The sequence below is a fragment of the Pontibacter oryzae genome (genome assembly GCF_003576375.1).
GTDB classification, from domain to species: Bacteria; Bacteroidota; Bacteroidia; order Cytophagales; family Hymenobacteraceae; genus Pontibacter; species Pontibacter oryzae.
Map to the genome: position 1 here is coordinate 1 of NZ_QWGE01000006.1, position 57,671 is coordinate 57,671.

Below are 57,671 nucleotides of genomic sequence, written 5' to 3' on the forward strand. Positions count from 1 at the left end.
CTAGGTGCCATTGGAGGAACCTTGCAGAGCACAGCGACCCTCCAACGAGACGCCACCTAGACTTAACGTTGGCAGGTATTTTTTATAATGTTAAAATTCGAATGATAATGAAAAGAATCTGTCACGTCTTCTTTTATGTCTTTGCTTTTCTGTCTCTTGCTGTACAATGTGACGGTAATGAGCCTGAGCCAGCTTATCAACCTCATTTTCTTGAAGAGGTAAGTATCAAACCTTTTAAAAAAGACTATAAAGTAGGTGATACTATTTGGCTTGAAACTGTAATTCCAGATAAACACCTCTTTAATACAATAACTGAGCAAGACACTTTAGTAGATAATATAGATATCCCACTAAGTGTTTATTTCTTTTCCAAGTACCCCAAACATGATATGCGTGACCCTGCTGATGAAAATGATTTTAGAGTAATCAATGACCAAAACCTAAATGTAAGTAAAGGAAAAGGTGCTATATTAACCTACTATGGTTGTAATAAGTCAGATTTCAAAATTAAGATTGGTATTATCCTAGGCAACAAGGGTGTATTTACAATTGGTTTGAATGAAGGTGCTTTAAGACTTTGCAATGGGAACTTTCCAGAGGAGAGGATGTGGATATCATATAGATTTGATGTTATTGAAGGGAATAAGGAAATATATTTAGCTATACCTGATGCGTCTAAACATATAAATGATGATTTAGAAATTCAAAGAGCCATAGACGCAAAAACCATGGTTGCAATATCAGTAAAATAGACTTGGTTAACCGAAAACAACAATATCTGCCAACCAAGTGCAGCCTTAGCCCTTGCTATGCTGCGGGCTTCGGCTGCACGAGTAACGTTAGCATAAATTAAACCCAGAAAAGCGGAAAAGCATTTTACACAAATAACAGATGAAAAAATTAATAAGTGCTGTTATAGTCTTATCATTAATTTTTACAGCAAAAGCACAAAACACGCTTCCTAAAGTTGTACATGGTAAGATTGAGCGTATTGAGAATTTTGAGTCAAAGTATATAACATCCAGAAATGTTGACATATGGATGCCAGAAGGTTATTCTCAATCGAAAAAATATTCAGTGCTATACATGCATGATGGACAAATGCTGTTCGACCCTGAAAGCTCGTGGAACAAACAAGCATGGAATGTAGATGATGCGGCTTCCAAATTATTTCAATCAAATAAGATTAAAGAGTTTATTGTTGTTGGCATTTGGAATGGAGGAGAAACACGACACGCTGATTACTTTCCGCAAAAACCATTTGAGTCTTTATCAAATAGCCAACGAGACACGGTAAACGCCCAACTCAAACGCTCTCACGTTCCGGTAAAAAAACTATTTAGCCCACAATCCGACAATTACCTTAAATTTATTGTTGAAGAGCTAAAGCCTTATATTGATAAAACCTATTCGGTTTATGCTGACAAAGAAAACACATTTGTGATGGGCAGCAGCATGGGAGGTTTGATTTCTATGTATGCTATTTGCGAATACCCAAAAGTATTTGGAGGGGCAGCTTGCTTATCAACGCATTGGCCAGGCACTTTTACACTTGATAACAACCCAATACCAGATGCATTTATTAAGTATTTGAATAAAAACCTTCCAAACCCCAAAAGTCATAAAATTTACTTCGATTCTGGAGATGAAACATTAGATAAGTTGTATCCGGAAATCCAAAAAAAGGTAGACCGGTTGATGGTCAAAAAAGGATATAACGAACATAATTGGATCACTAAATTTTTACCGGGAGAAAATCATAGTGAAAATGCCTGGAGTAAAAGGCTCTATATTCCTTTGGAGTTTTTGTTTAAAAAATAACGTCTGCTAACAAGTTGTATAAATTCTATTGACCTTTTCAAAACAATTTATACATAAACCGTTAACCTCACCAATTCCCCCTTTAAATGAAAACAACTTTACTTTTAGAAAAAGGAGAAATCGTGCTTGGCAGCAAGGCGATCATTATCCGGGACAGAGCGAAAAAGGAAAAAGTCTGGAGAGTTGCTTCAGCGGCAATCTGGATTATCTACGGCACCCTGTCTTATTTAAGATACAAGAAAACGGGAGATGAGTTTCTGTTATGGTCTGGGCTGATTATAGGGGTGTTACACGCTGTGGGATTGATTTTTGCGCTGCTCAAATGTACGAAGCGCGAGATTAGCCTTCAGGAAATCGGAATGGCTGTTTTTAAAGAACGAAACGGAAAAAAATTTCTTGACTTGAAATTAAATGGCGGCCGGAAAAGGCGCATCAGTAAAATAGAGTCTGTCGTGGATGAGCTTAAAGCATTTTTCATGGCGCAAAACATTGAAGTGCGATAGATTTATACTTGCAGCCATACTACAGGCTCATGGCAGCTACAAATCATCGCCCCCCACTTTCACCAGCCCCGGCCCACTAGCCGGTTTTTTTATGGCTAGCCAGCGCCGCGTTATCGGGGGAGCAAATTTTCTCAACAAATCAACAAAAAGATTTATCCACATAAAACACACACAAGCTGAACCACTTAGGTAATTATCCACCAATTCTGCCCATTCTTTTGATTTTTAATTCCTAAATCTTCAAATTACCTTCGTAACCCAAAATATGAGTACCATGACGCAGAACGGACAAAACACAGCTCTCCGCAACGACTGGAGTCTGGAGGAAATACAAGCCATCTACAACAAGCCAGTACTGGAACTGATTGTAGAGGCAGCCAATGTGCACAAGCAGTACCAGGCCACAGGCGAGGTGCAGGTTTGTACGCTGCTTTCGGTTAAGACTGGCGGCTGCTCCGAGGATTGTGCCTACTGCCCGCAGGCAGCCCGCTACCATACAGGTGTGGATGTGCACAAGCTGATGAGCCAGGAGCAAGTACTTACAGCGGCGCAGCGCGCCAAAGAAGGCGGCTCTACCCGTTTCTGCATGGGCGCGGCATGGCGCGAAGTGCGCGATAACCGCGACTTTGACAAGGTGCTGGACATGGTGAAAGGCGTGAACGACATGGGCCTGGAAGTATGCTGCACGCTGGGCATGGTGAATGAGTACCAGGCCGAGAAGCTGAAAGAGGCTGGCCTGTATGCCTACAACCACAACCTGGATACATCGGAGGATAACTACGCCAGCATTATTACCACCCGCACCTACGACGACCGCCTGAACACGATAGACAACGTGCGCAAGGCTGGTATTTCGGTTTGCTCTGGCGGCATTATTGGCCTTGGCGAGACAGACGAAGACCGCATGAAGATGCTTTATACTTTGTCAACGATGGAGCAGCACCCGGAATCTGTACCTGTAAACGCGTTGGTGCCGGTAAAAGGCACGCCGCTGGAGCATCAGCCACTGGTATCGGTTTGGGAAATGGTGCGCATGATCGCCACTGCCCGTATCCTGATGCCAAAATCAATGGTAAGACTATCGGCTGGCCGTGAGCGCATGAGCGTAACCGACCAGGCGCTTTGCTTCCTGGCAGGCGCCAACTCGATCTTCACCGGCGAAAAGCTGCTCACAACCCCTAACCCGGATTTCGACGCAGACAAAGCCATGTTCGAGCTGCTGGGCCTAAACCCTAGAAAATCATTTAAAGAAGAAGTAGTAGACGTTAGCTGCTAGACAATAGGTTTTAGACTTTTATGAAGTTGATTGTACGCTGATAAAAGAAGTCTAAAATCTAACGCCTTATGTCTAACGTCTTGCTCAATAGATTGCAGCAGAAACTGGCGGAGCGCGCGGCGCAGGGTAACCTGCGGACGCTAAAAACCAGCTCCGGCCTGGTAGATTTCTGCTCAAACGATTACCTCGGCCTTGCTCGCTCCCCTGAGTTGCGGGCACTTATCCACAAGGAAGAGCTCAAGTATAAACACCTGCCTTTGGGCGCCACGGGTTCGCGGCTGCTATCGGGCAACCATGGCCTGTTTGAGGAGCTGGAACAGCAAATAGCAGGTTTCCACGGCGCTGAGGCAGCGCTGCTTTTTAACTCCGGCTACACGGCTAACGTGGGTTTGCTATCGGCTTTGCCACAGCGCGGCGACACTGTTTTTTATGACGAGGCCAGCCATGCCTCCATGAAAGACGGCCTGCGCCTGAGCTTTGCCAAAGCCTATAGCTTCCGGCACAACAGCGTAGACGATCTGCGCCAAAAAATGAAGCTGGCCACTGGGCAGGTTTATGTACTGGTAGAGTCTGTGTACTCGATGGATGGCGACCAGGCCCCTTTGCAGCAGCTTGCCGCGCTATGCGCCGGGCAACAGGCCGCTTTAATTGTGGATGAGGCACATGCCGTGGGCCTCTACGGAGAGAATGGCGAAGGCCTGGTTTCGGCTCTGGGGCTGGAGCAGGAAGTGTTTGCCCAGGTAATAACCTATGGCAAAGCCCTTGGCAGCCACGGTGCGGCCATACTTGGCCCCGAGGTGCTCCGCCAGTTTCTCATCAATTACAGCCGCGCCTTTATTTATACTACTGGGTTGCCAACGCACGCGCTGGTTGCCCTTAAATGCGCTTACACCCTGCTTCCCGCGCTGCATGAGGCCCGGGAGCAAGTAAAACGACGAGCACAGCTCCTGTACCAGAAGCTGAACAAACTTAGCGGCATCCGCTGCACCCCGGAAGGCAGTGTTATCCTTTCGGTTTTTCTGCATCAGCCTGAAAAGCTTAAAGAGCTGGCGGCTGCGCTGCAACAAAAAGGTTTTGACGTGCGCCCCGTGCTGCCTCCCACCGTGCCTGCAGGTACGGAACGGCTACGCGTGATCGTGCATGCTTTTAATACAGAAGAAGAAATTGAGGGCCTCGTGCAGGCCATAGCCCAAGGTACATGAAACAATATTTCGTAACAGGCATCGGAACGGACGTTGGCAAAACAGTTGCCGCAGCCATACTTACCGAAGCCCTGCAAGCCGACTACTGGAAGCCGGTGCAGGCAGGCGGCCTCGATTTTACTGACACCGACACGGTAAAGAGCTTGGTTTCTAACGAGAAATCGGTTTTTCACCCGGAAGCCTATAGCCTTAAAATGGCTGCCTCGCCGCACAAAGCCGCCGCTGCCGAAGGCGTGGAGATTGACGTGAAAGGCATGAAGCTGCCGCAAACCCAGAACAACCTGATCGTGGAAGGGGCCGGCGGCCTGATGGTTCCGTTGAACAAGCGCTACCTGGTGCTGGACCTGGTGCAGCAACTTGGGCTGGAGGTTATACTTGTGTCGCGCAACTACCTAGGCAGCATTAACCATACCTTGCTTACAGCCGAAGTACTGCGTTACCGTAAGATTCCGGTGGCGGGCATTATCTTTAACGGCGAGGAGAACGCAACTTCAGAAGACTTCATCGTGAAGTATACAGGCCTGCGCCGCCTTCCGTCCATCCGCCAGGAAGCTGATTTCTGCAAGGATACTGTGGCCGAGTACGCCAAAACATTCGATGGATATTTATAGACTTTTGCCTATATAACATAATACATTAACTATAATTCAAGAAACTTATAGTTCGACAGGTAAGCCATTCCAATTTTAGGCCTTACAACTCTGAGTCATGACAAAAGAAGAATTACATCAGATTTTGTCTTCAGCACTGACGAAGGAACGCGCACAGAAACTAGCCACGCTGGCAGGCGAAGGCAAGGTTCCTGTTTTTGCTTTATTAGGATTTAGTTTCCTGAAAGAATCTCCAGCCCTTGCATTCAGGGCGGCCTGGGTGCTGGAGCATGTGGAAGCATACTTTACTGAGTGCTTTCTGCCCTACTTGCCGGAGTTCATCAGCCGGTTGCCCGAGCAGCAAAACCCAAGCTGCCAGCGGCATTTCACCAAAATCCTGATGCACCTGACTAGCCCCAAAGCATCTGAAAGGTATAAAAAGGCGTTTGGTGATATTAAAAAACAGGAGCCAATCGCGGCGCTAGTGTTTGATTGGCTCATCAACCCCAGCACACCGGTGGCGGTAAAAGTAAACTGCCTCGATATCCTTTTCAATTTCTCTCATACCTTTGCCTGGATAAAGGAAGAGCTGCAGGCCCAAACGGAGTTTTACTTGCAACAAGTCTCTCCGGCCATGTTGGCCCGGGGCAGAAAGATACTGCGGCAGATCGCTAAAGTATAAATTTCATACTTGTACGCCAGCACCTTATACTATCAACTTAAATCACATTGCCATGAACCTAGCCGAACGCGACCAACATACCATCTGGCACCCTTACACGCAAATGAAAACCGCCGCCCTTCCCATACCCATTGTGCGGGGCGAGGGAGCGCTTTTATTTGCCGAGGATGGAACAACGTATATCGATGCCGTGGCCTCGTGGTGGGTAAACCTGCACGGCCATGCGCACCCATACATTGCGCAGAAAGTATCGGAGCAGCTCAGCACGCTGGAGCATGTTATTTTTGCCGGCTTCACGCACCCGGCGGCTGTTACCTTTGCCGAGCGCCTTTTGCAAATTCTGCCCCAGGGTCAAAGCCGCATCTTCTATTCCGATAATGGCTCCACGGCTGTGGAGGTAGCCATGAAAATGGCCATCCAGTACTGGAACAACTTGGGCATACCCAAAAAGAAGATCATCGCCTTCCGCGATAGCTACCACGGCGATACATTTGGGGCGATGTCGGTGAGTGCGCGCAGTGCCTTTACCGCGCCGTTCTGGTCATACTTGTTTGAGGTGGCATTTATTGATGTGCCCACGGCCGGCAACGAGGAGGAAAGTATAAAACAGCTGGAAGCCTTTGCCGCCACTGGCGATGTGGCTGCGTTTATCTATGAGCCGCTGGTGCTGGGCACGGCTGGCATGGTAATGTACACACCAGAGGTGCTTAACCAGATGCTGAAAATTTGCCGCTCGCATGATATCTTAACCATTGCCGACGAGGTAATGACCGGCTTTGGCCGAACCGGCCGCCTTTTTGCCAGCGAGTATCTGCCCGAGCAACCCGACATGGTTTGCCTTTCTAAGGGCCTGACCGGCGGCACGATGGCCTTAGGCGCTACCTCCTGCAACGAGAAGATCTACGAGGCTTTCCTGCACGACGATAAAAGCAAAACACTCTTCCACGGGCACAGTTATACCGCCAACCCGGTAGCTTGCGCAGCCGGATTGGCAAGTATGGATCTACTGCTGACGGAGGAAACCCAGCAAAGTATAAAACATATCGAAGCGCGGCACGCAGCATTCATCCAAAGTATAAAAGACCTCCCGCAGGTAAAAGAAGCCCGGCAGTGCGGCACCATCCTGGCTGTGGAGTTTGAGGATGGCGGCACCTCCTACTTCAGCGATTTGCGCGACACGCTTTATAGCTTTGGCCTGGATCATGGCGTTATACTTCGCCCGCTTGGCAACATCATCTATGTAATCCCGCCTTACTGCATCACTGATGCGCAACTGGACCAGGTGTACAAAACCATACACGGCATGCAAGAAGTTGTAACCGGCCAGCGCCACCACCCGCGCCCCGACCTGGACATGCTGCACGATTAAGCTACATCAAATTAACCCTGCAGCTAAGCCAAAACGGCCTGCCGGGTTAATTTTTGGCAATTATCGCGTACCTTTGCATCAGTTTTGAAAGCACCGCAGCAACATATCATCATTAAGGGCCATGGCGCCATCTCTCCGCTTGGGCATGATGCCAGCACTGTGGCAGCGGCTTATGCTTCCGGCGTTCCCGCTTTTAAAACCATACTTCACCAGGGCATAGCCACGCCTGTTGCGGCACTTACACAAGAGGCAGAGCAGCAGCTTAACTCGTTACTGGACTCTAACCCAAGCTATAAGCAATTAGACCGCTCGGTACTGATGGCGGTGTACGCGGCAAGGCAGGCAAGTATGGCAGCCGGCTGGCTCACCGAAGATGCTTCCGTTGCGGATGACCTTGGCGTGAACATTGGCTCCTCGCGTGGGGCAACAGGCCTGTTTGAGCAGCATTTTGAGGATTTTCAGCACAAGCAGCTTTCTTCATCTGCCTCCCCTACCACGACTCTCGGCAACTTATCCAGTTGGGTGGCGCATGCCGTAAACGCTGGTGGCGCTCAAATAAGCCATTCCATTACCTGCAGCACAGCCCTGATGGCGCTTGCCAACGGGGTTGCCTGGCTCAGGGCAGGCATGGCCAAACGTTTCCTGGTGGGTGGCACCGAAGCACCGCTCACCGATTTCACCATCGCCCAAATGAAAGCCGTTGGCATTTATTCCAAGCTTTCTGGCCATCCATTTCCTTGCCAACCTTACGCTCTGGAAAAACAGAACACCTTTACGCTGGGGGAGGGAGCCGCGGTTTTCGCCATCGAACAAAGCGATTCGCTTCAGCCAGGTGATGTTCTGGTAGAAGCCGTGGGCATGGGCTTTGAGAAGCTCGTGAGCAAAACCGGCATCTCGGCAGAAGGTATAAACTTCCAGAAATCCATGCGGCATGCGCTGTCGCAACTCTCTCCCGAAGACCAGACAGTACACCTGATCATCACCCACACACCCGGCACCCGCGCCGGCGACAAGGCTGAGTTGGCTGCCATTGAGGCTGTTTTTGGGGCTGCTACACCGGTGGCCATTACTACAAACAAATGGCTTATTGGTCATACTCTGGGGGCTTCAGGTGCGCTCAGTATGGATTATGCCATACATATACTTAAGCAGCAACAGTACACCTCACCTACCTACGCTCATGTGCTTACGCCACAAAATCACAAAGCTATAAAGCGCATCATGGTAAATGCCGCTGGTTTTGGTGGGAACGCATCTAGTGTGATTATCGCATTGGCTTGATTCTAACAAATCCAATTAGCCTCTTTGCATCAAATAAGGCTGTCTTTTTTAGTTTTTATACTTTCTCTGTTTTAACTTGTCGATCATTATTGACCCCATTTTTTGCTATTTTTGTAAGTAAAACATTATTCATTTTTTAGTTTCTAAATGAAAATACTAAAATTCGGCGGCACCTCTGTGGGGTCTGCTGAGAGAATGAAGGCAGTTGCCTCCCTCATCCATAACGGTGAGCCTAAAATTGTAGTGCTGTCGGCTATGTCGGGCACTACCAACGCGTTGGTGCAGATCGCAGAAACGCTGTACCAGAACAATCACTCCGAAGCGAAGGCGCTTATCCAGGCGCTGCACGATAAGTATAAACAGGTAGTAGAAGAACTCTACATCACCAATGATAAGAAGAAACAGGCCAACGAGTTGCTCACCCAGCATTTCGAGTACCTCACCGCCTTTACCTTGGATCTGTTCACGATCCATGAGGAGCGTGCCGTGCTGGCGCAGGGCGAGTTGCTTAGCACAGCCTTGTTCCAGCTTTTCCTGGAGGAGCAAAGTATAAACTCTGTGCTGCTGCCGGCCCTTAGCTTCATGAAGATCGATGAGAACGAGGAGCCTGACAACGCATACATCGAAAAGCAGCTGAGAAAAGAGCTGGAAAAATACACAGGTACAGAGCTTTTCATCACGCAGGGCTTTATTTGCCGCAACGCGTTCGGCGAGATCGACAATCTGAAGCGTGGAGGCTCCGATTACTCTGCCTCGCTGATCGGCGCTGCCGCTGACGCATCTGAGATACAGATCTGGACGGACATTGACGGGATGCACAACAACGACCCGCGCATTGTTAAGAACACTTACCCAATTGCGGAACTGTCGTTTGACGAGGCGGCCGAGCTGGCATACTTTGGGGCAAAGATTCTGCACCCGAGCAGCGTGTTGCCAGCCAAGCAGAAGAACATCCCGGTAAAGCTGCTAAACACCATGCAGCCGGAGGCAAAAGGTACAACCATCAGTGCCGAAGCCGAGGGCGGAAGAATTAAAGCGGTTGCCGCAAAAGATGGCATTACGGCCATCAAGATAAAATCTGGCCGCATGTTGCTGGCTTATGGTTTCCTGCGCAGCGTGTTCGAGGTATTTGAGCGCTACAAAACGCCAATCGACATGATCACCACGTCTGAGGTTGCCGTGTCCCTGACTATTGACAGCGATAAATACCTCAATGAGATTATCTCAGAGCTGAAGGAATTTGGGCAAGTGGAAGTAGACCGCGACCAAACAATTATCTGCGTGGTAGGTGATTTTATTTCGGAACGCAGCGGTTCGGGCTTAGCTATTTTTGAGTCGCTGCAGCACATTGCCCTCCGCATGATATCTTACGGCGGAAGCAAGAATAATATCAGCCTCCTGATCAACACCACCGACAAGGTGGAGGCACTTACAAAACTGAATGATGGAATTTTTGACAGAAACAGCGCCGATGCTTAACCTTAACCTGGAGCAGCTGCAGCAACACGCTACGCCGCTTTATGTATATGATATGAACATGTTGCGCCAAACTTTACAAAACGCGCAGCAGGAAGCCGGCAAGTATAACTTTCATGTGCACTATGCCCTGAAAGCCAATGCCAACACACCTATACTTAACGAAATGCGCCAGCACGGCTTTGGGGCAGACTGTGTAAGTGGCAACGAAGTAAAAGCCGCTATCGAGAATGGATTCACGCCGCAAGAAGTTGTTTTTGCAGGTGTAGGTAAATCCGATGACGAGATAAACTACGCCTTGGACCAGCAGATTTTCTGCTTCAACTGCGAGTCGAAGCATGAGTTGGAGGTACTGAATGAGCTCGCTGAGAAGAAGGATACCATAGCCCGCGTGGCGCTCCGCATCAACCCGAATGTAAACGCCAACACGCACAAGTATATTACCACTGGCCTCGAGGAAAACAAATTCGGAATTAATGCTTGGGAGCTGGATAGCGTTATCGAACTGTTGCAGCAACTCAAGCATATAAAGCTGATCGGCATCCACTTCCACATTGGCTCCCAAATCACGGACCTGACGGTTTTCAAGAACCTTTGCACGCGTGTAAACGAGTTTCAGGAGTGGTTCATGGCCCATAACATCCGTCTGGAGCACCTGAATGTGGGCGGCGGCCTTGGCGTGGATTACTACCATCCGGAGCAAAACCCGATACCGGACTTCGCGGCATACTTTGGGCTGTTTAACCAATTCTTAGAATTGAGACCCGGCCAGCAGGTGCACTTTGAGTTAGGCCGCTCCCTGGTGGCGCAATGCGGAACATTGATTTCAAAAGTGCTTTACATCAAAAATGGTATCTCCACCAACTTTGCCATACTTGATGCCGGCATGACGGAATTGATCCGCCCGGCTTTATACCAATCCTACCACAAAATAGTGAACCTGACGAGCCAAAAGCCAGAGGTGCGCTACGATGTGGTTGGCCCGATCTGCGAGTCGAGCGACTGCTTTGGAAAGGCAGTGATGCTGCCCGAAACCAATCGCGGCGATCTTATTGCAATTAGAACTGCCGGTGCTTATGGCGAGGTAATGGCTTCGGCGTATAACCTGCGCACAAAGGCAGAGGCTATTTACGTATAGCCAGAACGAAGCATAAAAACAGAAAAGCCAGCCTCGGTTAAGGGGCTGGCTTTTCTAATTTTTATGCTTTTATACTTTACCTGTGGCTGCCGGAGCGGCTTCTTCTATCTGCCAATCGCTGATTTGCTTCGGGCACCTCCAGGGATACCACAAAGTCAGGCTCGGCGTGCGCAATGCCATCCTGGCCGTTTAAGTAGTTTGCAAGCTCTAATGCGTTTCCTTCAGAGTTTTTATCCACGCGCAGCAGATAGGTTTCTCCGCTTAACGGCATAAGCACCTCTGCGTTGTAGGTTGCCGCCAAACTGGCCAGTGCCTCAGTGTTTCCTTCTTTCACGGTTACAATGGCTTCGTTACTAACGCCAAGCAAACCGTCGCTGTTCAAGAAATATGGAGATACATATGCGATTGCCGGGTCTTCGGCCAATATCTCCATGGCTACCTCTACCTGCTTGCAGTTTAGGCCGTTCACCAACTCAATGTTATGCAGCATAGCAGAGTTAGTGCTCAATTGGCCTTTCTTCTCTTCCACAAAATTATATTTGGCCACAACGCTTGCCTCCTCCTCCGGACTTAAGCCTGATTCGAAAGCCACCAAAATCTGCTTGGTAAATACATTGCCAAGGCTCTTCTGCTCGTCGCCGTAAAAGTATGTATGAGTTGTGCAGGCTCTGTTGCCGGCTTGGGCACCTAAAAGTTTAGGGCCTGCTTTAACGTTTTTTATAGGTGAAGCCTCATCTTGCCTGCAGGAAGAGAACAAGAAAGCTATCATAAGAAATAGGGATAAGGGTATAGCTATTTTCTTCATCTCGGTACAAATTAAATCACTAACTATTTGATTATTTGTACGGAGAGTTTTATCAATTAGCCATGTTTTTGTTAATTAAAAATAAACATAGTGCAAATACTATACTTTAAAAATATAATATATTTATTAATTAAAAAATTGTCTTTATAAAGTATAAATGTTGTTTTGCTAAATCATACCAATTCTTCTAGCACCTGGCATGAGGCATTTACTGCCTGATTTGCAGAGATATAGGACGGCAACTGTGCAATAAATGCCGCGGTTTGCTTTAGGGCAGGTAAATGGGCGAGCAGGTCTTTTCTGAGGATAGTGCCAACGAGTTGCGCGTTTCTGGAATCCACGCCGAAGGAAGTTAGCTGCAGCCAGGGCAGCTGTGGCAAAAGCTCTGGCCGCGGCGTGCGCAAGTATACCTGAAGCTCGTCTTCTCCCTCAATTTTAAGCTGCACGGGCTCTTCCTCTTTAGGCAGTTTGGCATACGAATACTTATACCCGGCAAGTGCCGCTGAAACATCGGCCCATACCGCTGAGCCAGTCGGGTGGCTGCCAGCACCACGCCCTTTCAGAAACTGCGACCCAGCATACTTTGCATGCAACGCCACACCGTTAAACTCCGCCTCCACATAGTATAGTTCAGAATCAGGGAAAACCAACGTGGGCAATACCTGCAGCTCCAGTCTGTTATGCGCATTAATTTTAGCGGATGCCACCAACCGGAAACGCCCGCCAAGCACCTGCGCCAGGTTAATGTCTTTTTTGCTGATATGCTGAATGCCTGCACGCAGGACCTGCTCCGGTTTAACAAGCGCCCCGAAGGCATGCGCGGCAATAAGGCTAATCTTGTGCAGGGCATCGTAGCCGCCTACATCCAGGGTTGGGTCGGCCTCGGCAAAACCCAGTGCCTGTGCTTCTGCCAGCGCCTGCTCATAAGAAAGGCCCTCCGCATCGAGCTTGGTAAGAATATAGTTTGATGAGCCGTTAAGTATGCCGCTCACTTCCTGCAGAGGCTCGGTGCCATAGTATGCCTCCAGCGTTCTAAGTATAGGTATGCTGCCACAAACGGCTGCCTCATAGAGCAATGTGCCGCAAAACTCTTCCTGCAGCGCCACCAGTTCCGGCAGGTTTTCCGAAATCATCTTCTTGTTGGCCGATACGATGGTTTTGCCTGCCTCCAGCGCCTGCCGCACAATCAGGAGCGCTTCTTTTGGGTCGCTGATGAGCTCGGCAAAGAGATCTATACTTGTGTCCTGCAACAGCTCCTGCGGGTCGTAGGTAAAGGCATCGGTGGGCAAGGTGCGTAGCTTTTCGCGGTCTTTTACACAGATCTTTGCCACTTCCAGGTGCGGGTTTTCCTGTAGCACATCGTGCAGGCCCTGCCCCACGCAGCCAAACCCAAATATACCAATGCGTTTACCGCTCTTGCTCTTCATAGTTCAGTTCTTCAGTTAGTTGTTTCTGTTGATAAAAATTCTGTATTGCCTCGGTTAACTGGCCTGCTTCCACCAAAAAACCATCGTGGCCATACTTGGAATTGATGAGGTGAAACGAGGAGCCCGCCACATGCTGATGCAGGAAATACTGCTCCTCCACCGGAAACAGCAGATCCGAATCTACGCCAATAAACAAGCAGCGCGCCTTTACGTGCGCCAGCGCCCGCTCCGGGCCTCCCCTGTCGCGGCCAATGTTATGCGAGTCCATGGCTTTGGACAGCAGCCAGTACGTATAGGCGTTAAACCTGCCGGCAAGCTTTTCGCCCTGGTACACTTGGTAGCTGGCAGCCCGGAAGTTATCGGTGATGCTGTGCCCCGGCTCCTGCTGCGCCTCGTTGTAAGTATGGTAGTGGCGGTACGAAAGCATGGCAATGGCACGTGCCGTTTTCAACCCTTCGCTGCCGGCGTCTTCGGTGCTATCGGCCCAACTAGGGTCCTGCCGGATGGCCATGCGCTGCGTTTCGTTAAAGGCAATGCCCCACGGCGAGTGCCGCCCGTTGCTGGCCACATGCACCAGGTTCTGAAACACATCGGGCTTTTGTAGCACCCACTCCAACGCCTGTTGCCCTCCCAGCGAGCCACCCAGCAATGTATGAATTTGAGTGAATCCCAAATCTTCCCGCAGCAGATCAAAAGCGCCAACTATGTCGCGGTTAGTAAGCTGCGGAAACGCATGGAAGTATGGCTGCAGGGTTCGGGGGTTTACAGAGAGCGGACCTGTGGAGCCGTAGCAACCGCCTAGCGCGTTAGCACAAACCACAAACCTCTCGCGCGGATCAAACAGCTTGCCCTCCCCGAACAGGTCGCACCACCATTCGGTAAAGTCAGAGTTGCCGGTGAGGGCATGGCAGACCCACAGCACGTTGCTCCGTTCCGGGTTTAGCGTGCCGTAGGTGGTGTAGGCCAGCTGAAAACCGGGCAGCACCGCCCCCGATTCCAGTTTATACTCTTGCTGATGATGAAATATGTGGTGTGTTTTAGGCATTGTTAAATTAGGCTGTTACCGGCTCTGCCACTTCTATCTTAGCGAAAGCCTGCTCAAAATCTGCTTTAATGTCTTCGATGTGCTCGATACCCGCCGATACGCGCAGCAAGGTTGGGTCTACGCCGGCGCTCAGCTGCTCAGCAGTGCTTAGCTGCTGGTGCGTGGTAGATGCCGGGTGGATGATCAGCGTTTTCGCATCGCCTACGTTGGCCAGGTGGCTTACCAGTTGCAGGCTGTTCACGAAGGTTTCGGCCTGCTGCTTATCACCCTTCAATTTAAAGGAGAGCACCCCGCCAAAGCCGCGCTTCAGGTATTTTTTGGCCAAAGTATGGTATGGGCTGCTTTCCAGGCCGGCGTAGTTCACGCTCTCTACCAGCTCGTGCTGCTCCAGCCACTGTGCCAGCGCCAGGGCGTTCTGCACCGTTCTGTCCACGCGCAGCGAGAGCGTCTCGAGGCCCTGCAGCAGCAGGAAGGAGTTAAATGGGCTCAGCGCCGGGCCAAAATCACGAAGCCCCTCCACACGGGCACGAATCGCGAAGGCGATGTTGCCAAACGGGCCATCCTCCCCGAACACCTCCCAGAAGTTTAAGCCATGGTAGCCTTCGCTGGGCTCTGAGAACTGCGGAAACTTACCGTTGCCCCAGTTAAAGTTACCGCCATCCACAATTACACCGCCTATACTTGTGCCGTGCCCGCCGATCCATTTCGTAGCCGACTCTACCACCACATTGGCGCCATGCTCCAGCGGGCGGAACAGGTAACCGCCTGCGCCAAAAGTATTATCAACCACCAACGGAATATCATACTTGCGTGCCAGGGCGCTTATCGCCTCAAAATCTGGAATATTAAAACGTGGGTTGCCGATGGTTTCCACGTAGATCGCTTTGGTTTTCTCGTCTATCAGCTTTTCGTAGCTCGCTACCTCGTCGTTCTCGGCAAAGCGCGTTTCAATGCCCAGGCGCTTGAACGATACTTTAAACTGGTTGTACGTGCCGCCATACAGGTAACTGGTGGTTATAAAGTTATCCCCGGCTTCGAGTATGTTGTTCAGGGCGATGAACTGTGCCGCCTGCCCCGAGGCTACTGCCACTGCCGCCGCTCCGCCTTCCAGGGCGGCAATGCGTTTCTCAAACACATCGGTGGTCGGGTTCATGATGCGGGTATAAATGTTGCCAAACTCCTTTAGGGCGAATAGGTTTGCACCGTGCTCGGCGTTCTTAAAGGCATAAGAAGTGGTCTGGTAGATGGGTACAGCGCGTGATTGCGTGGTTGGGTCTATTTCCTGGCCGGCGTGCAGCTGAAGTGTTTCGAAGTGCAATGCTTTTGACATGACGTATACTATTGGTTAGATAAAATGTAGATTAGATTTGCTTTAAGATGGGCCACAGGCATAAATGGCTATGGCAAGGCTGGCGCAACAGGCACAGGCCTGCCGGTAAACCTTAAGGTATGGATTTGCTAGATGCGGGTGTTTAGTTTAGCAGCAACAATAGCCACGCATGCAACACATGGGCATGTGCATGACATTAACCTCCGGAGAAGAGGCAAAATAGAAAGTATGCGGCATTTGGCCTGCCGGCAAAAATGATACTACGCGTTGTGTTGGCTTGATTCCCTTTTTCATTTTTCGTATCAATTTATATTCGTCCGGCACCCTGCCGAACTCAGGAATTAGCACCTTAACACCGATGGTTAGGTTGCTAGCGCTTCACAGAGCCTGTCTCTTCACGCTTCTTTATAAATCAATAACCGCAAAGGGCGTATTGACTTGATGTTGCAAGTATACGGGGCGTATTTTTAAAAAGCCAAACATTTTTAACTTTTTTTGAAATTTCAGTTTTGAACCGGCTGCTCCCTTTCGATTTTCATACTTCACAAATCATACTTGCAACGCGATCTGCTATACTTGTTACATGCTATTGATGCCTACACAGAAAAATGGCACCTCCGTTGCGCAAAGGCATACTTTGAGCGAGCGATAATTTTTCTCTCACTGCTTACTAATTATTTTAGTCAAAAAATCCTATCTTCGAGGCTTAGGAGCTGGCGCTCTGCCAGCCGTGCAGGAGAAGAGAAACGTAGTTGAGCCATGTCCCAGATATTTTTCCGTGAAACCGTAAGCTTTGAGGAGCGCCAAGCGCCGCTCTCGCTGTACGCGCTGCACCAGCAGATACGCGAGGAGCTGGAAATGGCTTTCCCGGATAGCTATTGGGTAGTGGCGGAGGTGGCGCAGGTAAACGTAGACCGCCGCAAAGGCCATTGCTACCTAACGCTGGTAGATAAGGGCGATGACGCACGGCAGATGCTGGCGCAGGCCCGGGCTACCATTTGGGGCTCGCGTTACCAGATGCTTGGCCGCTATTTCGAGGAGAAAACGGGCCAGCCGCTTAAAGCCGGCTTAAAAGTGCTGCTGCAGGCCTCGGTGCGCTTTCATGAGCTGTACGGCCTGAGCCTGGATGTATCGAACATCGACCCGAATTATACAATTGGCGACCTGGCCCGCCAGCGCCAGGAAACCATGAAACGCCTGGAGGCCGAGGGGCTGCTGGAAGCAAACAAAGCCCTGGAGCTGCCTTTGGTGCCGCAACGGCTTGCCATTATATCTTCGGCTACCGCTGCCGGATACCAGGATTTTGTGCACCAGCTGGAAAACAACAGCTACGGCTATACTTTCGAGACCACGCTGTTTCCGGCAACCGTGCAGGGCAACGACGCCCCCAACTCGGTGGCGCAGGCCTTTGCCCAGATCAGCAGAGATAGCGAAAACTTCGATGCCATTGTACTGATACGCGGTGGCGGCTCCCAAACCGACCTGAGCTGCTTTGATGATTACAAGATCGCCGCAGCCATCGGTAAATCGCCGTTGCCGGTGCTTACGGGCATTGGCCACGAGCGCGACGAAAGTATAGCTGACCTGGTGGCCAACACGCGCCTTAAAACCCCCACTGCCGTGGCTGGCTTCCTGATCGAGCGGTTTCGTGAGGCAGAAGGCATGGCCGAGGACCTGTTCGACAGCATCCGGATGTTTGCTGCCCAGCAACTTAAACTGACCGATGATAAGCTGGAACGTATAAGCCTGCGCTTAAATAACATGACCAAGCAAAAGCTTCAGGCTCGCAAGGATTCTCTGGAAAGCCTTTCTAGAGGACTTCTGCTCAAACCCAAAGCTTACCTGGAGGCGCAGCGACATACAATAAGCATGTTTGAGAAGGATATCGACGCATCAACCAAAGACCTGCTGCACGAGTGCGAACGCCACTTGCAGGAACTTTCGGTGTGCGTGGAGGGCAAAAGCCAGCGCTATCTGCACATGAAGGAGCACGAGCTCAACCACTTGGTGCACTGCCTGGAAACAGAGGCCAACGACCACCTAAAGAACGCGCAGCTCCTTTTTGCCACCTACAGCGACAAGCTAAAGTATGGCACCAAAGCAAAAATGCAAAACGAGCATCACCGCCTGAAATTATTAGAAATGAGTATTGAGGCTAACGACCCCGAAAAACTGCTGCTCCGCGGCTATACCATCACGCTGCTTAACGGAAAAGTGGTAAAAAGTGTAAAAGACGTTAAAACCGGCGATGTAGTGGAAACAAAAGTGCAGGACGGCACGCTCCACAGCATGGTTGTAAATATAGATACCAATGAATAAGGACCTGAAGGATATGACGTACCGCGAGGCGACGCAGGAGCTAGAGGAAATTCTGCGTGCCATTGAAAACGATGCCGTAGATGTGGACGAGCTGACACAGAAAGTTCAGCGCTCTTCCCAACTCATCAAACTGTGCAAGGAGAAGCTTCGCAAAGCCGAAAAAGCCATCGACCAGGTGTTTAACGAGGAGAACTGCGAAACGCCAACGCCTGTAAAAACCGCTGATAGCAACGGCACGTTATTCTAAATTATAAATTGCGCACTGTTTTTTTAAGACGGAGCACAATTCCATACTTTGCAAAATCCTAAGCCATACTTAGCTGAATTTCCAGACAAGTATGGCTTAGGATTTTATGACTTACCTGTTAAGCTCTTTCACCTCTTTCCAGGTCCAGTTATACTTTGGGGTGATGTTCTGGTAAGCTTCGGTATAATAGCTTATCACTTCCTGTTTCAGCGTTTCTGGTGGTATCGAGGATGCATAGATCTCGCGCTCGGTTGGGTTAGCGTAGGTTTCTGAGCGGGTTAGCTTGTCGCCATCCAGGCGAAGGATGGGGCCGGTTTCCGTTACGTTCTCATAGGTCCAGCGGCGGCCAGAGGTTTCCAGGGCATTCAGGCGGTCAGCCAGCGGCTTCATACTTAGGCGCGGCAGCGTTGGCCGTGAGGTAATGTCTACCCAGGTGGTATACTTATACTCCAGCTCATACTTGTTGCCCTCGTAGCAGCTCAGCACCATGTCAAAACCTTGTGTGCGGCTAAAAAGTGCGTAATAGTGCAGCGGGTGCGGCGTATCAATGATCACCAAACCGATCTCCGGCTTTCTGGTGAGTTTTGTTTCGGGTTTATACATGTCGCGGTAGCCGAGCAGCACGCCACCCACCTCATCCTCCCAGGCACCGCGCTCCCAGTCTGGGTCCTGCAGCACCTGGCCAAACTCCCGCAAAAAGTACCTGAATTTCTGCACGCACTGCGCCGCCTCCTTCTCTTCCATGTCATCTGCCTCGAAAGGCTTATAGAACAGTTCCCGTTCTTTGGCATTTATCCAGCAAACAAGTTTCAGGGCCTCGCCGGCCAGCGGGTGGTTCAGGTCCAGCTCCCTAAAATCGCCGATGAGGGCCGTTTGGCGCAGCAGTTCATCATGCTCGAGGGCAAGCTTCGGGTTAAGCAAAGCCCATACACCCACAAAGCCATCAATATCGAAATGGTTGGCGGTAACATAGGGCAAGTCCAGTTCCGGCAGGTTCAGGCGCATGGCGCTCAGCACAATGGCGGCGCTTGTATCGCCCTCGGTTCCGGCCAAGCGCAGAGAACCTTTCCAATGCGAAAGCATGATACCGTTGGCGTGCGCACTATCCACTACCAGTGCTTTCTTGTTTTTAACCTCAGAAAAAGGGATAAACTGTTTGTTATGCATAACCAAAGTTGCACAGTGGGGCGGCAACCTGCAAGTTTTTTTTCATCAACCTGATAGTCATTCCCTTATTCGCTTCTCGTATACTTCCATACTTTAACTTTCGGCTATACTTGTTAACTTACCGATTCAATTATCCCAGATACCACGCATGGCGCTACAGCAGATTTACCGTACTTCCCTTTCGTTGCTAACCGATTTATACCAGCTTACCATGGCCTATGGCTACTGGAAAAACGGCATGGCAGAGCGCGAAGCAGTGTTCCATTTATACTTCCGGAAAAACCCTTTTGGCGGTGGTTATACTATTGCGGCCGGGCTGGAGCACGCCATCCAATACCTGCAGGAGCTTCGTTTTACAGCAGATGATATAGCTTACTTAGCCAGCCTAAAAGGCAGCGAAGGCAAGCCGCTTTTTAAGCAGGGATTTCTGGACTATTTACAACAAATGGAGTTTACCTGCGATGTGGATGCCATCCCCGAAGGCACCGTGGTTTTCCCTAGCGAGCCCTTAGTGCGCGTTAAAGGTCCGCTTTTGCAGGCACAGCTTATAGAAACACCGCTGCTCACAATTGTTAATTTTGAAACGCTGATAGCTACCAAAGCGGCGCGCATTAAAGAAGCAGCCAAGGGCGATACGGTAATTGAGTTTGGTATGCGCCGTGCGCAAGGTATAGACGGCTCGCTTTCAGCGGCCCGGGCAGCATACATTGGCGGCGCTGATGCCACCTCTAACCTGCTTGCCGGCCAGCTTTACAACATCCCCGTAAAAGGCACGCATGCACACAGCTGGATCCAGTCTTTCGACTCCGAAGAAGAGGCTTTTGAGGCGTATGGCACTGCTTTTCCGCAAGATTCCGTTTTTTTGGTGGATACCTACGATACCCTGGAAGGCGTGAAGAAGGCGATTAAGGTGGCCCAGAAACTGGCTCCGAAAGGCTTTATTTTCGGTGGCATCCGCCTCGACTCCGGCGACCTGACCTACCTGAGCCAGCAAGCCCGCAAACTGCTGGATGCAGCAGGTTTTACAGATACCAGCATTGTGGCCAGCAACGACCTGGATGAGCACCTGATCACCCACCTGAAACAGGAAGGCGCTAAGATCAACATTTGGGGCGTGGGCACTAAAATGATTACCGCTTATGACCAGCCAGCCTTGGGGGGAGTATACAAGCTGGCTGCTATTAAAAATGATGCCTGGGAGTATAAAATTAAGCTTTCGGAGCAATTGGTGAAAACCTCGAACCCGGGTATTTTACAGGTGCGGCGCTTTTACAATGAGCAACGTTACCTGGCTGACATGATTTACAATGAGCTTGAACCGCTTCCACCACAGCCTCAGCTAGTAGACCCGCTGGATGCTACCCGTCGGAAAAGTTTAGAACCAACCGCCAAGTATAAAGACCTTCTGGTGCCCATCTTCAAGAAAGGCCAGCTGAAGTATAAGTTACCGGACCTGCCAAGTATAAAAGCGCATACTTTACAGGAAGTAAGCAACTTACACGAAAGTATACGCCGATACCTGAACCCACACAGCTACCCAGCCGGTTTGGAAAGCGGGCTGCATCAGTTTAAAATGGACCTGATCCTGAAGCTGCGGGAAGCAGAAAAATAACAGCAGGCTACCTGCGCTTGCCGCGCTTGTTGGAAATTTTCTGAATGCGTTTGTTGCGCACCCACTTCAGGTATTTTTGCAAGGGCTCTGCCTGCTGTAAAGCCGGTATAGTATTGTATTGCAGGGCCAACTCCCGGTTGCTGAAGGTAAGGTGCAGGGTGCTGTGGCAAGGTTGGCATAGTTCAGCTGTGGCTCCGTAGCGCCCCCCTTCTTCGCGCGGCACCAGGTGGTGCCGCGATAGACTTTGCACCTCGCGCTGGCATAGTTCACAAATAAGATCGCTGCTTGCCATTGTCTTTGATATTTTCTCTTTTAACAGCAAGTGTAAGCCTGTGGTTTAAACCATACTTTCATAGTATAAATTTACAACCTCGGGCCAGCCACCCTATGGCGAAACATAAACAGAAAAAGCCACGGCATAAACCGTGGCTTTTTCTTTATGGGTTGTTTAAGATGATTTCTATTTCCAGTCGGGCATAATGGCGTTTGAGAAAATCTTGGTACGGTTCTTCCCATCGGCGGCATCCATTACATAGACATCGTAAGGGCCAAAACCATCGTTCGGGGTGTTTACAAATATAATCTTATCTCCGGTTGGCGAGTAGCGCGGATAAAGGTCGTTAGTTCCGGCAGGCTTGGAAGCCGACATATCCATCAGGCCAGTGCCATCAATGTTCTTTCTGAAGATACGGGAATCTAGCTGGCGGCCCTCGGTGTTCTCGAACCCGGATACATCGCGGGTATAAAGTATGCTTTTGCCATCAATGGAAAATGCGGGGCTCTCCACACGACCTGGCAGGTTTTCTACTAGCAGGGTCATGTTGGTGCCGTTGGCTTCCATAATGTAGATCTCTGAATCGTTGATGCTTGCGCCAATTGTCTGGGCCAGGATTTTGTTACCAGTAGCAGTCCAGTCCAGCATTCGGAAGTGGCGGTTAGCCGGGGCATTGGCAATTACTGTAAGCCCAGAACCATCGCGGTTTATACGGTAAAGAAGCGCATAATGCCCATATATTAACTGGCCGCCATCTGGAGCCCAGGCAAAACCAATACCTGGGTTATGGTAGCCGGCAATTGGCACAGAAGTGATTTGCTTTTTAGCAGAACCATCACGGTTCATGGTATAAATCTGCGGCTCTATACCTGCATTTGAAGAATAGGCAATTATATCTCGCTTCGGGTTTAGTAGGGGCCACCATTCGCGGCTAAAGTCAGATGTAAGCCTGAAGGTGTTGGCAGTAGTGCCATCTGAGCTAAAAATATCATAGTTACCCTCCACGCTTCGGGCAAATAAGTAGCGGGCGTTAGGCAAGGATGCCGTGGAGAAACTCCAGATCGGGCCGTTCGACTCTGCTCCATTATCGCTGCGCACGGTAACCTGCCAAAAATAAGTGGTGCCGTGCAATAGGTTTTCAGCAACTACTGAGGTGTCTGTTATCGCTTCTGCTATCTTTTTTTTTTGGTTGGAGCCAGACTCATACAAGTATACATCATACGTCAGTGTGTCTTTACTTGATGCTTTTGGTGCCTTCCATTGCAGGGTTACAGAATTTGAAATGTCGGAGGCGTTATTTTCAGGAGAGGGTTCTGTAGGCAAGCCCGGCACATCGTCTCCCTCATTCGACTCGCTTAAGAGTATGGTTGCTTTGGTTTCTTTGCCGTTTTTTACAGCAACAGTTACAGATTCTGTTTTAAAACCTGATTTTTTCGCCGTGATGGTATAATCACCTGCTGTAATATCAGAGATGATGAACATGCCATTGGCATCGGTAATTAAGGCGGTTGTTGCGGGGCTAGTGGATATACTAATGCCTGATAAAGGTGCATTTGTGTCGGAGTCAAGCACTTGCCCACTTAAAACACCTTCACCGTTTGGCTCTATTGTGTCTTCGTTACAGGCTGTAAAGCCAAGTATAAGCAAGAATAAAACAACTAGCTTAAAGGGTAAAGCTGTTTTCAACATGTTAAAGAAATTATAAGGGTAAATAGGTAAGATGCTGGCAGCATGGCATAAACCATAATTAAAATTAAAAGCTTATGCATATATAGTTATATACGAATTTTTAAAGTTGAGGGTTGTCCATCCATAGGCATTTCTCAAATATGGCCTACTCTACTGGTCCAAACCCACCGTTTTCAATTACAACACGCATTCCCTCGCCTTGCTGGGTTACTTGGTAAGGCAGCGTGTTTGTTCCGTTTTCTATCTGGATCAGCTCATTGTTAAGGCCTTGCTGAGATATAATAAATTTTTGCCCGTTAGCGCTTATACTCTGCACCAAGCGGTTGCCATCTCCTTCTTGCTGCACGGCGCTTATATTGAAATCACCGGAAAACAAACCTTCATACTGATTAGCGTTGCCATTCTGCACCAGGTTAAGCATGTTGCCTACTCCAGTTTGGTTTAGCGACACAGTATTGGCATTACCATTCTGAACCACATAAGCTACATTTGTGCTTTGCTTAATAATAGCTGAACCAGGTTGCTCTGTAGCCAGGGTCAGTTGGCGAATAAACTGGTTCTCATCAACTTGCTGCAACAGCAAATCCTTCGACTCTATTTCCTGTGCATACGTTTCGCTTAAGCTAAGCCCTATTAAAAGCAGTAAAACAAAGATCTTCTTCATAGCCGTCAATTTTGCTTTAAAATACAAAACAATCTAAGGTAAATCAAGTCACCTTAGATTGTTTTGTTAAACTAATATTAGTTTGATTGAGTTACAGTGGCAGTGTTATTTCTTCCGTTTTGCATAACAGTGCTCATTTGGCCCATTCCAGACTGGAATACGGTTGATGAGTTACCTGTGCTGCCCATTTGAGTAACTACTGAACTGTTCATGAACCCTTCCTGCTGCTGCAAAGAGTAGTTCTCGTTGCTGCTTTGGGTAAGTTCAGCGTAATTAGCGCCGCCCTGAGTTTGCACCTGGTAAGCGTTGTTGTCATCGCCAGACTGAACAATTATAGCTGCGTTGTATGCACCGCTCAGGTCTTGCTGATACTGAGAAGCATAGTTTCCGTTACCGGTTTGTAGAGCACCTGCGTAGTTAGCCCCGCTAACTCCCTGCTGATACTGCACTGCTTCGTTACCATCTCCTACCTGCATAATCTCAGCAGTGTTAGCTCCTGATACCCAAATTTGTCTTTGGTCGGCAGTGTTGTTGTCGCCAGACTGGTTAATGTAAGCGTTGTTTAACGCACTCACATATTCTTGAGTCTGTGCAGCAGAGTTGTTGTCGCCTGATTGCATGATCATCGCCTCGTTGCCTGCGCTGATCAGGCTTTGCGTTTGGTCGGCTCTGTTGTTATCTCCGCTTTGGTATGCCTTAGCAGTGTTATAGGCGGAAATACCGTTTTGATCTTGCTCAGCATAGTTGTTATCGCCTGTTTGCTCTATCAGCGCAGCGTTGTTACCACTGAAAGTATTCTGATACTGGCGGGCAGTGTTTCCAACCGCACCATTTCCATCCTGGCCTTGGTAAATGATAGCAGAGTTACTGTTAGAAACCCCGGACTGCAACTGGTCTGCTGAGTTACGCTCTCCATGCTGCTCCACTACAGCAAGGTTATCGTTTGCTCTCATATCCTGGCGCTGCATAGCTATGTTATCGGCTCCTTTTTGTGTAGCATAAGCTTGGTTACGTCTGTTATCCTGCTTAATGCTTGATTGGTTACCTGTACCATCCTGCTCTACTTCAGCCCAGTTGTCGCGGCTAACAGGCATCGTAGTCCCTCCTTGTTTCACATCAGAAGAGTTAGTAGAGCCCATTTGGTTTACTTTGGCTGTCTGGTTCATGCCTTTTTGATTGACAGTGCTTGTATTGCTCTGTGCAAATGTCATACCCGCTATAAGGGTGAAAGCAGCTGCGAAAAATACGTTCTTTTTCATAAGTAAGCGTTTTTAAATAAATATTAGGGTTTAAGTTAGCCAGTGCTTTACAGCTGGCGGTTAGTTATTAATGTGGCTTAAAGTCTTTATTTGATATTATAGTGCCAGCTTGTATAAAGCTGGAGGTAGTTATTGCACAATAGATCCCTGGTAAGCATACACTTACCATCGATATTCTCCTAGGTGATAACTGTGAATAGATTAAAATTGCATGTATGTAGCTATCCCTCTTAGATAGCTGTGGAAAGGATACGTGTGTTATGAATGCAGCAGGTAGTAAAAAGTATAGCAGGCTGATAAGGCCTGCTATACTTTTTGATTAATTGCCTTGTGTAACAATAGCACCGTTATTGTTGCCCATCTGGCTCACAGTTGTGGTGTGGCCATTACCAGTCTGATATTGGTCAGAGAAGTTGCTGTTCCCGGTCTGTGTTAAGGTTGCTGTCAGGTCTGCGCCCAATGTCTGTGTCTGAAAGCCATTGTTGCCTTCTCCGGACTGGGTCATCGAGGCCTCATTGAGGCCGCTGATGAAGCTTTGATCCTGCACAGCATAGTTAAAGTCACCATTTTGGGTAATTACAGCTGTATTGGCCCCGCTTAAGGCTTCCTGGAACTGAGAGGCATCGTTTAAGTTGCCTACCTGAGTAATGGTAGCGCTGTTAAAGGCGGATATATCATTCTGGTTTTGTGAGGCTGTATTGGTGGAGCCGTCTTGAGAGATAATAGCAGTGTTGCCTAGAGATATGTTGGTTTGTGTTTGCCCTGCAATGTTTGCATCACCAACCTGTGTAATAGTAGCAGAGTTATTAGCACTTGTAAAAGACTGCACCTGAATTGCTGCATTATCCTCACCGCTTTGGCTGATGGAAGCAGTATTCTCATAGCTATTGTATGTTTGGTATTGCTCAGCCGAGTTGCGGTCGCCGCTTTGCATAATTTCTGCACGGTTAGCCTTTGCATCTCCGCCCTGGTGCTGTATGGCAGTATTGTCATCACCCATTTGCGTAGCAGAAGCTGTATTGTTGATAGCTCTTTGAATCTGAAGTATTTCAGATTGATTGCTTGAGCCATTCTGAAATACCGTAGCAGAGTTGTCTCTATTTCTTTGCTCTACATTAGAAGCATTTGAAGCACCGTTTTGGGTTACAGTTGCCTCTTGTCTTCTGCCAGCCTGGTCTACTGTGCTTGTATTACTTTGTGCCATAGCACCAGTTGCAACTAATATAAAAGCTGCTGCGAAAAATACGTTCTTTTTCATGAATCCTTTAGAAAATAGGGTATTAAGATGATTTACATTAGCATTATACTATATGTAGAAAAAAGAGTTACATGGTTAAATAAAAATATTTAACTTTTATTATTTTAATTTTAATTTAGCATATTATTAAATCTAATCAGTATAATTTTAATCATAAAAAAAGCGAAAGAAGTGCTCTATAAGCAATTCTTTCGCTTAGGGATTCGATAATTAAGTATAATTTTTACTTAATTATATATAATGCCAGATTAGTTACCTTGCTGAACTACGGCAGAGTTCATACCACCAGACTGAGTTACTGTAGAAGTATGGCTAAGGCCCGACTGAGTCTGTGATGAATAGTTATCGTTACCTGTTTGAGTTAAAGTAGCAGAAAGATCGCCACCTAAAGATTGAGTCTGATAACCAATGTTTCCATTTCCTGTCTGCGAAATAGAAGCCATATTGTCGCCGCTCAGGAAGCTTTGATCCTGATTAGCATAGTTGTAATCCCCTTCCTGCATGATTGTAGCAGTGTTAAAGCCACTAAGGTCTTCCTGGTACTGGTAGGCATCGTTTACATCGCCAACTTGGGTGATAGTGGCGGTGTTCAGGGCAGAAATGTTGTTCTGATACTGATAACCCCAGTTCCAGTAGCCATCCTGAGAGATGGTAGCTGTGTTGCCAAGAGAGATATTGGTCTGCTCTTGCTCTGCATCGTTGATTTCACCAACTTGTGTGATGGTTGCTGAGTTGTAAGCACTTGTAAAGGACTGCGCCTGCAAAGCACTGTTACCTTCTCCAGTCTGGTCGATAGAGGCAGCGTTCTCGTAGCTACTGAAAGTTTGGTACTGCTCAGCCGAGTTGCCGTCGCCGTCTTGCACGATGTCTGCACGGTTACCTACCGCGTCAGCGCCCTGCTGCTGCATGGCAGAGTTGTCGTCACCTGTCTGCGTCGCAGTAGTGGTGTTGTCAAAAGCGTCCATGATCTGATAAACGCTTGATGTGTTATTGTCGCCGTCCTGATCTACAGTAGCAGAGTTGTTGTCGTTAGACTGCTCCACATACGAGTCGTTCATAGAGCCAGCTTGCGCTATGTTAGCACTGTGATTAGTGCCTGACTGCATTACATTACTGTTGTTGCTCTGCGCCATGGCACCACCTGCCATTAGCATAAATGCTGCTGCAAAAAATAAATTCTTTTTCATGCTTTTGTTTTTTTGATGATTAAAAAAGATTTAAGATGATTTACATAAGCAATATACCAAAATAAATAAATATAGTTACAGAATATATGATATAATTTTATTTTTTTTATTTTAAATAATACATATCCGTTAAATCATTATTATAAAACGTTTATGAATATGCATCTTATACTATATGCTTAATTAATCTTTGCTGCACTAGGGCTCAGCTCTAAATGCACAAGCATGGAATTAAAAAAACCAAATCTAGATAGAGCGAGTTGCAGCTCCTTATATGCATAAAAAAAGGTATGCTTGTGGCATACCTTTTTTTATGATACAGTTTAAGCTTATTTAAATAAGCCGAAGTAATAGTTAAGCCCAAGCTTGGCCCCCCAGAAATAGTCATTAAACCTCCCGTTTTGCACCTCGTCAAACTTATCGTTCAGTAGGTAGCTGCTATAGACATTTGCATCTATTCCTAAGCGTTTGCTGGCCATAAACTCCATGCCCACACCAGCCTTTACATAAGCATTCATGTCGCTGAGGGAGATATTATTGAGTGCATTGCTAAAACCGTCTCCAGATGCCAGGGCCCCTGCCCCAACCTGTAAGTACGGCGATTGGTTTAACCTCGGGAATAAACTGTAATTTAGATTGAGCTCGCTGAATATTATCTTTCGCTCAAAGTTTTGCTCCGTTGCCAGTTCCCCGCCACCTATGCGCAAATCCATAGAAATATTATTCCGGGTGCTGAACCGCAGACCAGTTTCCGCCATCGGCGTAATTTGCGATCCAGAATAGTCTCCGTGGTACTGCATGGCTCCTGCAGCTAAGCTAACACCTAGCACACCGCGTCGCTGGGCCATAACCTGGCCGTGCACATCAGAGTTAGAGGCGTCCTCTTTTTCTGCCAAGTATTCTTTAATGATAGGGCTTTCCAGGTCTTCTTTATTTTTCAAGCGCCAATATCCTGAGAACAAGCCTTCAATCACCATACTTTGGACCGCCTTATCAATGGCTTCTTTCACAGCAATCTCCGATGGCTCATTATAGGTAAAGCCTGTCTCTGCCTCCAGTAAACGCTTAAACTTAACATACCGGAACACACCAAAATCCATAGACTGCGAAAGTATGGTTTTGGAAGTATAAACTGTTTTTAGAATCTCGCCAGTGCTTGTTGATATGGCACGCAGGTATACCGTAACTTTATCCTCGCGGTACTGCCCAGAGCCCCCAGCCCCGAAATAGCGGAGACCGGCACCGCCTGTTATCACGTTTGCATCATAAGAGATTATTCCCCCTTCGAGTATAATGCCTGCAAAAAGGAGAGAAGGCAAGGGAGGTTCCGGTTTTCCAGTCATCTGCTCAGCCTCAGCACGCGTGGAGCGGATAATTTTACGCTCATTAAGCAGGTTGCCTAAGTTCTCGCGCTCGATGGGCGTGAACCAACCCGATTCTTCCAAAGACTTAAGCAGAATGGTAGTAGTGCCTTGAGTAATGGCCGTAGACCAGCTGGCACCGGTGGCTGATGGTTTATATTGCCCTGTTTGGTCCCGGAATTTGTAGACGGCAGCTACAACCTTTTGTTGTGGGGGCGGCAGGTTTATAAGATCTTGGTTGCCTGGGGCAGGCACACCCAACGCAGCCCTGGAAGTTTGCATTGGTTGGTTGAAGTAAGGAGCGCAGCCCGATATCAGAAGCACAAGTATAAGAACCTGCGCCCCCCGCTGGTAATACGATAAGCTGTTTAGCATGTAATAAGGGTATTTAAGCAATGGTAAAAGGGTAAGTGTAGAGCTGGGCCAAACTAGTAGTAAGGGATAGTTACAGTAGTCTGGTTGCCGGTGCCGATATCAACAATCTGAATAATTACACCGTTTGAACCTTCCGTTACCTCGATCTGGTAATTACCAATTGTATAGCTTCCTGGCTCTAGTCCGCCCTCGCCAAACTGGCTGGTTATCAGCTGCCGCGAAAGCTGGCTTAGGATCTGCCGCTCTAAGTTGCTTTTAAAACTATCCAATGGATCCTGTTTAGATGCGCCGCTGCTTGTTAAGGCATCCGGGTCTTTTAACCTGTCCTGAGACTGTGCAGAGCTTTGAAGCCACTGGTAGTTAAATGTTTCCCCTCCAAATGCCGGGTTCACAGGCTGGTAAACAAAATCCTGGGCTTGAGCTGCGTTGCACGTTAGATAGAGCAAAGTAAAAATAAATCCGATGAGGTAAGTTTTCTTCATATAAAGGGTTATTCAAATATGGGGGTTTATACTTGCTAAAATAATTCACGGGCCTTCTTACCTTCAGCTTCCAGTTGTTGCTGTAGCTGGTCTCTTACCAGAAATTCATACACTACACCGGTGGCATAAATGGCTACTTCTTCTATAAAATCATACTTTGGCTGCACTTGCTGCTCCATTATATCTTGGTCGTTTACTGCAACCTGAATAAGCGCCCCATTACCGCGGGCAGGTAGCTCTTTTATGAGTATGGTGAAGTTTTTCGCCATAGCCGGTGGCTCCCACTGGCGTTGAAAGATTTGATAAAAGTCCCGACCTATCTTGGTAATGGTCTCATCCACGATCAAGCCGTCTATCTCTAAGTCAGCTGAGTTGCGGATCGCTTGCTCAAATTTGCCTCTCTTTTCGTAAGCTTGCCGCTGTGTGTTTTCCTGCTTCACTGTGTCTTGCTTTATGTTACCCTGCAAAGTGCCGGATTGGGCAATAGCAGGCAAAAACGCTGCACTGAGCGCAAACAAGCTGAAGCTTAAAATCGAAAAGAGTACCTTTTTCTTTAATCTCAACACAAACGGGGCATTAAATATAATACTTATAGTATATAGTGCTTATACTTCAGTTAATCAGAAAAGTTTACTTAAATATTCGAAAATTAAAATCAAAAACAAACACAATGGTACAATTTAAAGCACAAATGGCCAGACTAAATTCTAGCCTGGCCATTTGTATGATTTCAGGGATAAATATATTATTTAGATGGCGTCCATAATTTTGATGGCAGCAGAGTAGTAGCTTTTGCCAGACTTTAGCGCTTGCAGGGCGGCGCGCAGCTCGTCCGGCTCTGAGTTTTTCAGAAGGTAACCTTTCACCCCCTCATCGAGCAGGCTCTGCACCATACCTTCATCTCCGTAAGTGGACATGATAAGGATGTTGACCCCGACATACTTCGAGAGTAGGTACCGGGAGGTGGCAACTCCATCCATTTCAGGCATTTCCAGATCCAGAATGATAACGTCTGGCAGATTCGGTTCTATTTTCTCGAGCAGTTCGGCTCCATTACTGGCGTCGGCCACCAAGGTAATTTCCTCGAAGGCCTTTAAAAGCTCCAGAACCCCCTTCCGGAACAAATTATGATCGTCAGCTATGGCCAAGCTCAGCGGCTGGTACTCCATGTACAGTGGCAGGTTTATAGTTTGAAGTTTGTTGAGTTGTGTCTTGCAATGCTAAAACAGGTATCGAGATTTCGGCTGTGGTACCTGTACCGGGTTCAGAATGAATATGGATGCTTCCGTCTAAGAGGGCTGTACGGCTTTGCAGGCTCATAATACCCAGTCCGCCGCTTTCCTGTTGCTCTTCGCGCATGGCATCCATGTCAAACCCGATGCCATTGTCCTTATACTTAAGCAAGGTTGTAGCAACGCCAAAATGCAGGTTTATAGTAACCTGACTGGCTTGGGCATGCTTCAAGGTATTGTTGAGTAATTCCTGGACCATACGGTAAAGCAATAACTCATGTTGCGCCGGTAATCGTACATTTTTTTCATTATAATCTAGCAGGAGCTCTATTTGCCCAGTAGCGGCCAGGGTTCTGCGCATTGCCTCAAAGGCAGGCACCAAGCCCATTTTCTCTAGAACCACCGGCATCAGGTCATGCGAAATGCGTCGGACGCTGCTTAACACGTCATCCAGCTGCTGTCTCATATTGTAAGATTTCGCCAGAAAGGTTTCATCCTCCAAGTTGGCACTAGTAACCAATTGGTGCAGGTTAAGCTTTACTACGGCCAGCATGGCGCCTACTTCATCATGCAGGTCGCGGGCTACACGGCGGCGCTCATCTTCCTGCGCCTTAAAGGTAGCCTCCAACAGCTGGTGTTGCTTCATCAATTGCAACTGGCGCAGGTTTTCCTGGTGTTGCAGCATGCGCCGCTGGTACAGCACCACAAATACAATTATGCCAACCGCCAGGATCAGCATAACCGGTGTGATAAGTATAAGTGGGTCTAATGTTTTCATGTAGCAGCGGTACGGTTAAGGGCCATGGCTAGTATAACCCGAAACAAAATGTTCAACACAAGAATTACGGAAATGCAGATGCGCGCCGTATCGTAAGACGCAGCCAAAGCCTCGTTAAATAGACTGTACGCCATTGCCGTGCCTGCCTGGTATATAATGATGCCGCAGCTCAAAACGAACATAGGGTCTGTATCTAGATAAGTATGCTTTAAGTCGTGGGCGGCCTGATAAAAGTAAATCAGCGCCATAGTTACAAGCACCACTGCACTGATGGTATGTGGAAAGGAGTTCATCTGTGTTAGGCTCTCCCCCCATACCATGCTATAAATGCTAACCCCCAGCACAACTAGAAGCGCTGCGCAAATAGCTCTTCTGTATAACTTACTTCTAGTATAACAGTAATATATAGAGCCTATTATTAATGACTCTAAAGGCGTATATACATGATTGATCCAGTGGTTATTTCCTGTTCCTAGGTAAACTGTTAATTGGCTAATCATTTCAACTAACGCAATAACCACAACATATAAAAGTAGCAGCTTATATAGTAAGCTGCTACTTTTATTAATAATAAATATCCCTATAGATAGCGGTACCACAAAGCTGAAAGAAGATATTTCTATTAACCATGGGTAAACCTGCCGGAGGTAAAATTCCATTAGCCGTTTAGCTTGCTTAAAACGCAATCCGGTGGGCACACCTTCGAGAAGTCTGCAATTGTGCCATCTACCATATCTTCACCTTCGGCAGTAGCGCCTACCAAGATAATTTGTTTTTGCCCGTCGTCGTTGTTGGCATGGTACATCCGGATGCCCATGCACCCCTCCTGGTCAAGGATTTCTTGGAGGATTTCGCGCCCGAAAAAATGCGCCTTAATTTTTTGTCCGTCATGATTCTCAGAAGAAATCTTCTCCCGATAATTTTTGGTCCATTGGGCGGCAGTGTTCAGTTCAATAGCTGCGCCTTCGGTTCCGTCGTACTTTGGCATAATTTGGTTGGCTTAAAGTTTGAGACTTAAATATAGCTAATTATTAATTTAAAGTAAACGATATTAATGTCTTAACTTCCAGCCAGGCCAACCAAATAATACTTCTAGAAGTCATATTTAGGTGGCAGCATACTTCTTGTTTCAGAAACAGAGCTAGGAGTTGATTAACTTTGGCGGCCGGCATAGGGCGGCGCAATTTCAAGCTGCAACAATACCCTGAAGCAATGCCGTATTACAAGAAAAAACTTAATTGAGATACTATGGCAAAGAAATCGTTTAACGAACTTATAAACAGCCCGGGAATGCCGGTTCTGGTGGATTTTTATGCCGATTGGTGCGGCCCATGCAAAGCCATGAGCCCTGTGGTAGAGCAAGTGGCCAGCCAATTTAATGGCAAAGTAAAGGTCATCAAAGTAAACATCGACAGTAACCAGGCGGCTGCCTCACAGTTTAGGGTGCAGGGTGTGCCAACCTTCATCATCTTTCATAAAGGCCAGCAAGTATGGCGGCAGTCGGGGGCTATGCCTGCACAACAGCTATCTAAAGCCATACAGCAATTTATCTGATGCTAAAGTACCGCTGGCTTCAAGAATAGGCAACATTATAATAAACTGAATTTATACTTGGGCTAGGGTATTTGCTTTAACTTAAGTATAAATTCAGTTTGGCCGGGCCGTGTGCGTACCCTGATTGTACCACCATGCTGCCTTATGATTTGCTTAGACAAGCTCAGCCCAATGCCAGAGCCCTGTTTTTTAGTAGTGTAAAACGGGATAAAAATTTTTTCAAGCACTTCGTCCGGTATACCCGGGCCGTTATCGGTAATGCTGATCTCGAGCTTTTCAGGATCACCTTCCGGTACATAGGCTACAACTTCTACTTGCGGGTTATCCTGCCTTGCACATGCTTCCGTGGCGTTCTTGATAAGGTTAATAAGCACCTGCTCCAGTTGCTCGGCATCCGCCAGAATAGTAACATCACTTTCCGGCAAGTATACTTTAAGTGAAGCCTGCTGCCCATGCAACAACCTATGAACACTCTCTAGCAGCGCGCGCAAGCTTACCGGTTGCAACTCAGAGGCAGGCAGGCGCATGAGGCGGCGGTAGTTCTTAACGAAGTGCAGCATGCCGGATGCACGTCTTTCTATCGTTCTTAAACCTGCCTGAATGTCTTCCAACGCTTCCTCATCAACGGCCCGCCCATTTGCCTGTTTTTTGGCCACCTCCTGCTCCACAAGGTCAGCCACTGTTGAGGTGAGCGAGATAACCGGCGTAATGGAGTTCATGATTTCGTGCGTGAGTACGCGTATTACTTTTTGCCAGGTTTGCAGTTCCTGCTCCTCCATCTCCGGGCCTATGTTCTGCAGCGTGACTATTTTCACCTGTTTGCCCTGCGAGAGCAACTCAGTGGAGCTAAGGTTCAGAATTACCTGGTCGTTATTAACCTGTAACGTAACCAGCTGCTTTTGCTGGTGGCCCAACGTATAAAGTACGTGCACCAGTTCGGGGCTGAGCCGCTCTAGGGCACTAACGTTACGCAAATGTGGCACATGCAGCAGCTCTTTTGTTACATGGTTAACCAACTGCACTTCTCCTTGCTCATCAAACGTAAGTATACCAATGCCCACTTGCTCTATAATTGCCTGCAGGTAATGGTAGTGCGCTTGCTGGGTTGTTTTAACCTCCTGAAAAGCCTCTGATATTTCGTTGAAGCTCTGGTAAAGCTGGCGATACGATGGGTTAACGCCTGTAGTGGCAAAGCGCTGGGTGAAGTCTGAGTGGCGCATGGCCTGCAAAAAGCTGCTGAGGTCCCTGTTGGTGCGCTCCACAAAATGGATCAGGTCGTAGATCTGGAACAGCATCAGCAGGAAAAGGAACAAGGCCGTCATGTACCAGTCGGTGCGGTACAGGACCAGCAAAAGCAGTAGCACCATTCCTACCAGCAGCAGCAACCGGAAGAGTAGCCTAAGCCTGAAACCTCTATAAACCATGTTTCTCTATCCTGCGGTAAAGAGCCGTGCGGGTAATGCCCAGTTCTTTGGCGGCGTGCGTAATATTACCCGAGTGCTTCACAAGCGCTTTTTGCACCATCATTTTCTCCAAGGCTTCCAGCGTATAGTCCTCTCCGGCCAGGGCATCCGGTAATGCCGCGGAAGTATGGCCCAGGTGTTTGGGAGCCAGGTAAAAGTCGTCGGGTTGCAGCTCGTTGCCATCACAGAGTATAACGGCTCGTTCCAGGGCATGGTCCAGTTCGCGGATGTTGCCGGGCCAGTGGTAAGCCGTGAGGCGCTGCAAGGTGCTGGTGCCCAGGTGCACATCTGGCCTGTCATACTTCTTGCGGTATAGTTTCAGGAAGTGGTCGGCCAGCAGCTTAATATCCTCGCGGCGCTCGCGCAGTGGCGGAAGGTTTATCTCTACTGTGTTAATGCGATAGAGTAAATCCTGACGGAAGGTGCCTTCGCGCACCATATCGTACAGCGGCATGTTAGTGGCGCAGATTAGGCGTATGTCTATAGGCCGCGGTTTATTGGTACCCAGCCGGATTACCTGCCTGCTTTGCAGCACCGTCAGCAGTTTTGCCTGCAGTGCCAACGAGAGGTTGCCGATCTCATCCAGGAAAAGCGTGCCGCCGCTGGCTGCCTCCAACCTGCCGGCCCGGTCTTCTTTGGCATCGGTAAAGGCTCCTTTGGCATGCCCGAAGAGCTCGCTCTCAAAAAGAGTTTCGCTCACAGCGCCCAAATCCACTTTCTCAAACACGCTGCCTGCACGTCTGGATTTGCTATGCAGCGCCCTCGCCGCCACCTCTTTGCCTGTGCCGTTTTCTCCAAGTATAAGCACGTTGGCATCGGTGCCGGCCACTTTATCTATTGTTTGGTATACGCGTTGCATGGCCGCCGATACGCCAATAAAACCATCATAATGAAAGGCAGTTTTATCCTGCTCGGCTTTGGCTGCGCTGCGGTAAGTGCCGCTGCTGCGGTTTTGGCAGGCGCTTTTAAGTATGGTTACCAGTTTCTCGTTCTGCCACGGTTTCAGTACAAAATCGGTTGCGCCTTCCTTCAGGGCGCGCACGGCCAGCTCAATATCGCCGTAGGCTGTCATGAGTATAACTGTGGTGGCAGGGGCTAGCTGCAGGATTTGCTTTAGCCAATGGAAACCTTCTTTGCTGGAGGTAGCGCCAGCACTGTAGTTCATATCCAGCAGCACCACATCAAAACCGTACTCCTGAAGCAGAGCAGGTATTTTATTAGGGTCAGAGGTTGTTTTTACCGTTTCGACATGTTGTTTCAGCAGGAGCCTACCAGCCAGAAGGATGTCTTCCTCATCATCTACTACCAGAACCTTGCATGGGAGTTTACTCATAGTTTATGGATTGCGTTGGAAAGAGGGCACGTGTAAAACTACAGTTTTTCCGGATATTTAGCCACCCTGCCCCCAGGCCGTTTCAGGGCCTGGCGTACGAAGCTGCTCCATTGTTCGCAACAGGACACTAAAGTGTACGGAAGTGGACACATAAAACATCTCCTTACCACCATTACTTATCACAACAAGCTAACAATCAAATACTTACAAATAATGGCATATTAATTGGCAATAGCGAAAGGGTATCAATACTAAAACCACACTATTCCCATACCTCTACAAACTATGGATCGCGTTATTGAAAAAAAGAAAGCAACTCCTAAGAAAGTCATTCTGATAGCAGGCGGTGCGATGGCACTGGTATTTGTGGTATACACAATGCTGTTTGCCGAACATACTTCCAAGCTGAACGTGGATACCGAACGCATAACAATAGGCCAGGTTAGTGAAGGTCTGTTTCAGGAGTACATTGCGATTGATGGTTCCGTGGACCCGCTAAAGAGTTTCTTCTTGGATATTACGGAAGGTGGCCGTGTAGAGAAAATATACACCGACGACGGCCGCACCGTGCAGAAAGGTGATACGATCCTTAAGCTCTCAAACACCACGCTTCAGATTGATTTCATGACCCGCGAAACGCAGCTTTACGACCTCATGAATGAGCGTCAGAACTCCGAGATAACCATGAAGCAGGACCTGATACGCAAGGAGAATGAGCTGGCTGAAATAGAGTATAACCTGGCGCTGGCCAAGCGCAAGTATGACCGAAACAAAATGCTGATCGCTGAAAAAGTGATCTCCAAGGAAGAGTATGAGGCCGCCAAGGACGAGTATGAGTACCTTAACAAGCGCAAGACCTTGGCAGAGCGCTCGGTAAAGCAGGATGCCAAGCTGATGGAAGAACGCCTGAAGCAACTCGATGAGTCGATCCGAAGGATGGAAGCTAACATTGGCATGGCCCGCAACACGCTCAACAACCTATATGTTACCGCCCCTTTCACTGGTCAGCTATCTACACTGAAAGCAGAGGTAGGAGAATCTAAAGCGCCCGGAGAGAACATTGGCCAGATTGATGACCTGAACGGCTATAAAGTGAAAGCAAACATAGACGAGCATTACATCTCCAGAGTGTATCCCGGCCTGAGCGGCTCCTTCGAGTTTAACAACAAAACCCATAAATTGGCAGTAGCGAAGGTTTTTCCGGAAGTCCAGAATAACACCTTTCAGGTGGACCTGGAATTTTTGGATGGCGCCCCGGAAGGTATACGCAGAGGCCAAACGCTGCAAATAGAATTAACCTTGAACAGCGGCACCCAGGCTGTACTGCTCCCAAAAGGCGGCTTTTACCAAAATACCGGTGGCAACTGGGTTTTTGTAGTGCAGGATGGAGGGCAAGTTGCCCAGAAGCGCCAGATAAAGCTTGGCCGCCAAAACCCGAACTATTATGAGGTGCTGGAGGGCCTGCAACCCGGAGACAAAGTAGTGCTATCCAGCTACGACAGCTACGACGACATTGACCAGCTGGAGTTCAAATAATAATTGTTGATTGCTGATTGCTTTTTCATTTTACCATAAAAATTGAGAAAGCAACATTCAGCAACTAGTAACACAATACGCCAATAGTACAGAATAAAACTATCCATCTATCTAAAAAAGCAATAACTAGAACTATGAGCAAGGAAGAACTGGTAATAGACACGCAAAATCTGCAGAAGAAGTATGTTACAGACACTGTGGAAACTACTGCCCTGGCCGGCGTTGACCTTAAAATTAAGCGCGGCGAGTTTGTGGCTATCATGGGGCCATCGGGCTGCGGCAAATCCACGCTGCTGAACATACTTGGCATGCTCGACAGTCCCTCTTCCGGAAGTTTCCTGTTTCTGGGCCAGGAGGTTGCCAGTATGTCGGAGCGCCAGCGGGCTAAACTGCGGAAGCATAACCTGGGCTTCGTGTTCCAGAGCTTCAACCTGATTGACGAGCTGACTGTGGAGGAGAATATTGCCCTACCACTGGCTTACCTGGGCTTTTCCAAATCTGAAACTGAAAAACGCACCCTGCAGGCCATGGAGCGTATGGGCATTGCACACCGCCGCAACCACTTTCCGCAGCAGCTCTCGGGCGGGCAGCAGCAGCGTGCTGCTATTGCCCGGGCCGTGGTGGCCGAGCCAGCGCTTATACTTGCCGATGAGCCAACTGGTAACCTGGACTCGGTGCATGGCCGCGAGGTAATGCAGCTGCTCTCTGAGCTGAATGAGGCGGGCACTACCGTGGTTATGGTAACGCACTCTCCTACCGATGCAGAATACGCGCACCGGGTAGTTAACCTCTTCGATGGCCAGATTGTAACCGAGAATCTCAACATCAAACGCCATGCTGCAGAGCTACTTTAAAATAGCCATCCGCAATCTGCTGCGCAACAAAGTGTACACGGCCATTAACATAACCGGGCTGGCCATTGGCGTAGCCGCCTGTATGCTGATTTTTCTTTATGTGAAGGATGAACTAAGCTACGAAAGTAACTTCAGCAAAGCAGACAGGATTGTGCGGGTTGCCGGCAATATAGTTTTTGACGGACACAAAGATGCGTTTGCAGTTACTGCTCCTCCTATGTTATCGGCTGTCCGTGAGTTTGCCAACGTAGCCCATGCAACGCAACTGGCAAACACCGATAAGCAAACCATTTGGCACAAAGGCCAGGTATTTACGGAGGAAAACCTGCTATTTGCTGATAGCGCCTTCTTCAGCGTGTTTGATTATGAGCTGCTTGCAGGACCCCCCGCCACTGCACTGGATGCACCCAGGAAAATAGTCTTAACCGAGAAGCTTGCCCAGAAGTATTTCGGTAGTGTGGAGGCAGCCATGGGCCAGACGTTAAAGCTCAGCCGTGATTCGTATGTGATTACAGGTGTTTACCGCGATAAAGGCCACTCGCATATCGCTGCCAGTGGGCTTTTATCGTTAGCTACAATTGAACCCAACCTTCCTGAAGGAGCACAAGACCAATGGTTTAATTTAAACCGTTATACCTATGCCCTGCTTACCTCAAACAATCAGCTTGCTGCTTTCCAGGATCAACTAAATGTGCTCGCAGCTAATAAGGTGAACCCCTGGATAAAATCGAACAAGATTAATGCTGTTGCGAGCTTTATAGCGCAGCCTCTCAAAGACATCCATTTCGATACCCGTTTTGAGCACGACCTCACGCCGCAGGGCAACATCTCTTACGTATATATTTTTGGTGCCGTAGCTGTTTTCCTGCTGCTGATTGCCAGTATAAACTACATGAACCTGGCAACTGCACGGTCTGCCAAACGCGCCAAAGAAGTAGGTTTGCGTAAAGTGGTAGGGGCAGATCGCGGGCAAATCATCTGCCAGTTCTTAGGCGAGTCTGTGCTGCTTACCTTTATTGCCATGATGCTGGCACTGGCGCTTGTCCAGATTTTCATACCCAGCTTTAACTTGCTTACAGATAAGCAGTTCAGCTCAGATTTTTTCCTAAACCGGGAATTTATGGCGGCCTTGCTTGCCATCGTTTTGTTGATAGGCGTGGTGGCGGGTAGCTATCCGGCCTTTTTTCTTTCCAGCTTCAAACCTGCTGATGTACTAAAATCCGATAAGCAGCCTCGCAGCGGAAGCGCTACCATGCGCAAGGCGCTGGTTATACTTCAGTTCAGCATTTCACTGATCATGATCATCGGCACAATCGTGGTCTTTACGCAGATGCGGTTTCTGAAAAATGCCGACCTTGGTTTTGCCAAGGAGCAGATCATGGTGGTTGACATACCTGTCGGAGACACCACGCTGATAAACCGCCTTTCCGTAATCAACCAAAAGCTGTTGCAGAACCCAAGCATTTCAAACGTTTCAAACTCCTATAGTATACCAGGCCAACCGCTTAGCCGCGCATTAATTTTAGCGGAGCAAAATGGCAAGATGGAAGAAAAAACCATTGATGTGATGTTTGTTGACTATGATTTTATACCTGTGATGGGTATTGAAATGGCTGCCGGAAGAAATTATAACCGAAACATGCACACAGACCTGAACGGCGGCGTGATTATTAACGAGGCTGCGGCCCGCTGGCTAGGCTGGAAAGACCCCATAGGAAAGAAGGTAGTGTTGAGCACCAGCGCACTTGGAGACTCACAGGCTAAAGTGCTTGGTGTGGTAAAGGACTTCAATGTATCGTCGTTGCATGCGGAGGTGCAGCCCGTGTTGTTGCAATTAACCCCACAATCGGCCGGGTACCTGCTGGCGCGCATCTCCCCGGAAAATCAGCCTGCCACCATACAATTCGTGGAGGAGCAGTGGAGCCAGTTCGACCCGAAGCACCCGATGGAGTACTTTTTCATGGACGAATTCTTTGACAGGCAGTACCGTGCTGAAGAAAAAATGCTGACCGTTTTCGGTTACTTCTCGGGCCTGACCATACTTATCGCCTGCCTTGGTTTGTTTGGCCTGGCGGCATTCACGGCAGAGCAGCGCACCAAGGAAATCGGTATCCGGAAAGTGCTTGGCTCCTCTACTGGCAGTATCGTGTTGCTGCTATCCAAAGACTTTGCACTTCTGGTTTTGGTGGCAGTTGTGCTGGCCAGCCCCATTGCCTGGTACGGCATGAGCCACTGGCTGCAGGATTATGCTTACCGCATCAACCTAAGCTGGTGGATCTTTGCCTTGGCTGCCCTTTTGGCACTGCTTATTGCCATGGCCACGGTAAGCTTCCAGGCGCTTAAAGCCGCCATGTTAGACCCTGTTAAGGCTATCCGCGCTCAGTAATTAAATCAGTATTAGCTTGTTTGTTGTTTGTTTAAGATGAGCCTCCGGTAGCTCTAAGTGGCTGCCGGGGCAACTCGTCCTCACTCATATGGCCAGGCAACCTTGTGCAAAAGAAACACATCTTGCAAACAGACAGCGCTAGAGGCAACTGCTACCTGGTCTACAAAAAACACTTGTTAGTCTAAAACAGCCATCCTTTATGCTTTAAAAGAGTAATATTGGTAAAAAGAGACACAACATTATGCTAAAGAAAACCATCACCGCGCTAACTTTCTGCCTCAGCCTAAGCATGGCAAGCATGGCCGGTAATGAGCCGCAGACACGCGCAGCGCTAAAGTATAACTTCACGATAGACCTGACCAACGTGCAGAACGATAGAGTACAGGTTACGCTAAAAGCGCCGCTTATCGATAAAAGTGAGGTAGTCTACATTATGCCTAAGATCGTTCCGGGCACATACTCTGTTTCTGACTTCGGTAAGTTTATTTCTGCGTTTAAAGGTTACGCTAAAAACGGCGATACTCTGACAGTGGAAAAAATGGACGTGAACCGCTGGAAGATCCTGGATGCCACCCGCCTCGATAAGATAACGTACTGGGTCGATGACTCCTTTGACACCCCAAAGCGCGAAGACGTGCTTTTTGAGCCAGGCGGTACAAACATCGAGGAAGGTGAGAACTTCTTATTAAACACCTTCGGTTTTGTGGGCTACTTTGGCGGGATGAAACAGCTGCCTTACCAGCTAAACATAACCAAACCAAAAGGATTCTACGGCTCCACACCGCTCAAGGCCACCGCCACCACCGACTCACTGGATACCTACGAGCTCCCAAATTACGTTGACCTGGCCGATTCGCCGCTGATGTACAACCGCCCCGACACCACCGTTTTAAACCTGGGCGAAACAGAGGTGCTGGTATCTGTTTACTCGCCATCGGGCCGTGTTACCTCCCAGCCCATAGCAGCCAACGTGAAAAGTATACTTGAGGCGCAACGCAGCTATTTGGGCGGCACCTTGCCCGTGGATAAGTATGCTTTCCTGATATACGTGCCGGAGCGCGTAGGCAAATCAGGTTCTTTCGGGGCCCTGGAGCACTCTTACTCATCGGTATATTTCCTGCCCGAAATGCCAGAGGCGCAGTTTAGCAGCACTGTGCGCGATGTGGCCGCCCATGAGTTCTTTCATATCGTAACGCCGCTTAACATTCATTCTGAGGAGATCGGGAACTTTGATTTTATCAATCCAAAAATGTCGAAGCACCTGTGGCTCTACGAAGGCGTTACAGAGTATTTCGCCTCGCATGTGCAGGCTTATGAGAGCCTTTATGACACCGATACTTTCCTTGAGAAGCTACGCGAGTACATCCTTACCTCCAAAGCATACTATAACGACACTCTGCCCTTTACACAAATGAGCGCCGGCGTGCTGGATAAGTATGAGAAAGAGTATGGCAACGTGTACCAGAAAGGCGCCCTGATTGGTTTGGTTTTGGATGTTAAACTGCGCGAGCTAAGCCAGGGCAAGTATGGTTTGCGCAACCTCATGCTGGATCTTTCAAAAACTTACGGCAAGCAAAACGCCTTTAAAGACGAAGAGCTTTTTGATAAAATTGCGGAGCTGACTTACCCAGAAATACGCGAGTTTTTCACGAAATATGTAGAGGGCTCGGAGCCGTTGCCGCTTGAGGAAACATTCCGAAAAGTAGGTGTGCTTTACGAGCCCGTGGCCACACGCGAGGTTGTTTCCTACGGAGGCTTTGCCCCGGGCTTTGATGAGGACACCGGAAAAATTAAAGTAGCTGATACCTCCGATATGGATTCCTTTGGCCGCAAGGTCGGCTTCCAGACCGGTGATTTGCTGCTACAGCTAAACGGCATAGAAATAACGCCACAGAATATCCGCGAGCTGCTCAGCGATACGCTGCAAAGTATGAAACCCGGCCAAAAAATCAGCTTTGTGGTGGGCCGCAAAAACGATGATGGCGAGATAAAGGAGAAAAAGCTGAAAGGAAAAGCCACTGTTACCAGGCGCCAGCAGCAGCATGTGCTAAAGGTGAACCCTGCCGCCACGCAGGAGCAGCTGCAGCTTAGGGATGCATGGCTCGGTAAAACCCGGAGTTAATGGAATAAAACAAGCTGGTTACAGCAGGAAGCGCATGGCTCTTCGCCCACTTTGCAGGTAGTAACCAGCCACATAACTGCCACTAGTACAAAGTAACACTATGAAAAAATTTTCCACCAAAGCCCTGCTCCAAAAGCTGGGAGGGCTGGCCTTTTGCCTAAGTTTAGCAATTGCAGCGCAGGCGCAGGAACCGCTAACGCTGGAGCAAAGCCTGGAGCTGGCCCGGCAGCACAACGTTGGCTTGCGGCAGGCGCGCTACAACAGCACCAAAGCCAACATCAGTGTAAAGCGCAGCAAGTATGGCTACCTGCCCAGCATCACGGCCAACGTAGATGCCTACCGCGTAAACGGCTTAACCTTTGATAATGTATCTGGCCAGATAAAGCGCGGTAACACGACATCCTCTAACCCATACTTGCAGGGCCAAGTGGTGCTTTTTGATGGTTTTGCTAAATTGTTTGAGCTTAAAAAGGCACAGCAACAGGCCGAAGCTACACCGTTTGCCGAACAGCAAGCCGAGATAGACCTTGAAACAAATATCACCGGGTACTTCCTGCAAGCCCTCGTTGACCGAGAGAACATACACATATCCGAAGGCAGGATAACCTTGCTGGAAGGCCAGCTGGATAAAATGGAAAAACTGGAGCGTGCCGGTGTGCGTGCCGAGGATGAAGTATACCAAATAAAAGCGCAGCTCGCGGCCGAGAAAAGCAACCTCATCACGCATCATAACAACTACCGCAAAGCCCGGCTGCAACTGGCGCAGGAAATGAACGTGGAAAGCGGCACCTCCTATAATCTGCAGATGCCGGCTACGCCCGAGCAAATGCTGGAAGTACTACCCTCTGAGCAGCAGGTAATGGCGCAGGCGCTTGGCTTCTCCCCAATGGTAAAATCTTATGGTGCTTACCTGGCAGCGGCAAAGAGTAATTACAAACTGGCAAAAAGCAGCTTCTCTCCTACCTTAACCCTAGATGGAATGCTGGGCTCCAACTACTCCACCAATATTCTGCAGGACCCTGAAAACGGTAACCTCTCTACCATGCCATACTTCAACCAACTGGACCTGAATCAGCGCAAAGTCGTTAGGATAAGCCTGAGCATAACCATATTTAATGGCCTAAGCAGGCATTTTGATGCGCAGACTGCCCGCCTGGACCTACGCAACGCCGAGCTCGATTATATTGCCAGCCAAAACCAATTGCGCCTAACCGTGCAGCAGGCCTACCAAGACGTACTGACTGCCCGCGAAAAGTATACCACAGTAATTGCCAACCTTGATTATACCCAGCGCGCCTTCGATGCATCAAAACGCCGCTATGATTTGGGTACCATTGACTTTTACGCATACATGGAATCTCTTAATAACCTGAACAAGACACAGGCGGAACTGCTCCAAAGCAAGCTTGAATTCTATTTTAAAAAGCGAATTCTGGAGCTGTACCAAGGCTAACCATATTACTACCTCCAAATAGAAAGGCCGCAGTTCCAGGGCACTGCGGCCTTTCTATTTACAAAAAGAACCTGTTAGCTAAACTAAAAGTGGTGCACAGCAGTTTAGTTCATGACAATTAAAATGAAGTCTTTCGTTTTACGTTGCCGTTTACCTAATTTCACTGCAACGCCAACTTAACATCTTATTAGATGCGATTTTTATACTCCTGCACCTTGCTCTTTCTCTTGCTTATACCTTCATATGTCCGGGCGCAGCAGCGAGTGGTGCAGGGCTACGTTCGTGCCAATAGTAACGGCGAGGCGCTGATTGGTGCAACCGTGGCGGCTCCCGGAATTAGTGCCGGCACCATCACCAATGAACGCGGTTACTATACGCTTAGCCTGCCCGAAGGCGAGCATACCTTGCAGGCCACATACGTTGGCTATAGCTCTGCTTCCAAAACCATACAGGTGCGCCAGCAAGATCAGCAGGTAAACTTTATACTTCAGCCAAGCGCCAACGAACTTACAGTTGTTGAAATACAGGCCAGCTCGCTGCAGCAAAAGCTAAACGACACCCGCATGAGCGTCGCGACGCTTTCAGCGCGCGAGGCAAAGCTGCTTCCTGCCTTGTTCGGGGAAGTGGACCTTGTGAAAACGCTGCAACTAAAGCCGGGCATACAATCCGGGGGCGAAGGTACCTCAGGGCTTTATGTGCGTGGCGGTGGCCCAGACCAAAACCTGGTGCTGCTGGATGATGCCGTGATCTACAATGCCTCGCATTTGTTCGGCTTTTTCAGTGTGTTTAACCCCGATGCCGTTAACAAGGTGGAGCTCTACAAAGGTGGCTTTCCTGCACAGTTCGGCGGGCGCTTATCAGCTGTGGTGGATGTGGAGCAAAACGAGGGCAACAGCGAGCGCATCACCGCGCAAGGCGGCCTTGGTCTCATCTCCTCCCGCCTTACCCTGGATGGCCCCATCGTAAAAGACAAAGGCACATTTCTCGTTTCCGGCCGGCGCACGTACGTGGATGTGTTCACACGCCAGATCAACCGCCTCAACGAAGAGAACAAAGATTACAACCCCATTCCGGACTACTATTTCTACGACCTCAACACACGGCTTGATTATACATTGGGCCCCAAGGATGAGCTAAGCTTGAGCGGCTATTACGGGCGTGATTTTTTTGGTTTTGAAGATAGTGATTTTAGCTTTGGCTTTGATTGGGGCAACACTATGGGCAACCTGCGCTGGCGCCATAAATTCAGCGATAACCTCTATGCCACTACCTCGGCTAGCGTTACGGGCTATAAGTATAACATCAACAATAAGATTGATATTTTTAGCTTCAAACTATCCTCTTCCATACAGGATTACACGCTTAAAACAGACTTCGACTGGTTTCTGAAAGGTGGCCACAGCTTAAAATTCGGGGCGCAGGCTACGCGGCATAACTTTACCGTGGGTAGGCTTAACTTCGACTCTGAGGATAACAGCCAAAGCTTTAGCTCCGGTAACAAACTGGAGGGCAGCGAGTTCGGCGTATATGCTTCTGATGACTATAAAGTGAATGCCCTGCTGTCATTTAACTATGGGCTGCGGCTTTCTGGCTTCCATAGCGATGGCAAAACCCATACTGCCCTGGAGCCCCGCGTAAGCGCCAAGTATAACCTGAGCGAGAGCAGCTCTGTGAAGGCCAGCTATGCAAGTATGATGCAGTACGTGCACCTGGTGTCTAACTCTGGTGCTTCGCTTCCAACGGATATCTGGTATCCATCCACGCCAGATGTTGCACCTCAACGCTCGCAGCAGGCCGCACTTAGCTTTAACAAACTGCTTGGCAAGGGCAATTACCTGCTCACCAACGAAGTATACTACAAATGGATGCAAAACCAGATTGATTTCCGTGATGGGGCCAACCTGTTTGTGAACGATAGCCTGGAGAACGAGTTCTTGTTTGGGAAAGGCCGAAGCTACGGTACCGAAATTTACCTGGAGAAGGTTAAGGGCCGCACTACTGGCTGGCTGGGCTATACACTGTCCTGGACGTACCGAAAATTTGATAGTACCAATGACCTGGACGACATAAACGATGGCCGCTGGTTCCCTACCCGCTACGACCGCCGCTACGATATCAGTCTTGTATTGATGCACCGCCTGAACAAATGCCTGAGCCTTACCAGTGCCTTTGTGTACGGCACCGGCAACGCCTACTCTTTGCCAGTTGCACGGTTCCCGTATCAGGATGTGGAGGGCAAAGACCCAACGGTGGTGCCTATTTACACAGACCGAAACAGCTTCAGGCTGCCAGCCTACCACCGCCTGGATTTGGGCGCAGTACTGAAGCTAAAGCCGAAACGCGGAGAGGCCGACCTTACCTTCAGTGTGTATAACGTATATAATCGCCGCAATCCATACTTTGTATACTTCGAGCAGGTAAAGGACGAAGAAAACCAGGAAACCCTGAAGTTTCAGGGCAAGCAAGTGTCCCTGTTCCCGCTAATCCCGTCGGTAACCTATAATTTTAAATTCTGATGAAACTGAAGCGTTATTTATACTTCCTGCTGCCTTTGTTCGCTTTTCTATCGGCTTGCGATATGGAGAAGAACATTGAAGTTGAGCTGCCATACCACGAGCCGCAATTGGTGATAGAATGCTATCTGGAGCCTGGCAAGCCCCTGCGCGCAAGCATCCTAGAAACCGCGGCTTACTTCGATGAGCCAGTGCCTCCGCTTGTACCTGATGCAGAAGTTGTAATCACCCACAACGGCAACCGTTATAAGCTAAAGTATAAGCCAACCGTTGTTAAAACCACCAGCCGCTTCTATACGCATATTTCAGACTTTATCATGACAGGAAAACCAGGTGATATCTATGGAATTGAAGTAAAAGACGGTAAAGGGCGTAAAGCAACAGGCTTTACTACAGTGCTGGCAACCGTACCCATTGATGAAGTAGAATGGAAGTTTAACGACAAGGATAAAGCTTACCTGCTCACCTCTTTTTACGACGATGGCAGCACTGATAATTATTACCGCTACATGACGCACGTGGATAGCCTAAGTGCCGGCTCAAACCGCGATTTTGTGACTTCGGACCAGCTAACCAATGGCAAGCGCGTGTCTTATGGCTCAGCTTACGATTATGAGGAAGGAGATACAATTATTGTATCGCTTTACCATATAGAGAAGCAATACTACCAGTTTTTATCGTCTGTGGGTGATGCTAAAGACGCAAACGGAAACCCATTTGCCCAACCTTCAAAAATAAAATCCTCTGTACAAGGCGGCTTTGGAATTTTTACGAACCTGGCGTATGACCGAAAAACCGTTATCATAAAAAAATAGCTTAACACAGCATACATAGTATAAAAACAGAAGCGGCTGCCCCACCAGGCAGCCGCTTCTGTTTTTAAAGTGCCCCTCACGCTGCACAAACCGCTTCTTTGTAAAATTATATATCCTTTTTTACACGCACGCTAGCACTTAAAACCTCTTGCAAATCACAACTCGCACAATAGCAATACTATATATTTTGAGACTACTGTTGGAAATATGAATAAAATAAATATATTTATATCAGCATATTCAACACTACTCTAACTTCACTATGAAAACACCATATTTCTTTCATGAGGCACCGCCTTTTACGCCCCCTCCCACCATCCTGGACACATTGCATAAAATTTGCCATTTTGTGCTTAATCCCAAGCTTGTAAAACCCGAAAAGAATGTACTGGAAGTAAAGCTTCCGCTTATTTTTCAGTTGACTTTCATCGAGCTGCTACTTCAGACGCTGCTATTCTCTGCCATTATACTTGGCTATACTGCCTTTGATTTGCGCGGGATAGAAAGCGACCTGATCAAGGATTATTTCGCAAACACTCCTTTTGTGCTCATTTTTACCTTAATGGTGCTGATAGGCCCGATAAAGGAAGAGGTTATTTTCAGGCTGCCATTGGTTTACTCTAAAGGTTTCCTGCTCGTAGCTTTGGCGGTTTTTATGTATAACTACGGGCCAGTAGTGAGCGCTGCCATTGGTGCTACGCATTTGCAACTTATATTCTCGATGGCAGTTGCCGGTGTCTTAGCTACAGCATTTCTTTTTTCAAGAAAAGCGCAGGCATGCATGTACCTGCTTTGGAAGCGCCACTACACATTGGTTTTCTATACTATCACGCTTCTATTTGCGCTAATGCATCTCCTAAATTACCTGAATGAGCCTACTTCTCTCCTTCTTTTGTTAGTGCTTATCATTCCTAAGTTTGTAGGAGGTGTTTTTCTTGGCTATACCCGGCTGCGCCTGGGTCTGGCTTGGGCTGTAGCGCAGCATGTATTCAATAACCTGGTGGCTATGCTGCTAGTGTACGGCTTTATTTACAACAACTGACACTCTTATCACTCTGCGGACTAGTGCTGGCAGCTACGCCTGCCACTGCCCGGTTTATGGTGCCTTACTACCAAACCTGCTAGGCAATTATTGCAGTAGGCTACGGGTTTAAGCGTTTTGTATTTTAAAACAGGCACTTATGAAACCGTTTGGCTGGTACATGCAACCGGAAGCCTTAACCCTATATTTTGAGGACGCTAGAGAATTACTTTCCGGTTTGCAGAACGATAAAACTGCATACTTGCAACTTTGGCTATAAAGCAGAACGGCAGCAACAGTAACCCATTGCTGCCGTTCTGCTTTATATTTTGTATTACTATTCTGCGCGGCGAACCAGCTCTTTTATCAGGAGTGTCATGCGTGGCTCGGCTTTGGCGGCCGCTTCCAAAATATCTGATAGCACCACTTTTTTCAAACGGCCCGGCGTACACATATCCGTAATCACGGACACGGCAAAAACCGGCATACCCATGTGGCGGGCGGCTATAACTTCCGGCACCGTAGACATTCCCACGGCATCAGCACCGATCACAGAAAGATACTTATACTCTGCAGGGGTTTCCAGCATCGGGCCAGGCACACTTACATATACGCCCTCGCGCACAGTAAAGCCGGCATCCTCGGCAATCACCATCGCATCGCGCACCATGTGCTCATCGTATACATCGCTCATATCCGGAAAGCGTGGGCCCAGTTCGTCCAGGTTTTTGCCAATCAGTGGGTTGCTTGGCTGCAGGTTGATATGGTCGGTTATCACCATCAGGTCGCTGGTCTCGAAGCTTGGGTTAAGGCCACCTGCTGCATTTGATACAAACAGCTTTTTAACGCCTAACAGCTTCATTACGCGCACCGGAAAAACTACCTGCTCCATGCTGTAGCCCTCGTAGAAATGGAAACGCCCCTGCATTACCATCACGCGGCGGCCAGCAAGGTTACCTAGTATAAGCTTACCCGAATGGCTCTCTACCGTAGAAACCGGAAAATTCGGGATTTCAGCGTAAGAGATGGAGTGCTCCACTTCGATATCGTTTACCAAAGCCCCTAAGCCTGTGCCGAGTATAATTCCGAACTCAGGCGCAAAGTTGCTTGTGCGCTGCTGTATATAGGCTGTTGATTCCTGTAATTGCTGCATCATATCTTTAGATCAATTTTGAAAGAGTAATTGTGTGATTGAGCCTCAAGTATGATAATTAGGAGCGGATAAATTCTATCATTTCTCCCAACATCATGTTTACCTGCTCAAGTTTCTTATTTGTGTTGCGGCAAAGTTGCGAAAAATAGTGCAGCCTTAAAACAAAAACCGCTTTCAGGCTTGGCCTAAAAGCGGTTTTTGTAAAGTATGGTTTTCTGCCGCCCTTACATCCTACGACTGCAAGGAAAATGTAATTCTCAGGCAGTTATTCCACCACTAGTTCAAAAGGCATGCGCGCTTGTACACCTTGCATATTTTCGGCTTTTTTATACATTTTATAGTATGGATAAAGCTCACCCATTTCTGCTTTTATGGCTTGTTCCTTGGCCTGTGCGCCCATGCCGCCAAACAGCTCCTCAAAGAACGATTTACGCGCCGGAAGCTCTTTCAGGCGGTAATCATCTTCTACACCAGCTTTCTTAGCTGCAATGGCCAGCGCATCGTCCAGGTTGCCATACATATCCACAAGGTTGCGCTCTTTGGCCTCTATGCCTGACCATACACGGCCCGAGGCGTATTCTTTTATTTTATCCTGCTGCATGCCACGGCCCTGTGCTGCTTTGCTGGTAAAGGTCTCGTAGATCTGGTTGATCTGGTTCTGCACGATCTCTTTTTCCTGCTCCGTCATGGGGCGGGTGATGGTTGGCATATCCGAGAACTTGCCCGTGCTTACATGGTCAACGGTGATGCCCAGCTTATCATTCAGGAAGCCCTGTACGTTTGGTATCACACCAAACACGCCAATACTACCCGTAATGGTGTTCGGGTGCGCCACAATGGTATCGCAGCCCATGGCAATATAATACCCGCCCGAGGCAGCCACATCAGACATTGAGGCTATAACCGGTTTTACTTTCTTGGTAAGCTGAATCTCGCGCCAGATAATGTCGGAGGCAAGCGCGCTGCCCCCTGGCGAACTGATGCGCAGCACCACGGCCTTCACGTTTTCATCCAGGCGTGCATCGCGGATGGCGTCGGCAAAGCGACGGCCACCAATGTTATCTTCGTCGCCTTCGCCGTCCACGATATCACCTTCCGCGTAAATCAGGGCAATACGGTTTTTAGACGTGCTGATCTCATCCTCGCCGCGCACTTTCTTATACTTGGAGAGTTTTACCATTTCCAGCTTTTCATCATTAGCAACACCAATTTTCTCTTTGATGAAAGTTAGCGCTTCGTCATAATAACCAACATCGGTGATCAGTTTATACTTCTTGGCATCTTCCGGGTCGCGCACCAGCAGGTTATCTTGTATGTTCTTCAGTTCTGCCGCATCAATGCCGCGCGATTTGGCAATTTGCTGCAGTTGGTAGTTATTGATGGAGTTCAGGAATGAATTGAGCTGCTCGCGGTTTGCCTCGCTGGCCTTCTCCAGGAAAAATGGCTCTACGGCGCTCTTGTAGGTTCCTACCTTAAAGATCTGGGCATCGATCTGAAGCTTATCCAGCAGGCGCTTAAAGAAGAAAAGCTCGGAACTCATGCCGTTAAACTCTATCGTCCCCACCGGGTTCAGATAAATTCTGTCGGCTACGGAGGCCAGGTAGTATGCCTTCTCGGTAGACACGTCGGAGTAAGAAACCACAAACTTTCCGGATTTCTTAAACTCGACTAGTTCGTGGCGAATCTCTTCCAGCTTGGCCATGCCGGCATCCACGTATGTCATGTTCAGGAAGATACCTTCTATATCTTCGTCATTTTTAGCACGGCGGATGGCTGCTTTAATCTGGTCCAGGCCATCGGTACTGGAAAGGCCGCCAAACGAGAAGCCAAGCTCAGCAAACGGGTTTTGCGGATCGCGCTCTGTTATGGGCTTATCCAATTTCAGCTCCAGTACTGAGTTCTCTTCTATCTTAACTTCATCTTTAGAGGCTGTACTGGCGGCAATTCCAAACAGCAGCAGGATAGAAATAAAGGAGAATATGAGCAAGCCTACAATCGTGGCCAGCACATATTTCAGGAAATTAAGCATGGTATGTCAGGTTTAAGTTGCTTGTTTATTTTAGAAGCCACACAGCTCCTCTATATCAATAAGCTAAAATACAGCTTTAAGTTCATCCTCTTCTCCCCTTCTCGACCAACCACGCCATTTCATAGACCAATTAATTGCTGATTGCTAAAATGTTGAATTGCTGGATTGTTATTCAATATCAGTAACCAGTAACAGATCTACCAACAATCAACGACTATCAATTAACAATTTACAATTAATACCTATACTTCTTGCCCCACTGCGATTGGAGTTGCTTCAGCATGTCGCGCTCGCGGGCGTTGTTGCCTGGTTTGTAAAGCGCGGTGTTGCTTAGCTCCTGCGGCATAAACTCCTGCGGCACAAAATTGCCTTCGTAATCGTGGGCATACTTGTAATTGTTGCCGTAGCCGATCTCTTTCATAAGCTTGGTGGGCGCGTTGCGGATGTGCAGCGGCACAGGAAGGTTACCGGTTTGCTGCACCAGGGCCCGCGCCTGCTTGATGGCCTTGTACGAGGCATTGCTCTTCGGGGATGTGGCTAGGTATACCGTGCACTGCGAAAGTATGATTTCTGCCTCGGGGTACCCGATCATCTGCACCGCCTGAAAACAGGACGTAGCCATGAGCAGCGCATTGGAGTTTGCCAGGCCAATATCCTCAGAGGCAGCTATCAACAGTCTACGCGCGATAAACTTAGGGTCTTCGCCGCCTTCTATCATGCGGGCCAACCAGTACACGGCAGCATTTGGGTCAGAACCGCGAATGGATTTGATGTAGGCCGAAACCAGGTCATAGTGCATCTCACCGGACTTATCATACATCACGATGTTCTGCTGGGCTACCTGCTTTACCAGTTCGTTTTTCACTACCACCTCATCGGCTTTCACGCCTTCGGCCACAATCTCCAGCAGGTTCAGTAGCTTGCGCGCATCGCCACCAGAAATGGTTAGCAGCGCCTCATACTCTTCCACGCGCACGTTTCGGTGGCGCATCCATTCGTCCTGGGCAAGTGCCTGGTCAACGAGCTCGATCAGTTCCTCTTTGGTGAGGTGTTTTAGAATGTATACCTGGCAGCGCGACAGCAAAGCCGAGATCACCTCGAATGATGGGTTTTCGGTGGTTGCGCCCACTAATGTTACAGTGCCCTTCTCTACCGCGCCCAACAGCGCATCCTGCTGGGATTTATTAAACCGGTGGATCTCGTCGATGAACAGCACCGTGCCCTGCCGCTTTTTGGCCTGGTCTATCACCTCGCGGATGTCTTTTACGCCGGAATTTATTGCGCTCAGGGCCACAAAAGGCACTTTCATTTGGTTGGCAATGATATTGGCAAGGGTGGTTTTGCCTACACCGGGTGGCCCCCATAAAATCATGCTTGGTATAACGCCTCCCTCAATATAGCGCCGAAGAATGCCATCAGGGCCAACCAAGTGCTTTTGTCCGTAATACTGATCTAAGTTATGCGGCCGCATGCGCTCGGCCAAAGGTATGTTTGGGTGATTCATCTGCTCTATACTTTCTCCGGAATCGGTTTAAACAAAGCTACAAAAATTGCAGGCAACCCGGGCAATGCAGCAGCCAGGTTACACAGCCAAAAGCTGGCAACAGATTCATACTTTTGCATGTAACCTCAAGACTTGTTGTCCTGGCCGTGCGGGATAGATTTCTTGCGTAAGCCGGGCCGTTTCCTATCTGGAAGTGCCCCGGCCTGCCTTAGGGCAGCCACACGCATGGGGCTCTCCTCTGGCCGTTCATCGCCGAAAAGCACGCCCCACTGTTTAAAGCGGTCCGTCATGTCAAACACAACTTTAAACACCGCAATAACAGGCAGCGACAGGAACATGCCTGCTATACCGGCAATCTCACCACCAATGATAACGCCTACAATAGTAGCCAGCGCATTTATCTTAACCTTAGAACCAACAATGCGCGGCATAAGTATGTTGTTATCCACGAACTGCACCACAGCAATAGTACCCAGCACAGCAAGTATAGGCCACAACTGATCTGAAGAGGCTAAGGTAAGCAGTACACCGATAATATTGCCCAGCAGCGCCCCCACGTAAGGTATGAGGTTCAGGAAAGCGAAAATAAGCCCAATAAGCAATGCGTGTTTGATGCCGATGATCAAGAGTATGCCGCCCAGCAGCACCGTCATGTAGCTAACCTGGATCAGCAGGCCGAACAAGTAGCTTTTTACAATCACCTGTACCTGGCGCAGCGTATCTTCCACTTCAGGATGCATGCCCTTCGGGAACCACAGAAACACAAAGCGCAGCAAAAGGTTCTTGTAGAACATCAGCAGGAAAATATAGATAGGCAGCAAGCCCAAAAGTATGAATAACGAGGTAACAGAACCTGCCGCACCGCTCAGGATGGTGCCTGCATAACTCAGCATTTTGCTACTTTGGTCTTGAATAAACTTCATCTGCTCTGCAGTTGAAAACGGGCTATGCCCCTCAATCCAGGCGCTCAGGGAGTTTAAGTGGCTGGTTACATTACGCTGTATCACCGGAAAGTCGGAGATCAGGTTGCCAATCTGGAAGGAGAAGAACCAGATGATCAGGCCAAACACAACCACCAGCGCCAAGATGCTGAGCACGATGGAGAGCACTTCGGGCAGTTTATACCTGCGCATGTAGCTGTGCATGGGCAGGAGCATAATGCTTATAAAAAAAGCCAGCAGCAGCGGGGCCAGCAAGCCTTTTGCCAGCACAATCGTCCAACCCAAAAAAAACAGGCCCATTACTTCCAACGACCTCCTTACGGTCAGGGGCATTTCGCTCATGTATGTATCGGTTTAAATTTTAGTTTTCATCCTTATACGGAGCGCGGCAAATAAGCATGTACCTTTGCGCCATGAACAAACAAATACAGGTGCACCTAGCACTATTTCTGGTGGCACTTATCTACGGCAGCAACTATAGTATAGCCAAGGAGGTGATGCCTGTCTATGTCGGGCCTTTTGGGCTGATTGTTATACGGGTGGTATCGGCAGCTATTTTCTTTGGGATATTCTCGCGGCTGGTTACCAAAGAAAAAATTGTGGGCCGGGCCGACAACCTGCGTGTTATATTTTGCGGCATTACGGGTGTGGCCGTAAACCAACTCTGCTTTTTTGCTGGCCTGAACCTTACAGCACCCATCAATGCTGCCTTGCTGATGGTAATTGTGCCCGTGGTGGTGCTCATCTTCTCGGCTATCCTGTTAAAAGAGCGCGTGGGCAAGCGCAAAGTATCGGGCATCGCGATTGCGTGCACAGGTGCTTTGCTCCTTATCTACAACTCTAAAGGCGAGAATACTACTGGTAACATCTGGGGCGATTTGCTGATTATCCTAAACGCTACATCATTTGGCATGTACCTGGTGCTGGTTAAACCACTGATGCAGAAGTATAAAGCCATCACCATTGTGAGCCGCATTTTTACGGTAGGCGCCGTGCTGGTTATTCCGTTCGGGTATAAACAATTGCTTGCTCCTGCCTATAGTAGCTTCCCGGTTTCTATCTGGCTGGCCATACTTTTTATGGTCCTTGCCGTTACCATCGTGGCCTATCTGCTCAACACATGGGCGCTTCGTTTTGCCAACCCCTCGCTGGTGGGCGCCTATATTTACCTGCAGCCGGTAATGGCCATACTTATTGCCGTGGGCGTTGGGAAGGATGTGTTTACGATAGAGAAAGGATCATACGCGCTATTGATATTTGCCGGGGTATACTTGGTGAGCCGCACAAAACAACGTTTACCACAACACACCGAAGCATAAGGCTCCCGCATCCTGCCGCAAATAAAAAGCCCTGCCGATGAATACCGGCAGGGCTTTTTATTGATTTATTGTTACGCGGATTTAGGCGTTTGCCTTGCTCGCGTTGCTATGGCTTCTGTTTCCGTTGCTGCGGTTGCCGCCGCCATTGCGTGGGCCTCCGGCTGGGCGGTTGCTGTTAGCGCTTGTGCTTCTGCCTGAGTTTCCGGAGCCTGCTGATCTGTTACCTCCACGGCCACGGCCCCCTCTGCCACCTTTCTGCTTTTGCTCTTTTATTGTGCTGGCCGCCTCTGCAAAATCTTTGGCAGTTAGCGGGTACGGATGGTTATCCACCACCGGCACATTCTTAGAGATCAGCTTTTGGATACTGGCTAGGTATGGTGTTTCGTCTGCGGTACAGAAAGAAAGCGCGATGCCGCTTGCCCCGGCCCTGCCTGTACGCCCGATGCGGTGCACATAGGTTTCAGGCTCGTTTGGCAGCTCGTAGTTTACCACGTGGCTCAGGTCGTCCACATCAATGCCGCGAGCGGCTATATCGGTGGCTACCAATACGCGGGTTTTACGCGCTTTAAAGTTGTTCAGGGCACGTACGCGGGCGTTCTGCGCCTTATCGCCATGTATGGCTTCTGCGGTAACTCCGGCTTTAGCAATGTCGCGGGCTACGCGGTCGGCACCACGCTTGGTACGTGTAAACACCAGCACGCTTTCCATCTCCTCATTGTTGAGCAGGTGCAGCAGCAACTTGCGCTTGTCCGGGCCTTTTACGTAGTAAACCGCTTGTTTTATAGTGTTGGCTGTTGATGATACCGGCGTTACCTCCACTTTGGCTGGGTCAACCAGAATGGTATCAGCCAGCTTCATGATTTCAGGGGCCATGGTGGCCGAGAAAAACAGTGACTGTTTCTTCTCTGGCAGCACTTTCAGCACTTTCTTCACATCATTCACAAAGCCCATGTCCAGCATGCGGTCTGCCTCATCCAGCACAAAAATCTGGAGGTGTTGCAGGTCTACATACTTCTGAGACATCAGGTCGAGCAGGCGGCCTGGTGTTGCGATAAGTATATCCACACCCGCACGCAGCGCATCGGTTTGCTTACGCTGTGGCACACCACCGAAAATCACGGTGCTTTTAAGGCCGGTATGCTTGCCGTAAGACTCCATGCTCTCACCAATTTGCAGGGCAAGCTCGCGCGTTGGCGTCAGGATCAGGGACTTGATCGGGCGCTTGCCTCTACCCTCGGTGCTTTGCTGGCCATGCAGCAATTGCAGAATCGGAATAGAGAAAGCAGCCGTTTTACCAGTGCCTGTCTGGGCGCATCCTAAAAGGTCTCTTTCCTGAAGTATAAGCGGTATGGATTTGGCTTGGATGGGTGTTGGGTTGGAATATCCTTCTGTTTTAAGAGCTTTTAGGATTGGCTCTATCAAATTAAGATTCTCGAATGTCATCAAATGGTTTTTCATGTAAAACCGCGCAACACCATGCGTGCTGCTTTAGCGGCGGGCTGGCCGGAGTTTGAAATAGTTATGCCGGCAGAAACCAAACATAAAGGGCCATTCCCGACCGGTATTGTTCCCATCAACCTATAAACTACAAGTATAGTTTCTTATGTGCTTTTGAGAACTAAATAAGTTACAAAGATAGAGCCAAGTTTGCTCGCATCCTAACGCCTTGGGCTTATACATGGTTCTGGGCAGCAAAAAGCGACATACATTTGCTATGCATGAATAAGCGAGTATACTTTAGAAGCGCCTGCTATACTTTGGCCGCTTCCTGCGCGTGCTTGATGTGGCGCACAATTTTGATAGCGTGCTCGCGGGAGTTCTCTATA

50 protein-coding genes and 1 riboswitch (1 of these 51 running past the window's edge) are annotated in these 57,671 nt (G+C 48.6%); of the genes, 24 read left to right on the forward strand and 26 right to left on the reverse strand.

Translation table 11 applies throughout. The features are described 5' to 3' along the window. The 11 genes from D1627_RS16345 to lysA form a co-directional block, all read left to right on the forward strand. Positions 1-752: hypothetical protein (locus D1627_RS16345; protein WP_233555672.1), on the forward strand; the 752-nt coding region annotated here is incomplete at its 5' end. 139 nt (positions 753-891) lie between these two features. Next, positions 892-1,821, forward strand: coding sequence for an alpha/beta hydrolase (locus tag D1627_RS16350; protein WP_119433362.1), 930 nt, complete (start codon positions 892-894; stop codon positions 1,819-1,821). An 86-nt stretch (positions 1,822-1,907) separates the two neighbouring features. Next, positions 1,908-2,324, forward strand: a complete 417-nt coding sequence (locus D1627_RS16355; protein ID WP_119433363.1) for a hypothetical protein — start codon at positions 1,908-1,910, stop codon at positions 2,322-2,324. 274 nt (positions 2,325-2,598) lie between these two features. After that, positions 2,599-3,600: a biotin synthase BioB gene (bioB, locus tag D1627_RS16360; protein WP_119433364.1), complete on the forward strand. Its 1,002-nt coding sequence runs from the start codon at positions 2,599-2,601 to the stop codon at positions 3,598-3,600. A gap of 68 nt (positions 3,601-3,668) precedes the next feature. After that, a complete protein-coding gene (locus D1627_RS16365; RefSeq protein WP_119433365.1) occupies positions 3,669-4,802 on the forward strand; it encodes an aminotransferase class I/II-fold pyridoxal phosphate-dependent enzyme in 1,134 nt (377 codons plus the stop codon). Further along, the gene (gene bioD, locus D1627_RS16370; protein ID WP_119433366.1) at positions 4,799-5,413 is read left to right on the forward strand and encodes a dethiobiotin synthase; all 615 of its coding nucleotides are present in this window, start codon (positions 4,799-4,801) and stop codon (positions 5,411-5,413) included. Before D1627_RS16365 ends, bioD begins: the two co-directional genes overlap by 4 nt. Positions 5,414-5,510: 97 nt before the next feature. Beyond that, positions 5,511-6,074, forward strand: coding sequence for a hypothetical protein (locus D1627_RS16375; protein ID WP_119433367.1), 564 nt, complete (start codon positions 5,511-5,513; stop codon positions 6,072-6,074). Positions 6,075-6,126: 52 nt separating this feature from the next. After that, positions 6,127-7,443, forward strand: a complete 1,317-nt coding sequence (gene bioA, locus D1627_RS16380) for an adenosylmethionine--8-amino-7-oxononanoate transaminase (RefSeq protein WP_119433368.1) — start codon at positions 6,127-6,129, stop codon at positions 7,441-7,443. Between the two features lie 84 nt (positions 7,444-7,527). After that, entirely contained in the window at positions 7,528-8,724 is a 1,197-nt protein-coding gene (locus tag D1627_RS16385) for a beta-ketoacyl synthase N-terminal-like domain-containing protein (protein WP_119433369.1), read from the forward strand. 147 nt (positions 8,725-8,871) lie between these two features. Then, positions 8,872-10,203, forward strand: coding sequence for an aspartate kinase (locus D1627_RS16390; RefSeq protein ID WP_119433370.1), 1,332 nt, complete (start codon positions 8,872-8,874; stop codon positions 10,201-10,203). Next, positions 10,166-11,338: a diaminopimelate decarboxylase gene (gene lysA, locus D1627_RS16395; RefSeq protein ID WP_233555673.1), complete on the forward strand. Its 1,173-nt coding sequence runs from the start codon at positions 10,166-10,168 to the stop codon at positions 11,336-11,338. Before D1627_RS16390 ends, lysA begins: the two co-directional genes overlap by 38 nt. Before the next feature lie 76 nt (positions 11,339-11,414). Here lysA and D1627_RS16400 read toward each other — a convergent pair whose 3' ends face one another. The 4 genes from D1627_RS16400 to D1627_RS16415 form a co-directional block, all read right to left on the reverse strand. Further along, positions 11,415-12,107 carry a hypothetical protein gene (locus D1627_RS16400; RefSeq protein ID WP_119433372.1) on the reverse strand — a complete coding sequence of 231 codons (693 nt, stop codon included), beginning with the start codon at positions 12,105-12,107 and terminating at the stop codon, positions 11,415-11,417. A gap of 209 nt (positions 12,108-12,316) precedes the next feature. Beyond that, positions 12,317-13,570 carry a homoserine dehydrogenase gene (locus D1627_RS16405; RefSeq protein WP_119433373.1) on the reverse strand — a complete coding sequence of 418 codons (1,254 nt, stop codon included), beginning with the start codon at positions 13,568-13,570 and terminating at the stop codon, positions 12,317-12,319. After that, positions 13,551-14,615, reverse strand: a complete 1,065-nt coding sequence (locus D1627_RS16410) for a homoserine O-acetyltransferase family protein (RefSeq protein ID WP_119433374.1) — start codon at positions 14,613-14,615, stop codon at positions 13,551-13,553. Before D1627_RS16410 ends, D1627_RS16405 begins: the two co-directional genes overlap by 20 nt. 7 nt (positions 14,616-14,622) lie before the next feature. Then, the gene (locus tag D1627_RS16415; protein ID WP_119433375.1) at positions 14,623-15,945 is read right to left on the reverse strand and encodes an O-acetylhomoserine aminocarboxypropyltransferase/cysteine synthase family protein; all 1,323 of its coding nucleotides are present in this window, start codon (positions 15,943-15,945) and stop codon (positions 14,623-14,625) included. A 304-nt stretch (positions 15,946-16,249) separates the two neighbouring features. Then, a riboswitch (SAM riboswitch) is annotated at positions 16,250-16,359 on the reverse strand. A 345-nt stretch (positions 16,360-16,704) separates the two neighbouring features. Between D1627_RS16415 and xseA the strand changes: the two genes are divergently transcribed. Continuing rightward, on the forward strand, positions 16,705-18,264 hold the full coding sequence (gene xseA / locus D1627_RS16420) for an exodeoxyribonuclease VII large subunit (RefSeq protein ID WP_119433376.1): 1,560 nt from the start codon (positions 16,705-16,707) through the stop codon (positions 18,262-18,264). After that, positions 18,257-18,511 (forward strand): exodeoxyribonuclease VII small subunit, encoded by a 255-nt coding sequence (xseB, locus tag D1627_RS16425; protein ID WP_119433377.1) that lies wholly within the window; start codon positions 18,257-18,259, stop codon positions 18,509-18,511. The genes xseA and xseB overlap by 8 nt, the downstream gene beginning before the upstream one ends. A gap of 111 nt (positions 18,512-18,622) precedes the next feature. Here the strand turns inward: xseB and D1627_RS16430 are convergent, their stop codons facing one another. Continuing rightward, on the reverse strand, positions 18,623-19,678 hold the full coding sequence (locus tag D1627_RS16430; RefSeq protein WP_119433378.1) for a DUF6687 family protein: 1,056 nt from the start codon (positions 19,676-19,678) through the stop codon (positions 18,623-18,625). 148 nt (positions 19,679-19,826) lie between these two features. Here D1627_RS16430 and D1627_RS16435 point away from each other — a divergent pair, with 148 nt between their 5' ends. Continuing rightward, positions 19,827-21,290: a nicotinate phosphoribosyltransferase gene (locus tag D1627_RS16435; RefSeq protein ID WP_119433379.1), complete on the forward strand. Its 1,464-nt coding sequence runs from the start codon at positions 19,827-19,829 to the stop codon at positions 21,288-21,290. A gap of 7 nt (positions 21,291-21,297) precedes the next feature. On the opposite strand, the gene D1627_RS16440 is transcribed toward D1627_RS16435, so the two are convergent. The 13 genes from D1627_RS16440 to D1627_RS16500 all read right to left on the reverse strand — a co-directional run bounded on the left by D1627_RS16440 (position 21,298) and on the right by D1627_RS16500 (position 32,837). After that, a complete protein-coding gene (locus D1627_RS16440) occupies positions 21,298-21,582 on the reverse strand; it encodes an HNH endonuclease (RefSeq protein WP_119433543.1) in 285 nt (94 codons plus the stop codon). A 168-nt stretch (positions 21,583-21,750) separates the two neighbouring features. Beyond that, entirely contained in the window at positions 21,751-23,253 is a 1,503-nt protein-coding gene (locus tag D1627_RS16445; RefSeq protein ID WP_119433380.1) for a carboxypeptidase-like regulatory domain-containing protein, read from the reverse strand. A gap of 145 nt (positions 23,254-23,398) precedes the next feature. Further along, a complete protein-coding gene (locus D1627_RS16450; RefSeq protein WP_119433381.1) occupies positions 23,399-23,917 on the reverse strand; it encodes a hypothetical protein in 519 nt (172 codons plus the stop codon). Positions 23,918-23,994: 77 nt separating this feature from the next. Beyond that, positions 23,995-25,176, reverse strand: a complete 1,182-nt coding sequence (locus tag D1627_RS16455) for a hypothetical protein (RefSeq protein WP_119433382.1) — start codon at positions 25,174-25,176, stop codon at positions 23,995-23,997. 319 nt (positions 25,177-25,495) lie between these two features. Further along, positions 25,496-26,380, reverse strand: coding sequence for a hypothetical protein (locus D1627_RS16460; RefSeq protein ID WP_158607203.1), 885 nt, complete (start codon positions 26,378-26,380; stop codon positions 25,496-25,498). Positions 26,381-26,682: 302 nt separating this feature from the next. Continuing rightward, entirely contained in the window at positions 26,683-27,621 is a 939-nt protein-coding gene (locus D1627_RS16465; RefSeq protein ID WP_119433384.1) for a hypothetical protein, read from the reverse strand. Between the two features lie 329 nt (positions 27,622-27,950). Next, complete coding sequence (locus D1627_RS16470; protein ID WP_119433385.1) at positions 27,951-29,357, reverse strand: CsgG/HfaB family protein; 1,407 nt, start codon at positions 29,355-29,357, stop codon at positions 27,951-27,953. Between the two features lie 53 nt (positions 29,358-29,410). Then, entirely contained in the window at positions 29,411-29,839 is a 429-nt protein-coding gene (locus tag D1627_RS16475; protein WP_119433386.1) for a curli production assembly/transport component CsgF, read from the reverse strand. A gap of 35 nt (positions 29,840-29,874) precedes the next feature. Then, entirely contained in the window at positions 29,875-30,402 is a 528-nt protein-coding gene (locus D1627_RS16480; RefSeq protein WP_158607204.1) for a CsgE family curli-type amyloid fiber assembly protein, read from the reverse strand. 186 nt (positions 30,403-30,588) lie between these two features. Beyond that, entirely contained in the window at positions 30,589-31,008 is a 420-nt protein-coding gene (locus D1627_RS16485; protein WP_119433388.1) for a response regulator, read from the reverse strand. Further along, positions 30,974-31,849: a sensor histidine kinase gene (locus D1627_RS16490; protein WP_119433389.1), complete on the reverse strand. Its 876-nt coding sequence runs from the start codon at positions 31,847-31,849 to the stop codon at positions 30,974-30,976. The genes D1627_RS16485 and D1627_RS16490 overlap by 35 nt, the downstream gene beginning before the upstream one ends. Continuing rightward, a complete protein-coding gene (locus tag D1627_RS18295) occupies positions 31,846-32,142 on the reverse strand; it encodes a hypothetical protein (RefSeq protein WP_147383353.1) in 297 nt (98 codons plus the stop codon). Before D1627_RS18295 ends, D1627_RS16490 begins: the two co-directional genes overlap by 4 nt. Before the next feature lie 365 nt (positions 32,143-32,507). Beyond that, entirely contained in the window at positions 32,508-32,837 is a 330-nt protein-coding gene (locus D1627_RS16500; protein WP_119433391.1) for a hypothetical protein, read from the reverse strand. Between the two features lie 260 nt (positions 32,838-33,097). Between D1627_RS16500 and trxA the strand changes: the two genes are divergently transcribed. Then, positions 33,098-33,403 carry a thioredoxin gene (gene trxA / locus D1627_RS16505; protein WP_119433392.1) on the forward strand — a complete coding sequence of 102 codons (306 nt, stop codon included), beginning with the start codon at positions 33,098-33,100 and terminating at the stop codon, positions 33,401-33,403. 62 nt (positions 33,404-33,465) lie between these two features. Here the strand turns inward: trxA and D1627_RS16510 are convergent, their stop codons facing one another. Continuing rightward, positions 33,466-34,827, reverse strand: coding sequence for a sensor histidine kinase (locus D1627_RS16510; RefSeq protein WP_119433393.1), 1,362 nt, complete (start codon positions 34,825-34,827; stop codon positions 33,466-33,468). Then, complete coding sequence (locus tag D1627_RS16515) at positions 34,817-36,199, reverse strand: sigma-54-dependent transcriptional regulator (RefSeq protein ID WP_119433394.1); 1,383 nt, start codon at positions 36,197-36,199, stop codon at positions 34,817-34,819. The genes D1627_RS16510 and D1627_RS16515 overlap by 11 nt, the downstream gene beginning before the upstream one ends. 285 nt (positions 36,200-36,484) lie before the next feature. Between D1627_RS16515 and D1627_RS16520 the strand changes: the two genes are divergently transcribed. The 8 genes from D1627_RS16520 (at position 36,485) to D1627_RS16555 (ending at position 48,920) form a co-directional block, all read left to right on the forward strand. Continuing rightward, a complete protein-coding gene (locus D1627_RS16520; protein WP_119433395.1) occupies positions 36,485-37,735 on the forward strand; it encodes an efflux RND transporter periplasmic adaptor subunit in 1,251 nt (416 codons plus the stop codon). Between the two features lie 134 nt (positions 37,736-37,869). Continuing rightward, positions 37,870-38,589 (forward strand): ABC transporter ATP-binding protein, encoded by a 720-nt coding sequence (locus tag D1627_RS16525; protein ID WP_119433396.1) that lies wholly within the window; start codon positions 37,870-37,872, stop codon positions 38,587-38,589. Continuing rightward, positions 38,570-40,975, forward strand: coding sequence for an ABC transporter permease (locus tag D1627_RS16530; protein WP_119433397.1), 2,406 nt, complete (start codon positions 38,570-38,572; stop codon positions 40,973-40,975). Before D1627_RS16525 ends, D1627_RS16530 begins: the two co-directional genes overlap by 20 nt. Before the next feature lie 241 nt (positions 40,976-41,216). Beyond that, the gene (locus D1627_RS16535) at positions 41,217-43,097 is read left to right on the forward strand and encodes a M61 family metallopeptidase (protein ID WP_158607205.1); all 1,881 of its coding nucleotides are present in this window, start codon (positions 41,217-41,219) and stop codon (positions 43,095-43,097) included. A 100-nt stretch (positions 43,098-43,197) separates the two neighbouring features. Next, positions 43,198-44,550: a TolC family protein gene (locus tag D1627_RS16540; RefSeq protein WP_119433398.1), complete on the forward strand. Its 1,353-nt coding sequence runs from the start codon at positions 43,198-43,200 to the stop codon at positions 44,548-44,550. Positions 44,551-44,741: 191 nt separating this feature from the next. Further along, positions 44,742-47,066: a TonB-dependent receptor gene (locus tag D1627_RS16545; RefSeq protein ID WP_119433399.1), complete on the forward strand. Its 2,325-nt coding sequence runs from the start codon at positions 44,742-44,744 to the stop codon at positions 47,064-47,066. Further along, entirely contained in the window at positions 47,066-47,878 is an 813-nt protein-coding gene (locus D1627_RS16550; protein ID WP_119433400.1) for a DUF4249 domain-containing protein, read from the forward strand. Before D1627_RS16545 ends, D1627_RS16550 begins: the two co-directional genes overlap by 1 nt. A 262-nt stretch (positions 47,879-48,140) precedes the next feature. Further along, positions 48,141-48,920, forward strand: coding sequence for a CPBP family glutamic-type intramembrane protease (locus D1627_RS16555; protein ID WP_119433401.1), 780 nt, complete (start codon positions 48,141-48,143; stop codon positions 48,918-48,920). A gap of 316 nt (positions 48,921-49,236) precedes the next feature. Here D1627_RS16555 and D1627_RS16560 read toward each other — a convergent pair whose 3' ends face one another. From D1627_RS16560 to D1627_RS16575, 4 genes are all read right to left on the reverse strand, one after another. Further along, positions 49,237-50,055: a purine-nucleoside phosphorylase gene (locus D1627_RS16560; protein ID WP_119433402.1), complete on the reverse strand. Its 819-nt coding sequence runs from the start codon at positions 50,053-50,055 to the stop codon at positions 49,237-49,239. Positions 50,056-50,317: 262 nt separating this feature from the next. Next, positions 50,318-52,081 (reverse strand): signal peptide peptidase SppA, encoded by a 1,764-nt coding sequence (gene sppA, locus D1627_RS16565; RefSeq protein ID WP_119433403.1) that lies wholly within the window; start codon positions 52,079-52,081, stop codon positions 50,318-50,320. Positions 52,082-52,316: 235 nt separating this feature from the next. Next, the gene (locus D1627_RS16570) at positions 52,317-53,585 is read right to left on the reverse strand and encodes a replication-associated recombination protein A (protein ID WP_119433404.1); all 1,269 of its coding nucleotides are present in this window, start codon (positions 53,583-53,585) and stop codon (positions 52,317-52,319) included. A gap of 125 nt (positions 53,586-53,710) precedes the next feature. Beyond that, positions 53,711-54,868 carry an AI-2E family transporter gene (locus D1627_RS16575; protein WP_119433405.1) on the reverse strand — a complete coding sequence of 386 codons (1,158 nt, stop codon included), beginning with the start codon at positions 54,866-54,868 and terminating at the stop codon, positions 53,711-53,713. A 71-nt stretch (positions 54,869-54,939) separates the two neighbouring features. Between D1627_RS16575 and D1627_RS16580 the strand changes: the two genes are divergently transcribed. Continuing rightward, entirely contained in the window at positions 54,940-55,845 is a 906-nt protein-coding gene (locus D1627_RS16580; RefSeq protein WP_119433545.1) for a DMT family transporter, read from the forward strand. Between the two features lie 81 nt (positions 55,846-55,926). On the opposite strand, the gene D1627_RS16585 is transcribed toward D1627_RS16580, so the two are convergent. Then, the gene (locus tag D1627_RS16585) at positions 55,927-57,288 is read right to left on the reverse strand and encodes a DEAD/DEAH box helicase (RefSeq protein WP_119433406.1); all 1,362 of its coding nucleotides are present in this window, start codon (positions 57,286-57,288) and stop codon (positions 55,927-55,929) included. Between the two features lie 307 nt (positions 57,289-57,595). Further along, on the reverse strand, positions 57,596-57,671 hold the end of the coding sequence (locus D1627_RS16590) for a YpdA family putative bacillithiol disulfide reductase (RefSeq protein ID WP_119433407.1). Its footprint extends 911 nt past the window's final position; the window shows 76 of its 987 coding nt (coding positions 912-987); its start codon lies beyond the right edge, outside the window; it ends in the stop codon at positions 57,596-57,598.

Excerpts from the sequence above, each read along its gene's own strand:
- D1627_RS16350 (WP_119433362.1), top strand. The coding sequence starts at position 892 with ATGAAAAAATTAATAAGTGCTGTTATAGTCTTATCATTAATTTTTACA.
- D1627_RS16355 (WP_119433363.1), top strand. The coding sequence starts at position 1,908 with ATGAAAACAACTTTACTTTTAGAAAAAGGAGAAATCGTGCTTGGCAGC.
- bioB (WP_119433364.1), top strand. The coding sequence starts at position 2,599 with ATGACGCAGAACGGACAAAACACAGCTCTCCGCAACGACTGGAGTCTG.
- D1627_RS16365 (WP_119433365.1), top strand. The coding sequence starts at position 3,669 with ATGTCTAACGTCTTGCTCAATAGATTGCAGCAGAAACTGGCGGAGCGC.
- bioD (WP_119433366.1), top strand. The coding sequence starts at position 4,799 with ATGAAACAATATTTCGTAACAGGCATCGGAACGGACGTTGGCAAAACA.
- D1627_RS16375 (WP_119433367.1), top strand. The coding sequence starts at position 5,511 with ATGACAAAAGAAGAATTACATCAGATTTTGTCTTCAGCACTGACGAAG.
- bioA (WP_119433368.1), top strand. The coding sequence starts at position 6,127 with ATGAACCTAGCCGAACGCGACCAACATACCATCTGGCACCCTTACACG.
- D1627_RS16390 (WP_119433370.1), top strand. The coding sequence starts at position 8,872 with ATGAAAATACTAAAATTCGGCGGCACCTCTGTGGGGTCTGCTGAGAGA.
- lysA (WP_233555673.1), top strand. The coding sequence starts at position 10,166 with ATGATGGAATTTTTGACAGAAACAGCGCCGATGCTTAACCTTAACCTG.
- D1627_RS16400 (WP_119433372.1), bottom strand. The coding sequence starts at position 12,107 with ATGATAGCTTTCTTGTTCTCTTCCTGCAGGCAAGATGAGGCTTCACCT.
- D1627_RS16405 (WP_119433373.1), bottom strand. The coding sequence starts at position 13,570 with ATGAAGAGCAAGAGCGGTAAACGCATTGGTATATTTGGGTTTGGCTGC.
- D1627_RS16410 (WP_119433374.1), bottom strand. The coding sequence starts at position 14,615 with ATGCCTAAAACACACCACATATTTCATCATCAGCAAGAGTATAAACTG.
- D1627_RS16415 (WP_119433375.1), bottom strand. The coding sequence starts at position 15,945 with ATGTCAAAAGCATTGCACTTCGAAACACTTCAGCTGCACGCCGGCCAG.
- xseA (WP_119433376.1), top strand. The coding sequence starts at position 16,705 with ATGTCCCAGATATTTTTCCGTGAAACCGTAAGCTTTGAGGAGCGCCAA.
- xseB (WP_119433377.1), top strand. The coding sequence starts at position 18,257 with ATGAATAAGGACCTGAAGGATATGACGTACCGCGAGGCGACGCAGGAG.
- D1627_RS16430 (WP_119433378.1), bottom strand. The coding sequence starts at position 19,678 with ATGCATAACAAACAGTTTATCCCTTTTTCTGAGGTTAAAAACAAGAAA.
- D1627_RS16435 (WP_119433379.1), top strand. The coding sequence starts at position 19,827 with ATGGCGCTACAGCAGATTTACCGTACTTCCCTTTCGTTGCTAACCGAT.
- D1627_RS16440 (WP_119433543.1), bottom strand. The coding sequence starts at position 21,582 with ATGGCAAGCAGCGATCTTATTTGTGAACTATGCCAGCGCGAGGTGCAA.
- D1627_RS16445 (WP_119433380.1), bottom strand. The coding sequence starts at position 23,253 with ATGTTGAAAACAGCTTTACCCTTTAAGCTAGTTGTTTTATTCTTGCTT.
- D1627_RS16450 (WP_119433381.1), bottom strand. The coding sequence starts at position 23,917 with ATGAAGAAGATCTTTGTTTTACTGCTTTTAATAGGGCTTAGCTTAAGC.
- D1627_RS16455 (WP_119433382.1), bottom strand. The coding sequence starts at position 25,176 with ATGAAAAAGAACGTATTTTTCGCAGCTGCTTTCACCCTTATAGCGGGT.
- D1627_RS16460 (WP_158607203.1), bottom strand. The coding sequence starts at position 26,380 with ATGGCACAAAGTAATACAAGCACAGTAGACCAGGCTGGCAGAAGACAA.
- D1627_RS16465 (WP_119433384.1), bottom strand. The coding sequence starts at position 27,621 with ATGAAAAAGAATTTATTTTTTGCAGCAGCATTTATGCTAATGGCAGGT.
- D1627_RS16470 (WP_119433385.1), bottom strand. The coding sequence starts at position 29,357 with ATGCTAAACAGCTTATCGTATTACCAGCGGGGGGCGCAGGTTCTTATA.
- D1627_RS16475 (WP_119433386.1), bottom strand. The coding sequence starts at position 29,839 with ATGAAGAAAACTTACCTCATCGGATTTATTTTTACTTTGCTCTATCTA.
- D1627_RS16485 (WP_119433388.1), bottom strand. The coding sequence starts at position 31,008 with ATGGAGTACCAGCCGCTGAGCTTGGCCATAGCTGACGATCATAATTTG.
- D1627_RS16490 (WP_119433389.1), bottom strand. The coding sequence starts at position 31,849 with ATGAAAACATTAGACCCACTTATACTTATCACACCGGTTATGCTGATC.
- D1627_RS18295 (WP_147383353.1), bottom strand. The coding sequence starts at position 32,142 with ATGAACTCCTTTCCACATACCATCAGTGCAGTGGTGCTTGTAACTATG.
- D1627_RS16500 (WP_119433391.1), bottom strand. The coding sequence starts at position 32,837 with ATGCCAAAGTACGACGGAACCGAAGGCGCAGCTATTGAACTGAACACT.
- trxA (WP_119433392.1), top strand. The coding sequence starts at position 33,098 with ATGGCAAAGAAATCGTTTAACGAACTTATAAACAGCCCGGGAATGCCG.
- D1627_RS16510 (WP_119433393.1), bottom strand. The coding sequence starts at position 34,827 with ATGGTTTATAGAGGTTTCAGGCTTAGGCTACTCTTCCGGTTGCTGCTG.
- D1627_RS16515 (WP_119433394.1), bottom strand. The coding sequence starts at position 36,199 with ATGAGTAAACTCCCATGCAAGGTTCTGGTAGTAGATGATGAGGAAGAC.
- D1627_RS16520 (WP_119433395.1), top strand. The coding sequence starts at position 36,485 with ATGGATCGCGTTATTGAAAAAAAGAAAGCAACTCCTAAGAAAGTCATT.
- D1627_RS16525 (WP_119433396.1), top strand. The coding sequence starts at position 37,870 with ATGAGCAAGGAAGAACTGGTAATAGACACGCAAAATCTGCAGAAGAAG.
- D1627_RS16530 (WP_119433397.1), top strand. The coding sequence starts at position 38,570 with ATGCTGCAGAGCTACTTTAAAATAGCCATCCGCAATCTGCTGCGCAAC.
- D1627_RS16535 (WP_158607205.1), top strand. The coding sequence starts at position 41,217 with ATGCTAAAGAAAACCATCACCGCGCTAACTTTCTGCCTCAGCCTAAGC.
- D1627_RS16540 (WP_119433398.1), top strand. The coding sequence starts at position 43,198 with ATGAAAAAATTTTCCACCAAAGCCCTGCTCCAAAAGCTGGGAGGGCTG.
- D1627_RS16545 (WP_119433399.1), top strand. The coding sequence starts at position 44,742 with ATGCGATTTTTATACTCCTGCACCTTGCTCTTTCTCTTGCTTATACCT.
- D1627_RS16550 (WP_119433400.1), top strand. The coding sequence starts at position 47,066 with ATGAAACTGAAGCGTTATTTATACTTCCTGCTGCCTTTGTTCGCTTTT.
- D1627_RS16555 (WP_119433401.1), top strand. The coding sequence starts at position 48,141 with ATGAAAACACCATATTTCTTTCATGAGGCACCGCCTTTTACGCCCCCT.
- D1627_RS16560 (WP_119433402.1), bottom strand. The coding sequence starts at position 50,055 with ATGATGCAGCAATTACAGGAATCAACAGCCTATATACAGCAGCGCACA.
- sppA (WP_119433403.1), bottom strand. The coding sequence starts at position 52,081 with ATGCTTAATTTCCTGAAATATGTGCTGGCCACGATTGTAGGCTTGCTC.
- D1627_RS16570 (WP_119433404.1), bottom strand. The coding sequence starts at position 53,585 with ATGAATCACCCAAACATACCTTTGGCCGAGCGCATGCGGCCGCATAAC.
- D1627_RS16575 (WP_119433405.1), bottom strand. The coding sequence starts at position 54,868 with ATGAGCGAAATGCCCCTGACCGTAAGGAGGTCGTTGGAAGTAATGGGC.
- D1627_RS16580 (WP_119433545.1), top strand. The coding sequence starts at position 54,940 with ATGAACAAACAAATACAGGTGCACCTAGCACTATTTCTGGTGGCACTT.
- D1627_RS16585 (WP_119433406.1), bottom strand. The coding sequence starts at position 57,288 with ATGACATTCGAGAATCTTAATTTGATAGAGCCAATCCTAAAAGCTCTT.